The sequence below is a fragment of the Streptomyces sp. NPDC048291 genome (genome assembly GCF_043201715.1).
GTDB lineage: Bacteria > Actinomycetota > Actinomycetes > Streptomycetales > Streptomycetaceae > Streptomyces.
Window position 1 is genome coordinate 234,149 of the sequence record NZ_JBICZC010000005.1, and the last position, 54,647, is coordinate 288,795.

Consider the following 54,647-nt stretch of genomic DNA (forward strand, 5'->3'; position numbering starts at 1 on the left):
CCTCGCGTTGCTGGCTGCGGCGGTCGCGGTGTGGGCCGCGCTCGCCGTTCCCGTCGTACCGCCGCTGCCCAAGGCCCGGCAGACGGTCCTGGACCTGTCCCGCCGGCTCGCCGACCCGGTGTTCCTCGCCCCCACCTCCGCGCTCGCGGCGGCCACGGCTGCGCTGTCCGTCGGGGTCGGCTTCCTGCCCGTCTCCGGCCGTGCCGCCGGGCTGGGCACGGTCGCCACCGGCGCCGCCGTGTCGCTGCTCGCCGCGACCGCGGCACTGGTCCAGCCGCGCGCCGGACGGGCCCTGGACGACGGGCGCCTGTCCACACGCACCGGCCTGGCCGCAGGGCTCGCGGTCACCACCGCGGGCCTGGCCTGCGCGATGCTGCCGGGACTGACCGGCATCCTCGTCGGGGCCACCCTGATCGGCGCCGGTACCGGGCTGATCACCCCGCTCGGCTTCGCCGCGCTGGCCACGAGCACTCCGACCGAACGCCTTGGCCAGACCATGGGTGCCGCCGAACTGGGCCGCGAACTCGGCGACGCCGGCGGCCCGCTGCTCGTCGCCGCCGTCGCCTCGCTCGCCACGCTCACCTACGGCTACGGGGCACTCGCGGCCCTGACCGGAGTGGGCGCGGTGGTCGCGCTCGCTCGTCTGCGGGCGGCAGCGGCGGCACTCGGGACCGAGCTGGAAAGGTGAATCGTCGTCGGCGCTGGGGCAGCCCTGGTATCGGCGGCGCAGCAGATACCGCAGGACGAGTGCGGCGGCTAGGCCGCCGAGGGCAATAAGTGCATAGGGCCGGTCGCGGCCGGTCTCGTCCTCGGCGCCCTCGCCCCGCACCGCGCCGCGGACTACCAGTGGACGCAGGCCGAAGTCCTCTGCTCCCGCCTCTACATGGCCGGCCACGTCACCAGCGACCTCACCGCCGGCACCCTGCTCGGCGACTACGAACTCGCCGTCGGCGGCCATTGACCTTCCGGACGCGACCATGTGGCCCATGCCGAGCAGCACCTGGGTCACGTTCGCGTCCGGGCTCCGGGACCCCACGGTCTACGATGCCAACTCAGCGGTACCGGACGTGTCGTACTCCGGGAGCGAAGGGAGCGGCCGTGCGTCGGCTGGGTGAGCTGGAGGCGGAGATCATGGACCGCCTGTGGTCCTGGGGGCGGCCGGCCACCGCGCGTGAGGTGCGGACGGACATCAACAAGCAACGGCCCATCGCCTACACCACGGTCAAGACGGTTGCCGACATCCTGCACGGCAAGGGCATGCTGACCCGGCACAAGGAGGGCCGGGCGTGGGTGTACACGCCGACTCGCACGCGTCAGCAGTACACCGCGGCGCTGATGCACGAGGCGCTGGGCAGCAATCCGGACACCACCGGAACCCTGGTCAGCTTCCTGGAACAGATCACGCCGGAGGAAGCGCAGGCGCTACGGTCGGCGCTTCGAAGGGCGGACAGGCGGAGTGAGGCATGATCACAGCCGCGGCGCTGGTCGGGTACGCGGTCCTGGTGGGTACCGTGATCCCTCCTCGGCTGGCACGGGCACGCTGGGCACACCGTGCTCCGGCCGCCGCGGTCCTGGCCTGGCAGGGGCTCATGGTGACGTTCGTCGTCGCCACCGCGCTCGCCGTGTACCACCTGGTTCTCACCGAGCAGCACGTGCACGACGGACTTGTCGGGCTGCTCACCGTATGCGGGCTGGGCGCCGACGCGCCCGCGAGCGACAGCCCGCAGGGCCTTGGTGACGTCCTCGTGCTGGCCGCACCGCTGACGGTCGTGCTGTTGCCGCTCGGTTGGCTCGCCCGGTGCACCTGGCTCGCCGTGCGGGCCCGCGGGCGTCAGCTCGACATGCTCGCCCTCGTCGGCGAACCGGCTCCCGAGTACGGCGCCACGATCGTCGACCACGGCATCCCGGCTGTCTACTGCCTGCCGGGGCGGCACTCCCGGGTCGTGGTCACCCGGGGTGCGCTGGAGGTCCTCTCCGAAGCTCAGTTGCGCGCCGTCCTGGAGCACGAACGCGCCCACATCAAGGGCAGGCATCATGTGCCGCGGCTCCTCGTCGACGCCTTCGCCCGTGCATTCCGGTGGCTGCCGCTGGCCCGGCATGCCAAGGAGCAGACGTTGTTGCTGCTGGAGATGATCGCGGACGACCGCGCTCTCCGGCATCACTCCAGGAACGCGTTGGCCACCGCGATGTGCGAGGTCGCGGCGGGGCGGGCGCCGCAGGGGGCCATCGGAGCCGGCGGCTCCGGTGCCCTCGTCCGACTGCGCCGCGTCCTCGCCCCGCAGCCGCGGCCTCATCGTGGCATTTCGCTTGGCGTCCTGGCGGCCACCGTCGCGGCTCCGCTGCTGCCTCTGCTGGTGGCGTGCGGGCCCTGAACCCGCCGGCTATGCCGAACGCGGCCAGTGGAAGGCTGCGACGTGTTGGCCGAAGGCCCGGAAGAGATTGCCCTTGACGGTGGCGAGGGTCCTGCGGGACAGACGGATGGCGTCCGTGGCCAGCCGTAGGTCGCCGCGTACGAGGGTGAGGTCACCGGCCTCGATCGCCGCGTCGGTTCCGGTGCCCATGGCGAGGGCGGCGGTGGCGAGGGCGGCCGCGTCGTTGACGTCGGCGATCACCTCGTTGACACCGACGGACCGGGCGACCGATTCCGCGACGAGCCTGGTGTCGCCGGTCAGCAGCACAGCCGTGAGCCCGAGCCGACGCAGCTCGGCGACGGCCTCCGCGCGGGTCCCCTTGACGGCGTCGGCCACCGTGAGCACCCCGCGTGCCTCACCGTCCCAGGCGACTGCGACCGCCGTGCGGCCCTCGGCCTCCGCCGCTGCTTTGGCCTCGGCCGGCTCGCGGAGCAACTCGATCACCCACTCCACGAGCAGCTGCTAGCGGCCGACGAACACCGCATGCCTGACGGGCAGGTGGGCTTGGTGCCGGCGCCGACGCGGGCGGGCTGGACGGTCAGCCGGCCACCGAGCCGGTACCGCATGAGCCGCAGCAGGAGCCGGAGTTCTCCTGATCGGTCATGGCTTCTTCCTTGCGCGGGAGCGTGGGTCGGGTATCCGGGCAACCCGCGTCTCGCGCGCGACGGGCGAGTGGAGCGCCCGTTGAACACTAAGTTACTTAGCTGTCATCGGGGTGCCTCCACGGCCTTCAAATCCTGGGCACCTGCGGATGAACGGCCGACTGTGCGCGAACGTACTAAGGGCATCAGTAGATGCAGGAACATCAAAGGAGAACTTCGTGTCCCGGCACCGTATTGCTCTGACCGTGGCTTCGGGCATCGCCTCCGCGCTGTTGCTCGCCGCATGCGGCTCGTCGTCCGACAATTCCGCCGCGTCCGACAATTCCGCCGCGTCCGACGGTTCCGCCGCGTCCGGGGGAACGCACATGGTCAGCACCAGCATGCTGATGGCCAAGCAGATGTCCGGGATGGGATCGGTTGTCACGGACGCCAAGGGCTGGACGCTCTACCGGTACGACAAGGACAAGGCGTCCATGTCCATGTGCACCGGGAGCTGCGCGCAGACATGGATGCCGGTCATGGCCGACGGCACTCCCAAGGCCATGGGGCTCAAGGCCAAGGTCGGCACGATCACCAGGGACGACGGGATGAAGCAGGTCACGCTCGCCGGCTGGCCGCTCTACCGCTACATGGGCGATACCAAGACCGGTGAGATGAACGGGCAGGGCAAGAGCGGCGCTTGGTACGCCGTCACGCCCTCGGGTGCGAAGTCGGCGATGTCGGACGGCGGGTCTCCCTCGTCGGGAAGCGGCTCCGGCTCGGGTGACGACTCGGGATCCGGTGCCACCATGTCGGGGATGCCGGGCATGTGAGGCCGTAAGCGTGCCCCGCCGGCTGGTCACCCGGCGCCCCCGCTGTCGGAGCCGCCTCGCCGACCCGCATCACGCCGTGCGCGTGGCGCAGGGGGAAGGCGAACGGCCGTGCCGCTCCGCCGAAGGGAACGCTGCGACCAGGAACGACACACACCCGGGTCCAGGAGCGATGGCGAAGTCCACCGAGTGGAGATATACCCCTACTGGGTATAGTGGTGATTCCGGCAGGCGAAGCGGATGTGGAAGGCGATGACGGCAGCGACGTACCGGCGGATCAGCCCCCGTGGCGGCGCACCGCGCTGTGCGTGGGTCGCCGTCGTGGCGCTGCTCGCGGCTCTTGCCGTCCTCGTCCACCATGACGTAGCCGTCTCCGCGACCCCCGCCACCGCGATGAGTGCGATGCCGGCGATGGACCACACGGCGACGACGGCACCGGCGACCGCCCCGACCGGGCCCGGTGAGGCAGCCCGCGTCGAGGCCGCAGCCCCGGCCATGGATCACGACGACGGCGGTGCCTGCTCCGGGTCCGCCATGCAGCACTGTTCGTCCGGGGACGTGAGCACGCCACAGCTGCTCGCACCGCCGTCCGCCCTGCCCCGCACCGTTCGGAGCTCTTCTGTGCGGAGCGTCCTCGCCGGGCACGGTCCTTCGGGAATCTCGCACCGCGCGCCGCCGGACCTTTCCCTCCTCTCCCGGCTGCTGATCTAGGCCCGCCGTCCTGCGGACCGCTGCCGCATTCCCTACGGAAGCGGAGCTGCCGCATGCGCCCAGGTCAACGGCACATCGAGCCCGCCGGGCTCGTCGAGAAGAGGACTTCCCCCATGAACAGCATCAACCGCCGCTCCGTTCTGCTGGCCGGGCTCGGCGCCGCGGGCGCGGGGGCGCTCGCCGCGTGCAGCAGCGGCACCGGCAGCTCCCATGGCACCCCCGCCCTGGTCGGCCCCGACAGCAAGGTGGTCGCCGCCGCCGACAGGAAGCGCAACAGTACGGGCAAGGTACGGAACGTGACCTTGACCGCCGCGTCGGCCATGCTCGATCTCGGCGGTGGGGTGATGGCGAAGAGCTGGGCCTTCAGCGGCCGCACCCCGGGCCAGGAGATCCGGGTGAACGCCGGCGACACGCTCGCCGCCGAGCTCTCCAACCAGCTGCCGGACAGGACCACGACGTCCATCCACTGGCACGGCATAGCCCTGCGCGCCGACATGGACGGTGTGCCCCCGGCCACCCAGGCCGCCGTCCGGGCCGGCCGCAGCTTCACCTACCGCTTCATCGCCGATGCCCCCGGCACCTACTTCTTTCACCCGCATGTGGGCGTCCAGCTCGACCGCGGTCTGTACGCCCCGCTGATCGTCGAGGATCCCAAGGAGCCGTTGTCGTACGACGACGAGTGGGTCGTCGTCCTCGACGACTGGGTCGACGGTGTCACCGGCACCCCCGACGAGGTCTTCGCCGACCTCAAGCACGGCATGGGGGGCATGGACATGGGGGGCATGGACATGGGCGGCTCCAGCCCCAGCCCGGGCAACTCCTCCAGTGACGGTATGAGCGCCATGGGAGGGATGGACACGGGCGACATGAGCACGAGCGGCGGAACCTCCGACAAGGCGAGCGCGTCGCCGTCCGGCTCTGGCGGCATGTCCATGAAGTTCATGCTCATGGGTGCCGAGAGCAAGCTGCTCGGCGGTGACGCCGGCGACGTCAAGTACCCCTACCACCTGGTCAACGGCCGCGTCCCGGCCGACCCCGACGTCTACACCGGCAAGCCCGGCAAGCGGGTACGGCTGCGCATCATCAACGCCGGCGGCGACACGGCCTACCGGGTCGCGCTCGGCGGCCACAAGTTGACCATCACCCACACCGACGGCTTTCCGGTCCGACACCAGCAGGTGGATGCCCTCCTGGTTGGCATGGGGGAGCGGTACGACGTCATGGTCACCCTCGCCGACGGTGTCTTCCCGCTGGTCGCCCTGGCCGAGGGCAAGGACGCGAGCGGCATGGCCCTGGTCCGCACCGGCTCCGGCCGCGCTCCGCAGCCGGACGTCCGACCCGAGGAGCTGGACGGCATGATCATGACCGCCTCTCGGCTGAGGGCGGCCGACGAGGTCCGGCTGGAGACGAAGGCGGCCGACCGTGTCCACCGCATCGAACTGACCGGTGGCATGGGCAAGTACGACTGGGGCATCAACGGCAGGCGGTTCGACATGGACCACCCCACCGCGAACCCGGTCCTGGTGGGGCAGGGTGAGCGGGTCCGGCTGGACTTCGTCAACAAGACGGACATGTGGCATCCGATGCACCTGCACGGGCACACGTATCAGCTCGGGACGGGCGGTCCACGCAAGGACACCACCATCGTGTTGCCGAAGAGTGCGGTGTCCGTGTACTTCGACGCGGACAACCCCGGCCAGTGGATGCTGCACTGCCACAATGCCTACCACGGCGAGGCGGGGATGATGGCGCTGGTTGCCTACCAGGCGTGACACCGGGGGGAGTGGGCCGGTGCGCACGCTCCCCCTTTCCCTCACCGGCGCAGGACCTGTACTTCATGGGCATCAAGGCCGTCGGCGCCTTCGGCCCGCTGATGCAGTTCACCTGCGGGACCGAATTCGCGGCGCCGAGGTTCACTTCCGCCCTGTTCGAGAACACGCGGGACTGGATGACCGTTGGATAGCAGACAGTCACTGATCGCATGCGCTTGGTATGTGGCTGGAGTGAGGATCGGAGTGGGAACCCACGAGCGGGCAGGCCGTCGCGTCGGCCCCCTCCTGGCGCTCGTCCTCCTCGTCGTCGTACACCTCGCGGGCTCCGTGCACGGCGCGACGTTCACGGGAACTCCGGTGGCCCACCCGGCCGCGGCCGGAGCACACGGGCCAGCTGAAACTGGCCGCATGGGCGAAACGGACCCTGCCCGGGCCACGGGCGATCGTCTCCGGACCGGCCGTCATGGGCGCGGCCTTCGTCCCGCTGCTGCCGCGTTCGTACGACGCGGTGACCGGGGCCCTCGCCCTGGCCGCCTGCGCGGCACTGCTGGCCTGGGGCGGGGCACTGCTCTACCCCTTCGAGACGGACACCGTCGTCCGCCTCTCCGGCAACCGGCTGGTCGCGACCTGCTACGGCGCCTACAACACCGCCTCCGGCATCGCGATCTCGCTGGGCAACCTCGCCGTCGGCGCACTGTTCGACACCGGAGTGCGCTGGCTGCCCTGGGCCGCGCCGGCCGTCACCGGGCTCGTGTGCGCGGTGCTGGTGGCCCGGCTGAGCAGGGCGGGGCACCTGGCCCCGGAACCGGTCGCCGTACCCGGCTGAGGCGAACGGGTCAGCTCACCCTGGCCGCCGCGTCCGCCGTGGTACAGGGCCCGTTCCAGGAGTTCAAACCCGACGTGGGCTGGTACGTCCCGCCGGGCAGCGCCCTGTTCGAGCACAGTGGGGTCCGTCGGCGGGGCGGCCGCGAGTGCGGAGCGGGTGCGGAAACGGCCGGAGAATGTCTGCGGTCAGCCGATCGGAAATCTGGAGTCGCCAAGCGGCGGCAGTTCCCCAATACGTTGCGAGCCCTTGATCGTGTAGACCTCTTCGACTTATCAAGGTGAGCTCAGATTTGCCTCTGGGGCAAATGCGCCTGGCCTCGGCGCGGTTCGGCGTGAGGCTTCTGTAACGTTGCTTTAGTCCCGATGACTTGGTTCGGTAATCGCCGCTGGCTGAAGTAGTGGTCACACGCAGCGGCGAGGGGTGCGGAACCCGGCGCCAGGCATGGAGGATGTCATGCCCGAGATGTATTTCGACGTGCGCTGGCCCGATGGTGACGTCCAGCGCTGCTATTCCCCCTCCACGGTAATCGAGGACTACTTCACGGTGGGTACCGAGTACACGGTGGACGACTTCCTGGAGCGCAGTCGGACGGCGCTCGGAATCGCTGGTGAGAGGGTACGGGAGAAATTCGGCTTCTTCTGCACCGGCGCCTCCGGTCAGCTGGAGCAGCTCGAGGAGACGGCGCGTGCCCGTGCGTTCCCCGCCGACGGCCGGATCCTGGTCGAGGCGCTCCTCAACGCCGACGGGAGCCCACGATGACTCCCGTACCCCGGCTCGACGGAGCCCACTACGAGGCTGCCGTGATCGGCGGCGGCCAGGCGGGACTGTCGGTCAGCCACTGCCTGGGCGAGCGCGGTGTCGACCATGTGGTGATCGAGGCCCACCGGATCGGGCACGAGTGGCGCGAGCGCCGCTGGGACTCCTTCTGCCTGGTGACCCCCAACTGGCAGTGCAGGCTGCCCGGTCACCCCTACACCGGCGGCGACCCCGACGGCTTCATGGTCCGCGACGACATCGTGCGCTACCTGGAGGAGTACGTCGCCGCCTTCCGACCGCCGCTGGTGGAAGGGGTGTCGGTGACCCGGCTGCGCCGGTCGGCGCGAGGGGTCTTCGAAGTCACCACCACGGCGGGGGAGTTCACCGCCGACCAGGTCGTCGTCGCCACCGGTCCCTATCACACGCCGAAGCTGCCCCGGATGGCCGAGCGACTGCCCGCCGCGATCGAGCAGTTCCACTCCTCCGGCTACCGCAACCCGGCCCAACTCCCCGACGGCGCCGTCCTCGTGGTCGGCACGGGACAGTCCGGCTGCCAGATCGCCGAGGACCTCCACCTCGCCGGCCGGCAGGTCCACCTCGCGGTCGGCAGCGCACCGCGCGTCGCCCGTTTCTACCGGGGCCGCGACTGCGTGGCGTGGCTGGACGACATGGGCCACTACACCAAGAGCATCGACGTGTTCGACGACGCCGACGCGGTGCGGCTGCGGGTCAACCACTACGTCACCGGCCGCGACGGAGGCCGCGACATCGACCTGCGGGCCTTCGCCCGCGACGGGATGCGGCTGTACGGCCGCCTCACGGAGGTCGAGGGGCCGGTGCTGGAGTTCGCCGACGACCTCAAGACCAACCTCGACCACGCCGACGGGGTGGCCGAGAGCATCAAGGACGTCATCGACGCGCACATCGAGGCGGCCGGCGTCCAGGCGCCCACCGAGGCCCGCTACCGGCCCGTGTGGCAGCCGGACGACCAGCAGGGCACCCTCGACCTCACCGAGGCCGGCGTCACCTCCGTCGTCTGGGCCACCGGCTTCGCCCGCGACCACCGCTGGATCGAGATCCCCGCCTTCGACGGCCGCGGCTACCCCATGCACCGGCGGGGCGTCGGCAGCGTTCCCGGCCTGTACTTCCTGGGTCTGCCCTGGCAGTACACCTGGGGCTCGGGCCGGTTCGAGGCGGTGGGACGGGACGCCGAGTTCCTCGCCGACCACATCGACGCCTCACGCCGTCTGGCCGACGTGTGCGGCACCCTCACGGGCGCCCCCAGCGTCCTCGCCTCCGCCCTCCCGATCGGCTGAAGGGTCCCAGCGGACCATGGTCTTCGACGCCCACCGTCACCTCGGTGTCCTGCCCGCCCACCCCTTCTACGGCGGCCCGCCCGTCCACCCCGACACCACCGCCCGCGCCACCATCAAGCAGCTCATCGCCGACCTGGACACCGAGGGCACCGAACGCGCCCTGGTCATCCCCAACTACGGCGTCCCCGACCCGGCCGTCGCCTTCTCCTTCAACGAGTTGGTGATCGAGGCCGCCCAGTCCGACGACCGGATCCGCGCCGGCCTGTGGGTCTCGCCGCGCCCCGAGGACGAGCAACGCACCGCACAGGCACTGGCATTGGCGGGCGAGCACGGGGTGAAGGCGCTCAAGCTGAGCTTCCTGCTCGGCGGCCGTCCCACCGATCCGGCCTGCCGCCCGCTGCTGGACCGCATCTTCGCCACCGCGGCCCAACACGGCCTGGTGGTCCACGTCCACACCTCTCCCGGTGCCGCCTCCGACATCGACGAGGTCGGCCACCTCGTCGACTGGTACGCCGACCGGGTCCCCGTCCATCTCGTGCACTTCGGCGGCGGGATGAGCGGCCACATCAAGCTCGCCGGCTCCCGGTTCTTCGACTGGATCACCGCCGGCAAGCGCGTCTACACCGACCTCTCCTGGGCCATCGGCTTCCTGCCGTACTGGCTGGCCCGGGAGATCGAGCAGCGCGGCATCGGCCACGACCGCGTGCTCTTCGCCAGCGACCAGCCGTGGGGCGACTTCACCGGCGAGTACGCCCGGCTCGCGGCGGCGACCGGCGGCGGTGAACTCGCCGACCTCGTCTTCCGCGACACCTTCGCCGCCCTCTACGACTGACCGACACCTTTCCCGCCCTCTACGGCTGGCCCACGCCTGGCCCACGACTGACCGCCCTTCGCCGACCACCGCCTCGCCAACCACCGCCTCGCGCAAGGAGATCCCCGTGTCCGAAACCGCCGCCCAGCTCAGCGACGTCGAGCAGAAGTCCCTCGACGAGATCCCGCACCCCTCTCTCCCCGAGGGCTCCAGCATCTACGGCTCCACCAAGGTCTTCCCCGACTACCAGGCAGAGGACGGCGAGACCTACTTCACCCTCGTCCACGGCATCGCCCACGAGTCCTCGGTGTCCTTCGTCGCCGTGCTCCAGGCGACCCGCGCCCTGCGCAAGGGCTTCGAGACCGCCATCTACTTCTACGGCCCCGGCTCCCTCAACTGCCTGGCCACCCGCGGCTTCCCGACCACCGGCAACTCCGCCTTCCCCGGCGAGCACAACATCAACAACCAGCTCAAGACGTTCATCGCCGAGGGCGGCAAGGTCTTCTGCTGCCGATTCGGCCTGTCCCTGCACGGCGCCCGCGAGGAGGACCTCATCGAGGGCGTCATCCCCACCCACCCCCTCGACGTCCAGGACGCGCTGATCCACTACGCGCGCAAGGGCGCCATCATCAACTCCACCTACCAGCTGTAGGGAGCCCCGCGATGAGCACCGGCACCGGATCGACGGTGGATGTGCGGATCATGACCCGCGCCGAACTCGCCCTGCACGGAGTTGCGTTGGACACGCCCGTGCGACGGCCCGACGGCGCGGGACCCAGCGACGACGGACACGTCCTCGTCGACGGTGCCGGTGCCGCGCTTCCCCGTAACCCCGACAGCCCCTACCGGGTACGCGACGGCAAGGTGTGGCTGGGCGAGGAGACCGGACCTCTCACGGACACCGGCCTCACCCTCACCCCGGTACAGCGCCCGAAGTTCTACGACCTCACCACCGCCGACGGCATCCCCTACGAGCACATCGCCCGCCTGCACGGCGCCGACGTCCTCGCCACCACCGTCGTCCAGACCTGCATCCGCTACGCCGAGTCCGACCGCTGCCGCTTCTGCACCATCGAGGAGTCCCTGCGCTCCGGCGCCACGGTGGCCGCCAAGACCCCGGCACAGCTCGCCGAGGTCGCCGAGGCCGCCGTACGGCTCGACGGCGTCCGGCAGATGGTCATGACCACCGGCACCACCACCGGCCCGGACCGCGGCGCCCGCAACCTCGTACGGTCGGTGCGCGCCGTCCTGCGGGCCGTCCCCTGCCTCCCCGTCCAGGTCCAGTGCGAACCGCCCGCCGACCTCGCCTGGATCCGCGCCCTGCACGACGCCGGAGCCACGGCCATCGGCATCCACGTCGAGTCCCTCGACGACGCGGTGCGCCGCCGCTGGATGCCCGGGAAGTCGACCGTCCCGCTGGCCGAGTACGAGGCCGCCTGGGACGAGGCGGTACGCGTCTTCGGACCCAACCGCGTCTCCACGTACCTCCTCGTCGGCCTCGGCGAGAGCCCGGACGAACTCATCGCAGGGGCAGGCGAGTTGATTCGACGCGGGGTCTACCCCTTTGTCGTCCCCTTCCGCCCGATGAGCGGCACCCTCGCCGCCCGCGAGGGGATCAGGGCCCCGAGCGCGGACCTGCTGCGGTACGTCACCGAAGGCGTCGCCGCCCGGCTGCGGGCCGCCGGGATGCGCGGCGCCGACCAGAAGGCGGGGTGCGCGGCCTGCGGGGCGTGCAGCGTGCTGTCGACGGCGGGCGGGTGAGGGGGGTGCTGCTCGACGGATCCCCGGAGCCGGCGGTGGAGCGGCCGTACGACATCCTCGCCCTGCTGGGCGACCGGAACACCCTCGCTCGCGCGACCTCCTTCCGCGTCGAAGAGGTAGTCAAGCACGGTGAGTTGGCGGACTATCGGCGGCTTCGGCGCGAAGTGTTCGTGCACGAACAGGGGCTGTTCGACGGCCATGACCTGGACGATCGCGACACCGACCCGCGCACGCTGGTGCTGGTCGCCAAGGACGCCGCGGGCACGGTCCTCGGCGGGGTGCGGCTGGGGCCCGTGGCCGACGGCCCGGACCTCGGCTGGTGGGCGGGCGGCCGGCTCGTCGTCGCGCCGGGCGCCCGCGGCCCCTGGGGCATCGGCGCCGCGCTGGTGCGGGCCGCGTGCGCGCGGGCCGAGGCGGAGGGCGTCCTGCGCTTCGACGCGACCGTCCAGGTGCGGAGCGAACCTCTGTTCCGGCGGCTCGGCTGGCGCTCCGTACGCCCGATCGAGGTCGCCAACGCGCCGCACACGCTGATGCGTTGGCCCATCGGCCGCATCGCGGCGCAGGCGGCGGCGACGAAGTCCGCCCTCGGTCCGCTGCTGGCGGGCCTGCGCGAGCCGGCGGCCCGTGCCCGACGGCAGGACCCGATCGGCGGGGCCCTGTCCGGGGCGCGGGCCGTCCTCGGCGGCGGGGGATTCGTCGGTGACGACGGCGCGCCCGTGCCCGGCACCGACGTGATCGCCGCGTGCGACGCGATCGTGCCGTCCATGGTCGAGCGCGACCCCGGCTGGGCGGGCTGGTGCGCCGTCCTCGTCAACGTCAACGACCTGGCGGCGATGGGTGCTTCGCCCCTCGGGCTGCTGGACGCGGTGGGCGCGAGGGACGCCGCCCATGCCGCGCGGGTGCTGGACGGACTGGCGCGGGCGGCGCGGGCGTACGGCATCCCGGTGCTCGGCGGCCACACCCAACTCGGCGTCCCCGCCGCCCTCTCCGTGACCGCGCTGGGCCGGACGGCGCGTCCGGTGCCGGGCGGCGGCGGACGCCCCGGGCACGAGGTGCGGCTGACCGCCGACCTCGGCGGCGGCTGGCGCGCGGGCTACCGGGGCCGCCAGTGGGACTCGACGAGCCACCGTCGTACGGCCGAACTGCGCGCCATGACCGGCGCGGTGGCCGCCGCCCGGCCCGCCGCGGCCAAGGACGTGTCGATGGCCGGGACCGCCGGCACCCTCGGCATGCTCGCCGAGGCGAGCGGCTGCCGGGCGGTGCTCGACGTGGCCGCCGTACCGCGACCGCCCGAGGCCACCGTCGGCGACTGGCTGACCTGCTTCCCCGGCTACGCGATGCTCACCGCCGACGGACCGGGCGCCCCACCGCTGCCCGCCGGACCGGCCACGGGCGCCGTGTGCGGCGAACTGACCACAGGAGAAGGCGTCGGGCTGCGCTGGCCCGACGGCGAGATCACCGAAGCGGTCACCTCGTCGGTGACCGGGATGGGAGCCGCATGAGCACGCTGCGGATGGCCGCCGTCGCCGCCGAGTTCGGCCGGGACCTGGAAGAGGACTTCACGATCGCCGAACGGCTGGTCAAGGAGGCGCGGAAGCAGGACGTACGGCTGCTCGCGCTCCCGGAAGCATGCCTGGGCGGCTACCTGCTCAGCCTCGACGACTCCGCGGAACTCGACGAGGGCCCGCCCGCCCTCGCCCTCGACGGCCCCGAGATCCGCCGACTGGCCGCGCTGGCCGGGGAGATGACGGTGGTGGCGGGCTACTGCGAGGCGGACCCGGACGGCAACCGCTACAACAGCGTCGTCTGCGTCACCGGCGACGGCGTCCTCGGCAACCACCGCAAGGTGCACCAGCCGCTGAGCGAGGACGCCTCCTACGCCTCCGGCGACCGCTTCCACGCCTTCGACACTCCGGTCGGCCGGATCGGCATGATGATCTGCTACGACAAGGCGTTCCCGGAGTCCGCACGGGCACTGGCGCTGGACGGTGCCGAGATCGGGGTGTGCGTGTCGGCCTGGCCGGGCGCCCGCACCAACGCCGTCGCCGACCTCGAACAGGACCGCTGGAAGCGCCGCTTCGACCTCTTCGACCGGGCCCGCGCCCTGGAGAACCAGATCGTGTGGCTGTCGGCCAACCAGGCGGGCACCTTCGGGTCGCTACGCTTCGTCGGCAGCGCCAAGGTCGTCGACCCCGGCGGCGAGATCCTCGCCGACACGGGCGTCACGGCCGGCATCGCCGTCGCCGAACTCGACGTCGCCCAGGCCCTTGGGACCGCCCGCCGGTCGATGGGGCACCTGCGCGACCGGCGGCCCGAGACCTATACGTACGCGGGAGCAGTCAGCACATGAGCACCGTCCGGATCGCGGCCGCGGCCGCCCACTTCGGCCGCGACCTGGAGTTCGACCTCGCCCGCGTCGCCAAGCTGATCGACGACGCGCGCGCCGCCGGCGCCGGACTGCTCGTCCTGCCTGACGCGTCCCTCGGCGGCTACCTCGCCGACCTGCGCCACCCCGACCCCGAGGCGCTGCCCCCGGCCCTCAAGCCCGACGACCCGCTGATCCGGCAGGTCGCCCTCCTGGCCGCCGAGATGGTGGTGTGCGTCGGCTACTGCGAGGACGCGGGCGACGAACGCTACAACGCGGCCGTCTGCGTCAGCGGCGACGGCGTCCTCGGCCGCCACCGCAAGGTCCACCTCCCGGCCGGCGAGACCGCCGCCTACACGCCCGGCGACCGCTTCGACGCCTTCGACACCCCCGTGGGCCGCCTCGGCATGCTCATCGACTACGACAAGACCTTCCCGGAGTCCGCCCGCTCCCTCGCCCTGGACGGCGCCGAGATCCTCGCCTGCCTCTCCGCCTGGCCCACCTCCATCACCAACCGCGCCCCGCGCATGGCCCAGGACCGCCAGGCCAGGCTCTTCGACCTCTACGACCAGGCCCGCGCCGCCGAGAACCAGCTCGTCCTCGCCTCCTCCAACCAGACCGGCGCCATGGGCGGCATGCGCTTCCTCGGCCAGGCCAAGGTCGTCGGGCCCGGCGGCGACATCCTCGCCCGCACCTGGTCCAAGGCGGGCCTGGCCGTCGCCGAGGTCGACGTGGCCGCCGAGATCGACCGCGCCCGCCGCGTCCTGCGCCACCTCGACGAGCGCCGCCCCTCCGCCTACCGCGAGAACCCGTCGTAACCTGCCCCGGGAGCATCCTCGTGAAGATCGCCCTGCTCAGCTACTCCACCAGGCCGCGCGGCGGCGTCGTGCACACCCTCCACCTCGCGGAGGCCCTCGCGGCGCTCGGCGAGGACGTCACGGTCTGGACCCTGGGCCGGGGCGGCGACACCGGCTTCTTCCGGCCGGTGAACCCGGCGGTACGACTCCGGATCGTGCCGTTCGCCGACGGTCCGGCAGACGAGACCGTCGGACAACGCGTCCTGCGCTCCATCGCCACCCTCCGCGAGGCCTTCGACCCCGCCCCGTACGACATCGTCCACGCCCAGGACTGCATCAGCGCCAACGCCGTGGGCCGCTGCGTCCGCACGGTCCACCACATCGACCACTTCACCACCCCCGAACTGGCCGCCTGCCACGAGCGGGCCATCGTCGAGCCGTACGCGCACGTCTGCGTGTCGACGGCCGTGGCGGGGGAGCTCCGCGAAGGCTGGGGTCTGTCGGCCGAGGTGATCCCCAACGGGGTGACCTACGACCGTTTCGCGACCACCGACCCGACGGTGAGGGCGAGTTGGCGCTCCCGCCTGGGCCGTTACGTCCTCACCGTAGGCGGCATCGAACCGCGCAAGGGCTCCCTGGACCTGCTGGAGGCGTACGCGTTGCTGCGCGCCGACCACCCCGGTGTCCGGCTGGTGATCGCCGGCGGCGAGACCCTCTTCGACTACCGCGACTACCGTGCCCGCTGGGAAGCGCGGGCCGCCGAACTCGGCGTAGAACCGGTCGTGTTGGGCCCGGTGCCGGACTCCGGCCTGCCCGCTCTGGTGGCGGCCGCCGACGCCTTCGCCTTCCCCTCCCGCAAAGAAGGCTTCGGCCTCGCCGCCATGGAGGCCCTCGCCGCCGGTGTCCCCCTGGTCGTACGCGACCTGCCCGTCCTGCGCGAGGTCTTCGGCCCCGCCGCCCACTTCGCCACCACGCCCGCCCAGCTCGCCGCCGGACTCGGCCACGCCCTCACGGTCGAGGACCCGGCCAGGCGGGCCGCCGGACGCAAGCTGGCCGCCGCCCACACCTGGACCGAGGCGGCCCAGCGCCACCTGACCCTGTACCGCTCGCTGCGCTGACCTGGCCGGCAACGTCGTGCGGGACCGCGCGGGTCTCGAAGGCGACCTTGGTGTCGAGTCCCGTCGAAGCGCAGAAAGACCTACCCGTCAGGTGTGGAGAGCCTTCCGGCGCCGAGAATGGTATGCCGATCTCGTATTCCAGCAAGGCGGCGGACATTAACTGGTACTACTTCGTCATCGAGTTCATCGACAAGACGTGGCCGAACTTCTCCGCCGACCAGCGGAAGACCGCAAGCCGGCCGCCTGATAGGTTATTGGGGCAAGGGTGCTGGCGCGGATGTCCACAACTTGGTGGCTTTGAAAGCCAGGGCGAATGCTCGGACGGCGAGCAAGGCGGAAGCCGTCGGATGGAAGGCCCTGAACGGGAACAACAGCCTGTTCATGCGCTGTGGTCAAATCCAAGACCGGCGTTCGCTCGACACGCCAGAAGGGCTCAAGTGATGGCAACGCTTGCGGAGATCCGAGCCTTGTTGGGTGAGCCCGGATTCAACTGGCAGGATCCGGCACCATGGAGCGAAACGGAGAGCGAGTTCGGAATCGAATTCCCGGCGGACTTCCGTGAGATCGTGGATGCCTATGGTTCGGTCCAGATCAACAATCAACTGTATCTGGAGCACCCCGCCGGTCATCTTCTGCATAATCTGCGGGAATCCATCAGGGGCGATCTCGAACTTTTCCGCGAGGCGGACATGGCGGAGTACCTGCCGAGTCCGGCAGGGGCGAATCCCGGTGAGCTGATGCCGGTGGCGTCGGCCACGACGGGGGAATGGGTTTTCCTCCGTGTTCCCGACAGTCCCTCCTCGCCTTGGCGCGTCCTGGTCCAGGAACTTGACAGCCCGGCTTGGACGCTCCATGAGATGACATTCGGTGAGTGGTTGCTGGCCTACCTCAAGGGCGACGACGTGACGGTGTGTTCTCGCAACTTCGCGCCCGACCGCCCGTTCTTCGGACCGCTGAGCTGAACCGTGGTTTTCGCACTCCACGTAGCCGGCCGCCAGGGCGAGAACACGCACACCAGGCGCAGGTCCTCCTCCGGATGCGCCACGAGCCAGTGCGCGTCGTGCCGGTCGCGCGAGTACCCCGTGCCGGGAGCGACCGGGTGGACGGTGCCCTCCGTGTCGATGACCGCGTCGCTGCCTGCCCGCTATGCAGCAGCAGCTCTCCAGGTGGTTGGGGTGCACGCGGGCACGTTCGACACGGGACACCTCGGCGCTGCCGAGCCTGGGGCGCACTCCCTGACGGCACCAAGAGCCTGGTCTTCGTCCTCGAAGACCTCGACGTGCCCACCTCCACGCCCGGCATCCACACCATCGCCGCCTTCCCGGCCGTCGAGGCCGGAATCCCGGAGGGTGCCGTGACGCCGGACGATCCGCGCTTCCAGTTCCTCCGCAACCGCCGCGGCCAGGCCAAGTACGCAGGCCCCAGGCCGCTGCCCGGCCACGGAACGCACCGCTACCGCTTCCACCTCTACGCCCTCGACGCCGACATCGACTTCACCAAGGCCGCCGACATGCACGCCGTACCGGCCGCCCTCGCCGGGCACGTCCTGGCTTCCGGAACGCTCACCGGCACCCGCACGACCTGAACACTTCCAACCGAGTCACAAGCAGTGGAATTGAGTGCCTGCTGACCGTCACGGACACGTACGGCCTCTTCTCGCCCGCACGTGATGACGCCGGCTCGTCCGGCGCCGGGCCCGGCTCGCCGGGTGAGGGCGGCGAGGGTGTGGACGACGGGCTTCTGCAGGTCGAGGTCGTACAGCTGCGGCGTGCGATGCGGACCAGGCCGGACATGGACCTGGCCCGTGGAATTCTCGCACCGGGGCCGGCCGGCGACTCAGGGGTGACCGGGCCGCCGGCCCGGGGGTACTCCGGTGCGTCAGGTGGTGAGCAGGCGGTTGAAGAACGAGCGGTAGTGGCGCAGGGCCGTACGCAGGGCTTCGGTGTCTGCCTCCCCGCCCTGGCTCCACTGGCCTTCGAGTTCCTTCTTGTGCTCGTCGAACGTCGCGGCAAGTGTCTGCATGACACCGGCGACCAGGCTGTCCGCGTCCTGCACGGCGTTGCGCGGGTCGTCGACGAACGCGGTCTGGATCTTCGACCAGCGTTGACGGAAGTCCTCCTCGTCCTGGGGCGTCAGCAGCAGCGGCAGCTCGTCCGCGTCCCTGGCCGGTGCCGCCGTCACGGGAGCGTCCGCGTCGTCGGCCCCGACGTCCTTCACGTCGGCCCGTCCGTCGCTCTCGCCGGGGCGGACCGGGGGCGGCGAGGTGCTGTCCGGTGCTGTGCCGGTCGCGCTAGGCCGTGCGAGGTCCTCGGTGGACAGCGCGGTGTCGGTGGTGTGCCGTGTGTCGTCGCGTTCCATGTCGCCTCCGTCGAATCATCGGAGCCCGGCCGCTCGCGTGTCAGGCCGTGGCATGGCGGCTTTGACCGCCGTCGAAGAGGAGTTCGTCGAACAGCGCGCGGTAGTGCACCATGGCGCTGCGCAGCTGCTCGGTGGTGGCCTTGTGGCTCGTGCCGAGCATGTCGATCTCGTGAGCGGCCCGGTAGTGGTCAAGGGTGCGGCCGTGTTCTACGGAGAGATCCTTGAGCTGCTGGTCGTAGCTTCCGGTGGGATAGCCGCGTGCCTCCATCAGCGAGGTCACCAGCCGGTCCGCGTCGTGCACGGCGTCCTCGGGCCGGTCGACGAACTCGTGCTGCACCTCGTCCCAGTCCCGGCTGTAGCGCTGCCGGACACCGTCGGGCAGCGGCTTGATGTCGAACGTGTCATGTCGCTTCTCACGCGTACTGAGCTCGCGCTCAGCGGCCAGTCGGCTGTCCGCGCCGTCGACCGTTCGTTCGTACTCCGGGCCGAACTTCTCGCGCAGAGCCCTGCGCCGCTGGAAGAGGACAGCCAGGGCGATCAGCGCGACGACCACCACGATGGGAATGACGATCGCCAGAAGTGTGCCGGTAGACATCGGACCGACCTCCTTTCCGATCATTGGATGTCGTTCCGGGTACCCCTTCTGCTTCGAATATTCCAAGCGCGCCGAAAACGTCTGATCGAGCAGACGGCACGGTTCAACCGGGAGCCGGCGCCCCATGACGGCGGGAGGTCCATGGCTGTGGTGCACGAGATGCCGTGGACGCCGAGTTTCACCATGACCCCGGAGCGGAGCATGCACACCGGGGTCGGCGCGACCGCATGCGCGTCGGGCAGCCAGACGTGCAGCGGCACCACCGCCGCCCTGTCCCCGTCCTACTCCCCGTCCTACTCCTCGTCCTCTTCGTCTTCCTCCTCCTCGTACTCGTACTCCGCCTCTTCCTCCTCCAGCGCCTCCTCGTGTGTGCGCACCACCTCGCCGTCACGGATCGTCGGAGAGAGTGACGTAGCGCTGGAAGTGCTTGGCGTCGAGCCGCGGTCGGCGGCCCTGGGCACGCCAGAGGTTGCCGGTCTTCTCGAAGAGACCCGGCCGTCCACCGGACGGCGCCGCTCGCCGCGTCCCTCCGCGACGCGGCGCGGGAACGGGGTGCCCGATGACTGAAGAAGTCGCCTACGCCTACGCCGTACTGCGCGCCGTGGAGGACCTACCCACCGTGCTGCCGCTGCGGCTCGCCACGGTCTACCTGGACTACGGGCGGGTGGGCGCGATGCTCCGCAGCGGACTTCCGTGCGCGGGTTCTCGGCGCCGTCGAGGGCCTGTCCGGCATACGGACCGATGTCACCGGGCCCTGGGCGCCGTACTCCTTCGCCACCCCGCCCGGTGCGCAGAGCCCGGCGACGGAACGGGCGCCATGAACACCGCGGAGCGGTTGCCCGCGGCCGAGCCGCTGGCCCAGCGCCAGGTGGCCCTCATCGACCTGCGGTGGTGTCGTCGTCACCGGGGATCTGGTCCTGTCGGTCGCCGACATCGACCTGGTCCGGATCTCGCTGCGCGCGCTGATCGTCTCTGTGAGCGACCGGAACCCGTCACCGTGGACGACGCCGGCCCGTCCCGGGGACGCGCCATGACGGGCACGGCCGCCGACCGGCATCCCGGTCCCGATCCACCGGACCGCCCGGCCGAAGTCACGGCTGCGGCGGCCCGGGCCTTCCGGCTGCTGCCCGCCGTACCCGACGACACCCGGGAGCCGGGGCTGTCGCACCCCGCCCGCCGTATCGGCACGGACCCCGACACCGTCGAACGTGACCTGGTCAGACTCGGGGATCTCACCGAGGAGCAGGAAGAACGGCTGGGCTCCGCCCTCATGGTCCTCCACGACCGCATGTCCGACCTGTCCGCCCGCTACGGCCTGACCATGGAGGACCTCAACCTGGACCTCGGCCCGCTCGGCACACTTCTCCCACCGACGCGTCCCGACTGACTTTCGCCATTCCGTTTCACCGTCCGGCAGGGGGTTACCCGGGACGGGTGCTCGATTCCCCATGGGGCGAGGAGGGAGAAAGACCATGGCCAAGCAGCAGAAGATCAAGGGCAAAGCCGAAGAAGCCGCGGGAAAGGCCAAGGAGACGGTTGGCCGCACCGTGGGCAACGAGCGGATGACGGTCGAAGGGCAGGCCAAGAAGTCGAAGGGCGCGGCCCGTCAGGCCAAGGAGAAGACGAAGGACGTTTTCAAGCACTGACAGGACGACCAGCGGGCGGGCTCTCCATGCGGGGCCCGCCCCTTCGTGCCGTCGGCCGCCCGTTTCCCGGTTCCGGGAGGCGAGGGGACCATGCCCCGTTCGGCATCCTGCTGAGAGGGGCGAAGGAAGATTCGAGAGGTTCGCCGAATCAGCCTCGAAGGCCGGCGTCAGTGGCGAGCGAACCGGTGCAGGGCGTCGAGTACGGGCGGTGCGAGGGTGTTCGGGTGGGCGGTGTCGTGCAGCAGGTGGTCCACTCCCGGCAGTGTCACTCGGCCCGGTCCACCGGCATGCCCGTGCCGGAGGGCGGTCGTCAGGGCGTTCGTTGTGGCACAAGGGACCTGGGCGTCGTTCGTGCCGCACGTCAGCAGCACCTTGGTTCCGGGCCGGAGTGCGGCGGCGGTGTCGGGTGGGTAGACGGCGTCATCGCTTGACACGAACCGGGCGCTGGAACCCTGGAACGCCTCGAAGAGCCGGGCGATTGCGAGGGGCAGGTCGGTGGTGTCGACCGGTCGGTGTTCGCGCAGGGAGGTGATGGCAGCGGCGATGGCCGCGTTGACGGTGCGTTGCTGCTCCGGTGTGAACTGGCCCTGCCGGGTCGCTTCGGCGACCTGGGCTTCGAGTTGGAGCGCGACCAGGTCCAGCAGCCGGATCGCCTGCGGTTGCAGAAGTGCCAGGCCGGCCGGGCGAGGGCGGGCGGTGCCGCCCAGCAGCAGTGCCGTCATCGCGCCCTCGCTGTGCCCGACGACCAGCAGCGCGCGCGGGTCGGTCTCCGGCTGATCGCGCAGCGACTCGTAGGCGGCCCGTGCCTGGCGGACGAATGCCGGGTAGTCGAGCTCTTCGGGGTGGTCCCGGTAGGCGCCGAGTCCGGTGCGGCCGGTGCCGTACTTGTCGAACCGCAGCGTGGCGATTCCGTCCCCGTCGAGCGCGTCGGCCAACTGCGCCAGGGTGTCCGGTGTGGACCCGGGCGGTTGGTTGCCGTCGCGGTCGGTGGGTCCGCTGCCGGGCAGCAGCAGTGCCGCCGGCAGCCGTTGCCCGGGACGGTGCTCGGGAACGTGCAGGGTGCCGTACACGGTCGTACCGTCGGCCGTGAAGACGACCTCGCGGTCGGCGGCAGGGACGAGAGCGGGCGTCGCCCCGGCCGGGGTGGCGGTGACGACTGCCAGGGCCATCAGAGCCGCTGTCAAGTGGCGAAGCACCGGTCTACCTCCGGGTAAGGGCGTTCTCGACCAGGGCGACGGTCGCGCGGGGGTCGTCGACCTGGAGGACGAGGCGTGCGTACGTCTCGTCGGCGAGTTCGACCACGACGGCCTTCGACGGATCCCTGACGTCCCAGAAGACCTTTTCACCGTCCTGATGGAAGGTGCCGGCGGTGATCACGCCGGGTACGTGGGAGCCCGGCGCGCGGATTCCCTTGGGGTCGGCGGCTATACCCGGGTCGGCGGTCGCGCCACGGACGTTGGCCAGCGGGATAGTCAGGCTGCCCTTGAAGGACCAGAGCTTGTCGAGACCCTCGATCACGACGACGAGGTCGTCGGCGTCGATACGTATCAGTGCCATGTCGGTTTCCGTTTCAGGGGAGTGGACCGAGGTACCGGGTCAGCGCGGTGGTGGCGTTGTCGGGGTTGCCGCGCAGGAGGATGCCCAGCGCGGCGGCGGTGAGGGCGGCGGCCAGGTCGGAGGGAATGCCGAGGGCGTCGGCGATCGCCTGGTCGACGGCGGCCAATGCGGCCGTCACCTCGGCGGCGACCTCCTCGTCGGCCGGTGCACGTTCGATCGCCGCGAGCAGCAGCAGGGCGAGGTCGGCCGACGTGACGAGCCGCAGCGCGGCGGCGGCATCCGACGCGCCGGCGAGGGCGTCGACCAAGGGGCTCACGTCGTCGGCGAGATGGCGGCGCAGAGCGATCAGGTAGAGGCCGCGCTTGCTGCCGAACACCTTGTACAGGCTGTTGCGGTGCACGCCGAGGTGGGTGACGAGGTCGTCGACGGACACACCGTCATACGCGCGTGCACCGAACAAGCTCACGGCGGCCCGCACCGCTTCGTCCTCGTCGAATGCCCTTGGCCTCCCCATGGCCACCACCGTAGACACTTAAGGAACGATCAGTCAAGAACGATCGTTCCTCAATCGTCGACCCGCTTCGGGGTCCGGGGACTCTTCGGTGAGAAGAGCCCTCAAGACCGGCCGGGCTTCGGCGTGGTGGTGGTCGGGCTTCTTCTCTCTCCCTGTTGATCTACAGTGCTGTAGAAGTCTCACCCGGCGGGTGATCACCGAACGAGCCCGTCCTCCGGCCGAGTTGGCCGGAAGACGGGTCAGCACTACGAAGGGCCGGGGCAGCACGATGCCGGAGCAGTACGACCAGACAAGCGCCGTCGAGTTCCGGTCCCCGCGCCCGGCCGCCCTGGCCCGCCGGTGCCGCGCCGTCACGGAGGCGCGCTGGTTCGCCCTGACCGTCTTCGCCGTGATCCTGCTGAACGCCGGGCTGTTGGGCGTGGAGACCTACTCCGGTGTCGTCGCGGAGTGGCATGGCTGGTTACGCCTTGCCGAGCACGCCTGCCTGGCCGCGTTCACGGCGGAGATCCTGCTGCGCCTGGGGGCCCACGCGGACCGCCCGCGTGACTTCTTCAAGGATCCGTGGAACCTGTTCGACCTCGCCGTGGTCCTCTGCGCGTTCGTGCCGGTCGTCCGCGAGAACACCACCGTGCTGCGGCTGCTGCGGCTGGCCCGGGTGCTGCGTACGGCCCGCTTCCTGCCCCAACTGCGGATCGTGCTGGTCGCGGTCGGCCGCAGCCTGCCCGGCACGCTGAGTTTTCTGCTGGTCGGCGCGCTGCTCCTGTACGTGTACGCGATGGTGGGCTGGGTCTTCTTCGGCCGCCACGACCCCGAGCACTTCGGCTCCATCGGCCGCGCCGTCCTCACCCTGTTCCTCCTGATGACCCTGGACGGCATCGGCGACGCGGTCCACGCGGGCCTGGAGATCTCCCGCTGGAGCCTCGCCTACTACGCCTCCTACGTCCTCATCGCCTCCTTCGTCCTGGTCAACGTCCTGATAGGCGTGGTCATCACCTCCCTCGACGAGGCACGGCAGATGGAGCAGGAGGCGGAGAACGTCCCCCACCCGATCGCCGCCCCGCCCGACGGCCCGCTGCTCCTCGCCCGCATCGCGGCGGCGCGCCAGGCCCTCGACGCCCTCGAACGCGACCTCGTCCATGCCGCGGCGCCGTCACAGCACGCCGGCCGGGCGGCGAGTGCGGCGGTCCCGACCGTCGGAGACGGCGCCTAGCGTGCGTCTCGACGTCCGGTTCGCGGAGGGCGCCCGACCGGGCAGGCTGTCAGCGCGCTGCGCAACGGCCCTGCCGGGATGCCCCATCGCACGGCCTGGTGGGACAGACGGTCCGACTCGTCGATAGCGTGCGTCACCATGAAGCGCGCTTGGATCCCGCCGATGCTGCTCGTGGTCTGCGGCTCAGCCTCCGCGGCTGGGCTCATCTTGAGGGGAAGCCCCGGCACAGCCGCAGCACTCCTGTCGGTGTTCGTGCTGCTCGCAGGCGTGAACTCGCCCCTGATCTTTCCGCGGTCGATCGATGCGCTGGAGGCGCAACGCCGTAGCGCGGTCGACGGACGGCCGGTCGTCTTCTGGCGGCCGGGCTGCACGTACTGCATGCGGCTGCGCATCCGGTTGGGCCGTAACGCCCGCCAGTTGTACTGGGTCAACATCTGGCGTGACACCGCCGGAGCGGCAGCGGTCAGGGCGGCGAACGGCGGCAACGAAACCGTGCCGACTCTCATCCTGGCCGGCCAGGCATACACCAATCCCGACCCCGCATGGGTGCGCGAGCAGCTCTCCTCTCCTGCGTGAGACAGGGGCGCTTCCGTCCCACTCGAAGGCGGACCCCGCGGGAGGGCAGGGGAGGCGGCGGGGCAGGGCAGGGGGCCTACGTACACCCCTCATCCGGTGGGAAGTCCCATCCCCCCGCGCCTCCGGCTCCGGTTGGCTGGTGGGCGTCACCGACCGGGACACCGGAAGCAACGGGGGATTCGAACATGCACATGCCGTCGTCGAAGAAGGCCCGGGCCGCCCTGCTGACCGCAGCGCTGCTCGCGCTCGCCTCGCCCATGACCGCGACCGCCGCGACCGCCGTCACCGCCGGACACCACCCGGTCGCACGGCACACCTACGGCGCGGACACCCTCCGCCAGGACCTGGCGGCCGTGCGGCAGGCCGGGGGAGGCGAGGTGAACGTGCTGGCCAGGGTCGACCGGGCGGACGGGGCGCCGCTCATGGCACGCATCGGCACCCGGACCGCCGGCTCCTCGGACCCGGTGCCGTGGAACGCGCACTTCCGGGTGGCGAGCACGACGAAGACGTTCACCGCCGTCGTCGTCCTCCAACTCGCCGCGGAGAGGAAACTGTCGCTTGACGACACCGTCGAGCACTGGCTGCCCGGGGTCGTCGCAGGCCACGGCAACGACGGCAGCCGCATCACCGTCCGCGACCTGCTCCGCCAGACCAGCGGCCTGTACGACTACGTCGACGACCCGGAGGTCCAGGACCGGCTGGTCGGCCACTTCGACGAGAACCGCTACGACACCACCCCGGCCGCCGACCTGGTGGCGGTGGCGATGAGGCACCGGCCGCTGTTCGTGCCGCGGCCCGGCGGGGCCACCCGATGGGCGTACTCGAACACCAACTACCTGGTCGCCGGGATGATCGCCGAGAAGGCCGGCGGCGCGAGCTGGCAGGACCTGGTCGCGCACCGGGTGATCGCCAGGCTGGGCCTGCGGAACACCTCCGTCCCCGGGCTCGACCCGTACCTGCCGGAGCCGTACGTGCGTGCCTACCTGACGACCGCGGACGGCACCCGTCTCGACGTCACCGAACACAGCTTCCAGCACACCGCCGACTCCGGCGTGGTGAGCACCACCGCCGACCTGAACACCTTCTTCCGCGCCCTGGCCGGCGGCCGGCTGCTCCCCGCCGAGCAGTGGCGCGAGATGCGGCGGACCGTCGAACGGACCGACGACCCGGAGGACGTCGCCGAGATGCCCGAGGGCACCTACGGCCTGGGGCTGCGCAGGATCCCGCTCTCCTGCGGCGGTTACTACTACACCCACGAGGGCGACGGGGCCGGCGTCAACACCCGCCCCGCGGTGAGCGCGGACGGCAGGCGGGCGGTGACCGTCTCCGTCACCACCACGACCGCGCCGCCGGACCTCGCCGCCCTCAACCGGGCCACGGGGATCCTCGTCGACCACGCCCTCTGCGACCGGCCGTAGGGCCGGGTCAGCCCCGGCCCCCCTCCGTGAGGGCGTCCCGGAGCTGGGCCCTGGCCGTGATGCCGAGCTTCGGGAAGATCTTGTGCAGGTGGTAGCCGACCGTACGGGGGGAGAGGTAGAGGCGGGCCGCGATGTCCCGGTTGGTCAGGCCCTGGGCGGCCAGTTCGGCGATCTGGCGTTCCTGCGGGGTGAGTTCGCCGGCGGCGGCCGGGGCGGTCGCCGCCCCCGCGGCCCGGAGCTCCGCCGTGGCGCGCTCGGTCCACGGGCGGGCGTCCAGGCGCTGGAAGCACTCCAGGGCCGCGGCCAGGTGCGGGCGGGCCTCGGCGCTGCGGCGGCGCCGGCGCAGCCACTCGCCGAAGTCGAGGTGGGCGAGGGCCTTCTCGAACGGCCAGCAGTCGGTGGCCGGATCGTCGAGGGCGGCGCGGAAGTGCCGTTCGGCGTCGTCGGTGTCGGTCAGCAGGGCGGTGGCCCGGTGCAGTACGGCGGCCAGCCGCGGGGAGGGGTCGGGCTTCAGGTCGTGCCGCACGGCGTCGGTCACCGTGCGCGCGTCGTCCGCCCGCCCGGCGCGCACCGCCGCGGCCGTCAGGTCGCCCAGGTAGTAGAGCGAGGCGTGATAGTGGACGGGGGCCGGCCGGAAGTCCCGGGTGAAGGTGGCACGCAGTTGCTCGTAGGCGTCCGCGTGGTCGCCGGCGGCGAACGCGGCCATGCCCAGCGCGTGCCGGTGGCGGACCTGGAGGCTCAGCGACCGGCGCAGGTCCACGCCCCGAACGGCCCGCAGTGCCTCGGCCCGGGCGGTCGCGGGGTCGCCGCGGAGCGCGTGCAGGGTGGCCCGCAGGAGGCCGGCGCCCACGGTCACGTTGTCCGCCCCCGCCTCCGTCGCCATCCAGAACGCCTCGTGCGCCGCCTCCTCGGCCGCCGTCCACGAACCGTTCTCGAACAGGGCGAGGGCGAGCGCCTGGGTCACGGTCGCGTTCGTGCCCGCGCTGCCCGCCCGCCGCAGCACGTCCATGGTCCGCCCGAGGATGCGCACGGCCTGCTCGGTCTCGTCCAGGATCCAGGCCGTGCCGCCCAGCGCGGTGAGGTTGCCGAGCGACTCCTCCCGCGCCAGGGCGGCCAGCCCCTCCGTCAAGTGCCGGGTCAGGAGCGGCCGTTCGTGAACGGGGTCGACAGCCGCCAGGGCCCAGGCGCGGCCCGCGGGGTCCGCGTCCCCCTCGATCAGGCCGCTGATCCGGTCGAGTTCGGCACGGTGGCGGGGTGCGCCGGAGTTGTAGACGGAGGTGGCGGCGGTGCTCAGGGCGCCGAGGGCGAGGCCCGGTGCCGACGCGGCGGTGGCCTCGGCGACGCCCAACAGGAGCACCAGCGCCTCCTCATGACGGAGCGTCACCCCGAGGGCCCAGCCGCCCAGCAGCGAGGCCTCGGCACGCAGCCGGGGATCCTCGGTCATCCCGCCGACACGGCCGCTCAGCTCGCCGACCCACTGCGGATGACCGGCGAACATCGCCGCCTGCGCGGCCGTCAGCAGGCGCCGGGCCCGCAGGTCCGGCGCCGGGGTCAGCTCGGCGGCGCGTTCCAGCGCGGTCGCCGCCGCCGCGTGGCCGCCCCGGCCCCGGGCCCGTTCGGCGCTCTCCGCCAGCGCGTCGGCGACCGCCGCGTCCTGGCCGGTCGCGGCGGCGGCCAGATGCCAGGCCCGGCGGTCCGGCTCCCCGGTCAGTGCGGCGGCCAGCGCGAGATGGGCCTGCCGGCGCTCGTGGAAGGAGGCCGCGTGGTAGACGGCCGAGCGCACCAGCGGGTGCCGCAGCAGCACCCCGCCGTCCGCCACCCGTACCAGACCGGCGCGCTCGGCGGGGTCCAGCGCCGCCACGACGTCCAGCTCGGGGGCGGCCCGGATGAGGTCCGTCAGCCGGGCCGGGCCGGCCGCGGCCACCAGGAGCAGGGCCGCCCGGGTGGGCGCGGGCAGAGCGGGCAGGTCGGCGGCGAACAGGTTCTCCAGGCGCGCGGTGAGCGGCAGCGTGGCGCCCCCGGCCCCGCCGGCCCCCATGTCCCCGGTCCGGCCCCGGGCCAGCGCGCGGGGCAGCTCGATCAGGGCCAGCGGGTTGCCGGCCGCCTGCTGGAGGATCTCGGCCCGTGTCTTGCCGCGCGGCGGATCCGGCTGCGCGTCCAGGAGCTGCCCGGCCGCGGTACGGCTCAGCGGGCCCAGGGTGATCTGCGGGAAGGCCCGGTCGAAGCGGGCCGGTACGCCGTCCTCGCGGGCGGCGACCAGCAGCACCACCGGCCTGCCCTCCAGCCGCCGGGCGAGGAAGGCCAGTACGTCCACCGAGCCGAGGTCCAGCCACTGGGCGTCGTCCACCAGCAGGAGCAGCGGCCGGCGGGCGGCGGCCTCGGTGAGGAGCCCGAGCACGCCGACGCAGAGCGACAGCTGGTCGAGTCCCGGCTCGTACTCCGCCGCCTGCGTCCCGAAGGCGCGGTCCAGCGCCTCCCGCTGCCCCGCGGGCAGGCCCGTTCCGGGCAGCAGCGGATGCAGCAACTGGTGCATGCCCGACAGACCGAGTCCCGCCTCGCCCTCGCTGCCGCGCACCCGCAGGATCCCGAGGCCCTGCTCCCGGCCCCGCTCGGCCGCCCGGTCCACGAGGGTGCTCTTGCCCGTTCCCGGCTCCCCGGTCAGCACCAGCACCTGCGGGCCGCTGCCGTCCACCGCCCCGAGCAGCCGGTCGAGACGCCCCAGCTCGGCTGCTCTCCCCAGGATGCCCGGATCGAAGGGGTGGTCGGTGGTGCCGGCGTGCATGAACCGTCCTTGTCGTCGAGCCGCTGATACGTCAATCCTGCCAGCGGCCCGCGGCGGGACCCGAACCGCGGGCTCGCGCGAACCGGCCGGGCCGCGGGCGCGGACGACTGGTCATGTGACGGAAGCGGGCCGCCCCGGCCGCGGCGAGGATGGCCGCGGGGTCTTCACGATGACGGCCCCGGCCAGCGAAAACGCGCACCGCCCGGGGAGTACGTGCATGACGGTCCACCCACCCCAGCAGTCCACGACCGGCGACGAGACCGCCGTACTGGGCCGGGACGGCGAGATCGAGCGGATCCTGCGGTGCGCGACGCGCGAGCCCGGCACCCCCCAGACCCTGCTGCTCCTCGGCGAGGAGGGGACCGGCCGTACGGCACTGCTCCGGCACGTCCGGGACCGGGCCACCGCCGAGGGCGTGCTGGTGCTGGCCGCACAGGGCTGGGCCGAGGACCCGCGCCATGCGCACGCCTGTCTGCACCAGCTGCTGACGCCTCCGGTGCGGGCCGAACTGGCCGCGCTGCCTGTCGACCTGCAACGGGCGTTGACCGCCGTACCTTCCGCGGACGACCCGGCGGACGAGACCGAGCTGCACGCGGCGGTGACCGCGCTCCTTGACCGGCTCGCCGGGGCCGGTCCGGTGCTGGTGTGCGTGGACGACGCCGACCTGTGCGGCCGTGCCTTCCCCGAGGCGCTGTTCGCCGCGGTCCGGCAGCTGGCCGGCCGGGCGCTGACGGTGCTGCTCGCCGCACGCCACGAGGCGGCCCTGCCCGGCCCGCCGCCCGGCACCGAGACCCGGTGGCTGGGCCCGCTCGACGGCACCTCGGCCGCGGCCCTCCTCGACCGGCAGCCGGCCGCGCCCACCGGCCGGCACCGGCTGGAGATCCTCGCCCAGGCCGCCGGCAACCCGCTGGCCCTCGTGGAACTGGGCCGCGCCGCGCCGGGCCCCGCCGAAGCGGTACGGCACGCGCACGTCTTCGGCGTACGGGTCGACGCGCTTCCCGCCGAGACCCGCAGGGCCCTGCTGTACGCGGCGGCGGCGGGGCCCGGCGGGACCGTCGCCGCGGTCATGGCCGCCCTCGGCACCGGTGACCTGGCGGTGTGGGCGCCGGCCGAGGCGGCCGGGCTGATCGCACTGGCCGAGGACCGGCTCGACTTCCGGCATCCGCTGGCCCGCTCGGCCGCCTACCTCGGGCGCCCGGCCGGCGAGCGCCAGCAGGCCCACCGGGAACTCGCCCGGGTCGCCGCGCGGCCCGAGGTCAGGGCCCGGCACCTGGCCGCCGCCACCGTGGGCGCCAACGCCTTCGTCGCCGCCGAGCTGGAGGCCTCCGCCTGGCGGCGCGGGGACGCGGTGGAGGCCGCCCGCGCCCTGGAACAGGCGGCCCGGCTCAGCCCACGGCCGCCGGAACGAGCCCGCCGCCTTGCCGAGGCCCTGACCGCGGCCCACGCGGCGGGCGACCCCGGCTGGGTCCGCGAGCTGTACGAACGGATCGTGCGGGAAGACGCCGAGCCGCAGTTCGGCTGCGCCGCGGCCGGTGCGCTGGCCTCCGCCCTCTCCCACGAGTCGGCCCAGCGCGAGGCCTTCGAGCTGCTCGCCGACGCCTCCGAGCACTTCCCCGTCGTCGACCGGTCCCTCGCGCTCGCCCTCGCCGGCCTGGCGGCGGGCATCGCCGCCCAGTCCGGGCTGCCCGAGCACACGGCGGCCCTGCCCGCGCTGCTCGACCGGGCCCGGCAGGCCGACGCGTCCGGACGGTGGCGGCCCGCCACCACCGGACCACTGGCCCGCCTGGACACCCCGCACACCCGGCGGGCCCTGGCCGCACTGGTCACCGCGGTCGCCCGGCCCCGCTCCGCCACCGCCGCCCCACCCGCCCTCGGCCGCCCGCAGCACACCCCGCCCGCCCCCGGCCACCCGTACGACGCCGCCCACCCCGGCTCGCCCGACGCCCCTTACCCCGGCTCGCGAGACACCCCGCCCGCCCCCGCCGCCCACGCGGTCCTCGCCGCCGTCGCCCACCAGGCGGACGAGGCGGACGTGGACCTGGGGCAGTCGCGGACGGCCGACGAGCGGCTGCGCAGCGCCCGCGCCTTCGGGCTGCGCGGCTGGTCGGTGCTCCCGTTCGTGGACGCCCTGCTGGCCACCGGGCGGTTCGCCGAGGCCGGCGGTGTCATCGAGGACGCCCTGACCGAGGCCGCGGTGCTGCGCCTGCCGCGCCTGCGGGCCGACCTGGAGACGCAGGCGCTGACCGTACGGGCGCTGCGCGGCACCCTGCCGCCCGAGCCCTGGTTCACCCCCGCCGTGTGGCGGGCCGTCTGCCTGGACGAGAACCGGGCCACCCACGCCCGGCTGCTGCGCGCCCGCGGACTCGCCTCCGTCACGCGCGGCGACATGGAGGACGCCTGGTGGCAGCTGAGCGGTCTGTTCACCGCCGACGGCTCGCCCCTGCACCCCTTCGTGTCCGCGCGGGCCGTCGCCGAACTCGCCGTCGCCGCCCAGCGCACCGGCCGGTCGGCCGAGGCGCTGTCCCTCCTGGAACGGGTCGCGGCGGACCAGGGGGACCGCCCCAGCACCCGGATGACGCTGCTGCTGCACCACGCCACCGCCCTGGTCGGCCCGGACGGCGAGGCCGAGCGGCACTTCCAGCTCGCGCTCGTCAACCACGGGGCGAACCGCTGGCCGTGGGAGTGCGCCCACGTCCGCCTCAACTACGCCATCTGGCTGCGCCGTTGCCGCCGTACCCTGGAGGCGCGCCAGCAGCTGACCACGGTCCTGGAGACCGCCGAACGCCTCGGCGCCGGAGCCCTCGCCGCCGCCGCCGGCAGCGAACTGCGCGCCAGCGGCGCGGCCCCCGCCCCGGCGGACGCGGGTCTGCTGGAGCAACTGACCGCGCAGCAGCGGCAGATCGTCCAGCTGGTCGCGCGCGGTCTGTCGAACCGGGAGATCGGCGAGCGGCTCTTCCTCTCACCGCGCACGGTCGGCTCGCACCTGTACAACGTGTACCCCAAGCTCGGCATCAGCAGCCGCCATCAGCTCCGTGACCTGGTACAGGGCCGGTGAGGGCGTCCGCGGGCCGGCCGGAGGAGCGCCCATGACACCCGGAACACCGGGGCCGGGTACGGCCGTCGTCCTCGACCCCGTGGTGCAGCGCCTGGTCAGCGCCGCCGCCGTGCCGCCCGTCCTCGACGACCTCGGCCCGGACGCCGCCCGGCAGGCGCTGCGGGAGACCCAGGCCGACCGGTTCGAGGACTTCGACGTGGACGCGGTCTTCCACGTGGCACCCGTCGGCCCCGCCCGGCTGCTCGGCTTCTGGACCGTACGCCCGGCCGGGGCGCGGGGCCCGCTGCCGGCCCTGCTGTACCTGCACGGCGGCCGGTGGGCGCTCGGCGACGCCCAGACCCACGCCCGGCTCATCAGCGAACTCGTCACCGGTGCCGGGGTGTGCGCCGTCGTCCCCGAGTACAGCCGCGCCCCCGAGGCCCGCTACCCGGTGGCGCTTGAGGAGTGCTACGCCCTGCTGACCTGGGCGGTCACCCAGGCCGAGGCGCTCGCGCTGGATCCCGGCCGGCTGGCGGTGGCCGGCGACTGCGCCGGCGCCACGCTGGCGGCCGCCGTGACCATGCTGGCGAAGGCACGGCACGGGCCGCGGATCAGCGCGCAGCTGCTCTACTACCCGCTGGCCGACGCCCGCTGCGACAGCCCCTCGCAGCGGCAGTTCGCCACCGGCTACCTGCTCACCCGCCGGGCGCTGCGCGGCTATTGGCATCGGTACGTCGACGACCCGGCCCGGCGCGGCGAGCCCACCGCGGCTCCGCTGCGGGCCCGCCCGGAGGAGCTGGCGGGGCTGCCGCCGGCCCTGGTGGTCACCGCCGAGGCCGACGTGGCCCGCGACGAGGGCGAGGAGTACGCGCGGCGGCTGTCCGCGGCCGGCGTCGACACGCTGTCCGCGCGGTTCCTCGGTACCATCCACGACTTCGTGGCCCTGCACGCCCTCGCCGACAGCGCGCCCACCCGGGCGGCCCTGCTGACCGGTTGCGTCTTCCTGCGGGCCCGGCTCGCGTGACGGGTCGGGTCACCGTGACGGGCCCGGCTCGCGTGACGGATCCGGTCGCCGTGACGGGCCTGGTTGTCGTGACGGGCCCGCCTGTCGGGACGGCTCCCGTCGCCGTGCCGGGCCCGGCGCCGACCGAGGACCGGTCGACCGAGGACCGGTACCGAGGACCGGTGGACCGAGGACCAGTCGGCCGACTGATGCGTCGGTGCCGGTCGTCCGGCGAGGCTGACGGCATGGCAACCGCGATCGGCTCCTACGAGGAGAGACGCCGGCCTCCGACCGGCACGGCGAGCGAACGGACCAGGGTGCTGACCACGCGCTCGGTTCCACCGGAGGAGAGCCTGGAGTACTGGCACGACGCCGTGTTCGACACCCTGGTGGGGATGGACATCGCCGCCCAGGGCGGTACCTACGACGCCACCCTGCGCACCGACCGCCTCGGCGACCTGCGGATCACCACGGTGGAGGCCGACCCCGGCCGGGTCCACCGGGCGCCGCGGTTCATCGCCCGCGGCGACGGCCGGGAGATCTTCGTGGCCGTCCAGAGCGCCGGCCGCGCCCGGGTCGAACAGGACGGCCGCGCCACCGAGTTGCGGACCGGCGACATCGGGTTCTTCGAGACCCTGCGCCCCTTCCGGACCACCTTTCCGGACCGCTTCCGGATGAAGATCTTCGCCGTACCGCGCCCGCTGCTGGAGCTCTCGGAGGCCGACGTACGACAGCTCACCGGCCGCGCGGTCCGCCCGGCCGGCGGGCTGCCCGCGCTGCTCGGGCCGCTGCTCGAACGGCTCGCGGACACCTCTGCGTCGTACACCACACCGACGGCCGAGCGGCTGGCGGAGAGCGTCGTCGACCTGGTGGCGGCCACCGCGGCCGACCAGCTCGGGGCCGACCCCGCCGAGCTGCCCGGCGCCGACGGCGTGCTGCTGCGGCGCATCAGGACGTACATCCGCTGGCACCTGTCGGACCCCGGGCTGACGCCGGGCACCATCGCCCGCGCGCACGGCATCTCGGTGCGCTGTCTGCACCGGCTGTTCCAGGACGAGGGCACCACGGTCTGCCAGTCGATCCGCGACCTGCGGCTGCGCGAGTGCCGCCGGGAACTCGCCGCGCGCCCGGCGGGCCCGGCCGGCCCCGCCGGTCTGGGCCAGGTCGCCCGGCGCTGGGGGTTCACCAGCGCGGCCGGGTTCGGCAAGGCCTTCCGCAGCTCCTTCGGGCTGTCCCCGACGGACTGGCTGGACCGGGTGCGGACGGACGCTCCGCCGTGCTGACCGCGGTGTCCTGCGCCACCCGGGACCTGGCCCCCAACGACCGTCTCGACGCCTGGCAGCGCGCCCTCTCCCGGACCTTCGTGGACGTCGAGGTCAGGGTGGACCGCGGCCGTCCGTGGACCGGTGAACTGGCCGCCGAACGGCTCGGCGCCCTCCAGATCGCCACCGAGGACTTCGGCCCCGGCACGATCCTGCGCGGCGCCCGCACGGCCGCCGCCGATCCGCGTACCCACATCCTGGTCCGCCGCCAGCTCACCGGCACCGCCCTGCTGCTCCAGGACGGCCGCACCGCCGAACTCCGCCCCGGCGGCCTCGCCTTCCACGACGCGCGGCGCCCGTTCCGGATCGTGCTCCCCGAACCGCAGCGGGCCCGGATCCTCATGGTGCCCCGCGCCCTGCTGCGCTTGGAGGAACGGCAGCTGCGCGCCCTCACGGCCACGCCGGTGGACGAGGCCGAAGGGGGCGCGGCGGCCCTGCTGCTGCCGCTGCTCGACGGACTCGTCGACGAGGTCGCCCGGGTCACCGCGGCCCGGCGCGAACAACTCGCCCGGACCGTCGTGGACGTCCTCGCGACCGTGGCCCTGGAACGGATCGGCGGGCCGCCCGAGCCGGCCCTGTGGGAGCGGATCACCGCGTCCGTCCGGGACCGGCTCGGCGAACCAGGACTCGCCCCGCGGGACATCGCCGACCAGCACGCCATCTCGCTGCGCTACCTGCACCGGCTCTTCCAGCGCCAGGGCACCACCGTGGGCGCCTGGATCCGGGAGCGGCGGCTGGAGGCGGCCCACGCGGAGCTGGCCCTGCCCGGCGCCGCCGCCCGGTCGATCGCCGCGGTGGCCGCCCGCTGGGGCTTCACCAGCCCCTCCCACTTCAGCCGGGCGTTCCGCGAGACGTACGGGATGTCACCGGCCCAGTGGCGGCGGGCGGCGGGCGCCGCCGGACGGCGTGACTGACGGCCCGCGCCGTCCGCCCGGCCCTTCCCGCCCCGCTTTCGCACCGCTTTCGTGATCGTGCCGCCCGACCGCGACCACGACCTCCTACGCTTTCCGGTTGACGGCCGGATCGAACTGACGGCCCGAGTGACGATGGAGCGCGCATGACCGACGAGGCGATGGGTGACGAGGTCTACCAGCCGGACGGTTCGGAGGTGCAGGACGACGCCGGTCTGCTGGACGCCTCGGACACCCTGGACTACCGGGCCGGCGAAGAGGCCCTGGACGAGGGCTACTCGCCGCCGGAGCGGCCCTGGGGCGTGGAGCACACGGGGGTGACGGCGGCGGAGGGGCAGCGCGGGGAGACCCTGGACGAGCGCCTCGCCGAGGAGGTGCCGGACGTCGGCGTCCCGGAGGGCGACGACCTCGGCGACGCCTGGGACACGGACGGCGAACTCCTCGACGACGAGGTCGGCGACGACCGCGCCGGACGGCTCCTCGCCCCCGACGAGGGCGCGCACGAGGTCACCGACTCCGACCTGTTCGCCTCCGACCGGGGCCTGGACGGCGCCGGGGCGTCGGCGGAGGAGGCCGCGATGCACGTGATCCCGGAGTCCGAGGAATTCTGACGGGACGGGCCGGAGTCCTGGTCCGGTCCGTGTCAGGTGATGTGGCGCAGCAGTGCCGCGACGGCCGCCGGGGGTTCTCCCGGCGGCCGTACCACCATCACCTTCCAGCTCGGCGCGTGCCGGGCGAACCGGTAGGGCGTCAGGTCCGGGAAGCGGTCGGCGATGGTCGGCGGCATGATGCAGACGCCGAGGTCGGCCCGGACCAGTTCGGACGCGGCCACGATGTCGTTGACCTCGAAGGTCGTGGCGCGTTCGACGCCGGCCGCCCGGAACGCGCGGTCGGCCGCGTCCCGGATCGCCCAGCCCGGGGTGAACTCCACCTGCGGCAGCTCGGCGACGTCGGCCAGGTCGACCGTGCCCGTGCCGCCTTTCGTGGCGCCGTTCGTGGTGAGGCTCCGGCGGGGCGACGCCACCAGGACCATCTCCTCGCGGGCCAGCAGCCTGGTCACCAGACCGCGCTGCTGCTGGCGGTCCAGCGCCACCACCGCCAGGTCCACCGTGCCCTCGCGCAGCGCCTGCCGGATGTCGGTGACCGCCGCCTGACGCAACCGGACCAGCACCCGCGGATGTTCCGCCCGCAGCGCGGCCAGCGCGTGGTGCAGGTTCGCCCAGACCCCCTGCATGGTGCCGACCGTCACCCGGCCGCGCAGCTCGCCCTTCGCCGCGTCGACCGCCTCGCGGGCCAGTTCGGCGGCGCGCAGGGCCTGCCGGGCCGCCGGGACGAACGCCTCGCCGGCCGGGGTGAGCCCGACCCGGTGCGTGGTCCGGGTGAACAGCGGCGTGCCCAGCTCGCGTTCCAGGGCGCGGACCGTGCCGGAGACGGCGGACTGGACCACGTGCAGCCGTCGCGCTGCCGCCGTGAACCCGCCCGCGTCCGCCACGGCGACCACGACTTCCATCTGCCGCAGGTCCATGGTCTGCTCCCGGTGGCACGGCGCCCGCCTCGGTACGGCGAGGATCTCCGCCGCATCCTAGGCAGGCGCCCGCCGCTCCCCGGCGCGGACCAGGGGGAGTGTCGACCGGGTGGGCCGGCCCTCCGCCCTGCGACGGGGGCGGCCCCGGCGCCCTACGCCGTGCGCTTCGCGCCGCTCCGGAGCTCGGTGAGCCAGTACAGCAGGCCCAGCACCGGCAGGGCGGCCCCGAAGAGACTGACCGCGCTCCAGCCGCCGGACCGGTAGGCGATCGAGCCGAGCTGGGAGCCGAGCGCGCCGCCGATGAAGAAGATCGCGATGAAGGCGCTGTTCAGCCGGGCCCGGGCGAGCGGATCGAGTTGGTAGACGGTGTGCTGGCCGAGGATCAGGCTGGTCTGCACGGCCATGTCGAGGAGGACGGCCGCGAGCCCGATCAGCAGGACGCTGTGCTGTCCGAACCCCGCCGCCGCGAAGGCCAGCGCGGCGAGGCCGAACGCGGCACCGGTCATCCGGCGGGTCAGCCCGCGGTCCGCCCAGTGCCCGGCGAACGGGGCGACGGCCGCACCGGCGGCGCCCACCAGGGCGAACACCCCGACCCCGACGGCCGAGTAGTGGAAGCGCGGGCCGGTCAGCACGTACGAGACGGTCGTCCAGAAGGCGCTGAAGGCACCGAACATCGCCGCCTGGTAGAGGCCCCTGCGCACCAGCGCCGGGTGTGTGCGCACCAGCGCCGCGGTGGAACGCAGCACCCGGTGGTACGGCACGTAGGTGGTGGGCGCGTGCTTGGGGAGGGCCAGCCGCAGGGCCACCCCCAGCAGGGCCATCAGAACGGCCGAGCCGAGGTAGACGACCCGCCAGCCGGCCACGCTGGAGACCAGGCTGCTGAGCGTGCGGGACAGCAGGATGCCGGTGAGCAGGCCGCTCATCACCCGGCCCACCACCCGGCCGCGGGCGTGGTCGGGCGCCAGGCTCGCGGCGAACGGGACGAGGATCTGCGCCACCACGGACGTGGCCCCGCTGATCAGCGAGGCGATCAGCAGCATCGGGAACCCGGTCGCGAGACCGGCCGCCACCAGGGCGAGCGTGGTGACCGTCAGCAGCGCGGTGATCAGGCTCCGCTTCTCCAGCCGGTCGCCGAGCGGCACCAGGAAGATCATGCCGATCACGTAGCCGACCTGGGTGAGCGTGATCAGCAGACCCGCGGTGGCCTCGCTGACGTGGAAGACGCCGCGCAGCTCGGACAGCAGGGGCTGGGCGTAGTACAGGTTGGCGACCGTCATGCCGGAGGCGACGGCGAACAGCGCGATCAGCCAGCCGGGCACCCCGTGGGCGGCCTCGGCGGCCTCCCGGCGCGGGGAGCGTATGTCGGACGACGGTGTCTGGGACACGGGACCTTCCTCACAGGAGGCGTTGCTCATGTCACTCACCAGCGCTCCGCCGCCCGCCATGCTTCCCTGCGCGGGGCGATGGTTCGGGATGTCAGTCATCTCGGCAGGAGACCGCCGTCGGGAACGCCGCCGAGATCGCCGCCACCCGTGTGCAGGTACCTGGCGAAGGTCCACCAGGGACACGTGCCCCGTCCCGCGCGTGCGCTGCCGGGACGGTGGGCGTGCGCTCGGGGGCAACTGCCGGGCGCACGGCGCTCCTACGGTGAATCGCGGCGGCGCCGGATCGCCCGGTGTACCGCACGCAATCCCAGGAGAGTCGCATGTCCGAAGCCCCCACGCCCGTCACGCCGGTGCTCGAGCCCGCCGCCCAGGCCTTCGTCGAGGCCACCGCCAACCCGCCCTTCCTCTTCGACCTCGCCCCGGAGGAGGGCCGCAAGGCCGTCGACGAGGTGCAGTCCGGCGCGATCGCCAAGCCCGAGGTCGACGAGGAGTGGATCACCGTCCCCGGCGGCCCCACCGGCAGCGTCCGCGCGCGGATCGTCAAGCCCGCCGGCCACGTCGGCACCCTGCCCGTCATCATCTACATCCACGGCGCCGGCTGGGTCTTCGGCAACGCCCACACCCACGACCGCCTGGTCCGCGAGCTCGCCGTCGGCGCCCGCGCGGCCGTCGTCTTCCCCGAGTACGACCGCTCGCCCGAGGTCCGCTACCCGGTCGCCATCGAGCAGAACTGGACCGTGGCGAAGTGGGTCGTGGAGCAGGGCGCGACCAAGGACCTGGACGCCACCCGGATCGCGGTGGCCGGTGACTCGGTCGGCGGCAACATGACGATCGCGCTGACCCTGATGGCCAAGGAGCGCGGGGGCGTCCCGCTGGTCCAGCAGGTGCTGTTCTACCCGGTCACCGACGCGAGCTTCGACACCGCGTCCTACCACCAGTTCGCCGAGGGCTACTTCCTGCGCCGCGACGGCATGTTCTGGTTCTGGGACCAGTACACGACCGACGAGGCCGAGCGCGCCCAGATCACCGCCAGCCCGCTGCGCGCCACCGTCGAGCAGCTCAAGGACCTGCCGCCGGCCCTGGTCGTCGTCGCCGAGGCGGACGTCCTGCGCGACGAGGGCGAGGCCTACGCCAACAAGCTCCGCGAGGCCGGGGTGCCCGTCACCGCCGTCCGCTTCCAGGGCATCATCCACGACTTCGTGATGCTCAACACCCTGCGCGAGACCCACGCCGCCGAGGCCGCGATCTCCCTGGCCGTGCACACCCTCCACACCGCCCTGCACACCGTCTGACCGGGGGGCGGGCGTGACCACGAACGAGCAGGCGGAACCGTCGTCGCAATCGCCCTCGGACCCGTCGTCCGAGGCATCGGCCCACGACGGCCACCCGCGCCTGAGCCATCTCAGGGACCAGCTCACCGAGCACCACCGCCGGGCCAGGGCGGAGCGCGAGGAAGCGGAGCTGGAGGAGGCCGTCGGGTCGGCGGCCTTCGACCTGGGCGCCGACATCGCGCACCCCGCCCCCGACCATGCGGCAGCCGCCTACGACGTCGACACCGACATCGGCGTCGACCCGCGCTGAGCGGGCCCACCGTCCACCGCCGACAAGGAACCCCCATGACCGACTCCACACCCACCGTCGTCCTGGTGCACGGTGCCTTCGCCGACGCGTCCAGCTTCGCCCGGGTCGTCCCCGAACTGCTGGCCGACGGCCTGAAGGTGCTCGTCCCGGCCGTGCCCAACCGCAGCCTGACCGGCGACTCCGCCTACATCGCCTCGGTGGTCCGGGCGATTCCCGGCCCCGTCGTCCTGGTGGGCCACTCCTACGGCGGTGCCGTCATCACCGTCGCGGGCGCCGAGGACAACGTGCGGGCCCTGGTCTACCTGGCCGGCTACGCCCTGGAGGAGGGCGAGAGCCTCGGCGAGCTGCAGGGCAGGTTCCCGGACTCCGAGCTCGCCTCGGCCCTGGTGTACACGCCGTTCCCGGTCGAGGGCTCGGACGAGCCCGGCACCGACGTCACCGTCGACGCCGACCGGTTCCCCGCGATCTTCGCGGCCGACGTGGACCCGGACCTCGCCCGGGTGCTCGCCGTCTCCCAGCGCCCGCTGGCCGGCGCGGCCTTCGCCGAGGCGGCCCCGGCCGCGGCCTGGAAGACCAAGCCGTCCTGGGGTCTGGTGTCGTCCTCGGACCGCACCATCAACCCCGACGTCGAGCGCTACGGCTACCGGCGCGCCGGCATGACCACGGTCGAGGTCGACTCCTCCCACCTGGTCATGCTCGCCCACCCCGAGAAGGTCGCGGACCTGATCCGCGAGGCCGTCCGGAGCCTCGGTACGGAGTAAACGGCGCACCCCGCAAGGGTGATGCCGAGCGGGCCGCGCACCGGTGCCCACCGGGCGCGGCCCGTCCGCGTGTAGGTACGTTGCCATGCGGATGAAACCGGCGCGGGTACGAGCACGGATGCGATCCCCCTGGACCTGGGCGGCTCTCGCCGCCGCCACGGGAACGTGCGCGACCCTGCCGTTCCTCCTCGCCGGCGGCGATGCTCCCCGCCCGCTCTCGGCGGACGAGGCCCGGCGCCTGGCCCTCACCCCGCTGCGCGCGTACCGGGACAGCCCTGCCGAGGTGACGGTACGGGCTCCGCTGCCCGGCGGTACGGCCGTGGTCCGCGCGGTGGTCGACGAGCACCGGCACCGGGCGGTCGGCTGGTTCGACACCGGGGACGCGGCGGAGCGGGGGCTGCTGGCGTGGGACGGCGCCGGGCTGGAGGTCGCCCGGCCCAGGGCCGACGGCAGCGCGGGCCCGCTGGCGAGACCGGCGTCGACGGCGGAGGCGGTCCGGGACGCCGCCCGGCTGAAGCCGACGGCGTGGATCCGCCGCCGCTACGGGCCCGCTTCGCTGGACACGGCGCTGCGGCTGACCCTGTCCCTGGCCGCCGCCCGCCCGGACGACGCCCGCCGGATCGCCCGGTCCGGCCGCCGCCACGTGGGAACGGACCGGATCGACGGCCGCCGGTACGACGTCTTCTCGGCCGGTGACGTAGCGCTGCGGTACTGGATCGACGGGGCCGGGCGGCTGCGCCGGGTCAGGGAGGACCTGGACGACGACCGCACGATCGTCGTCGACATGACGGGGGCGAGGGTACGGACGGGCGTGCCCGAGGGGCCCTGGCTGAAGGGCTGAGCCGGGTTGCTGCCGGGGGGGGGGACACTCACCGGCGCTCGCCGGGTGCCGCCGCGCCCACCCGTGCCGCCCTGCGGCACGCCTGCCCGCGGCTGGGTTTTTGTCTTTCAGGGGCGCGGGGAACTGCGCGACCAGCCCCCACCGGGTCGCACCCGACGGGCGGCCGCTGTGAACCACCCCACACCACCTGTGAGTTGAGCGAACCGCCTGTGGATCGCCGTACCACTCCCCGACGCGGCTGGTCCGGATGCGAGGATGATGCGCCATGACGGCAGGGTGGTGTGCACGCACGATACGGTCCGCGGTGTTCGCGGCCGTCTGCGTGCTGCTCGCCGCCCTCGGCCACGTCCTGATGTCCGGGAGCCGGGTGCCCGCCTGGGCCCTGGCCACCGCCCTGGCACTCACCGGCGCCCTCGGCTGGACCCTGTCCGGCCGCGAACGCGGGATGACGCTGGTCGTGTCCGCCGCGGTCGGCGCCCAGACGGCCCTGCACTCCGGCTTCTCCGCGGCCCAGGTGTGGTCCACCCATACCGCACCGCCCATGGACATGGCCGCCATGCACATGGGATCGGCACACATGGGGTCGATGCACATGGCCCCCGCCCACACCGACCCCGTCGAATACCTGGGCTTCGGCACCGGCGGTACCGCCTCGACCGGCATGTTCGCCGCCCACCTCCTCGCCGCGCTGCTGTGCGGCCTCTGGCTCGGCCACGGCGAACGCGCGGCGTTCCGCATCGTCCGGGCCGTCGCCGGCCGGCTCGTCGCGCCGCTCCGGCTGCTGCTCGCCCTGCCGGTCACCCCCGAGCGCCCGCGGCTCCGGCCGCGCCGCCGCCGTTCGGACCGGGCACCGCGGCTGCTCCTCCTCGTCCACGCGATCACTTCCCGGGGTCCGCCGGTGCGGACGGCTGTCGCCTGACGACAGCTGGTGTTCCGGGGCCGCCCCTGCGCGCCCCGGACGAACACGGCGGCCGTACGCCCGATCGAGCACCGCGAGCGCCACCGGGCCGTCTCCCCTTTCATCTTCGTCACCGAGGACACCGAGGACACCGAGTGATCACTTCTGTCCTGCCCGCACGCCCTGACGCGGCCGAGAAGCGTGACGCGTCGATCACGGCCTGGGCGCTCGCCGCCCGGTCCGGCGACACGGCCGCCGTGGACGCGTTCGTACGGGCTCTGCACCGCGACGTCCTCCGGTACGTCGCCCATCTCTGCGCCGACCCGCAGGCCGTCGACGACCTCGCGCAGGACACGTTCCTGCGCGCGCTGGGCAGCCTGCACCGGTTCGAAGGCCATGGCTCGGCCCGCTCCTGGCTGCTGTCGATCGCCCGCCGGGCCGTCGTGGACAGCCACCGGTACGCCGCCGCCAGGCCCCGCCCGGCGGACGTCCCCGACTGGCAGCAGGCCGTCGAGCGGGCCCAGCCGCACGGGCTGCCCGGGTTCGACGACGGCGTCGCGCTGCTCGACCTCCTGGAGGCGCTGCCCGAGGAGCGGCGGGAGGCGTTCGTCCTCACCCAGCTCGTCGGGCTGCCGTACGCGGAGGCCGCCGAGGTCAGCGACTGTCCCGTCGGCACGGTCCGCTCCCGGGTCGCCAGGGCCCGCGAGGCGCTCCGGGATCAGCTGGCCTGAGGAGGACCCTCGGCCGGCTCCCCGAACGCCTTCAGGATGCGCTCGGCGGCCAGTGTCGCCGTCAACGTGCCGTCCCTGACCTCCTGTTCGAGGCCGGGGGCGGTCGCGCGCACCGCGGGGTGGGCGGAGAGCCGGCCGAGCAGCTCGTCCCGGACCATCGACCAGGTCCACCCCACCTGCTGGTCACGCCGCTTCTCCGCGAGCCGCCCGGTGGAGTCGAGCAGCACCCGGTGCTGCTCCAGGCGCTCCCAGACGACATCCAGCCCCGTCGACTCGCGGGCGCTGCAACTCAGCACCGGGGGAGTCCAGAAGGCGTTGTTGCCGTGCATCAGGCGCAGCGCGCCCGCCAGTTCGCGTGCGGCGGAACGGGCGTCGCGCTCGTGCGGGCCGTCCGCCTTGTTGACGGCGATCACGTCGGCCAGCTCCAGGACGCCCTTCTTGATGCCCTGGAGCTGGTCGCCGGTACGGGCGAGGCTGAGCAGCAGGAAGGAGTCGACCATGTCGGCGACCGCGGTCTCCGACTGGCCGACGCCGACCGTCTCGACCAGGATCACGTCGTACCCGGCGGCCTCCATGACCACCATCGACTCCCGGGTCGCCTTCGCGACCCCGCCGAGGGTGCCGGCGCTGGGGGAGGGCCGGACGAAGGCGGCGGGGTCGACCGCCAGCCGCTCCATCCGCGTCTTGTCGCCCAGGATCGAGCCGCCCGTCCGCGTCGACGACGGGTCCACGGCCAGGACCGCGACCCGGTACCCCAGCCCCGTCAGCAGCGTGCCGAACGCGTCGATGAACGTCGACTTGCCCACGCCCGGCACCCCGCTGATGCCGATCCGCCGGGCCCGGCCGCTGTGCGGGAGCAGCTCGGTGAGCAACTCCTGCGCCAGCACCCGGTGCTGTGGCCGGGTGGACTCGACGAGGGTGATGGCGCGGGCGATCACCGCGCGCTTCCCGTCGAGCACACCCTTCACATAGGCGTCGACATCGATCACAGGTCGTGCCCGAGTTCCGCCGACAGCCGCTTCACCAGGTCGTAGGCGGCGTCGGGGATCACCGTCCCGGGCGGGAACACGGCCGTGGCGCCCATCTCCAGGAGGGTCGGCACGTCCTGCGGCGGGATGACACCGCCGACCACGATCATGATGTCCGCCCGGCCCTCCTCGGCGAGCTGCTCGCGCAGCGCCGGTACGAGGGTGAGGTGACCGGCCGCCAGCGAGGACACGCCGACCACGTGGACGTCCGCCTCCACCGCCTGGCGGGCGACCTCCTCCGGGGTCTGGAAGAGCGGGCCGACGTCGACGTCGAAGCCGAGGTCGGCGAAGGCGGTCGCGATCACCTTCTGGCCGCGGTCGTGACCGTCCTGGCCCATCTTGGCGACCAGGATGCGCGGGCGGCGCCCCTCGGCCTCGTCGAACGCGTCGACCAGGGCCCGGGTGCGGTCCACGTCCGGGGACTCGCCTGCTTCGTTGCGGTACACACCGGAGATCGTACGGATCTGGCTCGCGTGCCGGCCGTACACCTTCTCCAGGGCGTCCGAGATCTCGCCGACGGTGGCCTTGGCGCGGGCCGCGTGCACCGCCAGCTCCAGCAGGTTGCCGTCGCCGTCCGCCGCCCGGGTCAGCGCGTCCAGCGCGTCCCGGCACACCGTCTCGTCCCGCTCCGCGCGCAGCCGCCGCAGCTTCTCGATCTGCTGGGCACGCACCGAGGAGTTGTCGACCTTGAGGACGTCGATCTGCTCGTCGCTGTCCACCCGGTACTTGTTGACGCCGATCACCGGCTGCCGCCCCGAGTCGATCCGGGCCTGGGTGCGGGCCGCCGCCTCCTCGATGCGCAGCTTGGGAATGCCGGCGTCGATCGCCTTGGCCATGCCGCCCGCCGCCTCGACCTCCTGGATGTGCGCCCAGGCCTTGCGGGCGAGGTCGTACGTCAGCCGCTCCACGTAGGCGCTGCCGCCCCACGGGTCGATGACCCTCGTCGTCCCCGACTCCTGCTGGATGAGCAGCTGGGTGTTGCGGGCGATCCGCGCCGAGAAGTCCGTCGGCAGCGCGAGGGCCTCGTCCAGGGCGTTGGTGTGCAGCGACTGGGTGTGGCCCTGGGTCGCGGCCATCGCCTCCACGGCCGTACGCGTGACGTTGTTGAAGACGTCCTGCGCGGTCAGCGACCAGCCCGAGGTCTGCGAATGGGTGCGCAGGGAAAGGGACTTGGTGTTCTGCGGCTCGAACTGCGAGACCAGCTTGGCCCACAGCAGCCGGGCCGCGCGCAGCTTGGCGATCTCCATGAAGAAGTTCATGCCGATCGCCCAGAAGAAGGAGAGCCGGGGCGCGAACGCGTCCACGTCCAGGCCGGCCTCGCGTCCCGCCCGGATGTACTCGACGCCGTCCGCGAGCGTGTACGCCAGCTCCAGATCGGCCGTCGCGCCCGCCTCCTGGATGTGGTATCCGGAGATCGAGATCGAGTTGTAGCGGGGCATCCGCTGCGAGGTGTACGCGAAGATGTCGGAGATGATCCGCATCGACGGCTTCGGCGGATAGATGTAGGTGTTGCGGACCATGAACTCCTTGAGGATGTCGTTCTGGATGGTCCCGGCCAGCTTCTCGGGCGGTACGCCCTGTTCCTCCGCCGCCACGATGTAGAGGGCGAGCACGGGGAGCACCGCGCCGTTCATCGTCATCGAGACGGTCATCCGGTCCAGCGGGATGCCGTCGAAGAGCTGGCGCATGTCGTAGATCGAGTCGATGGCCACGCCCGCCATGCCGACGTCACCGGTCACCCGCGGGTGGTCGCTGTCGTAACCCCGGTGCGTGGGCAGGTCGAAGGCGACCGACAGGCCCTTCTGGCCGGCCGCCAGGTTGCGCCGGTAGAACGCGTTGGACTCCTCGGCGGTGGAGAAGCCCGCGTACTGGCGGATGGTCCAGGGCTGGTTGACGTACATCGTCGGGTACGGGCCGCGCAGGTACGGCGCGATGCCCGGGTAGGTCCCGAGGAAGTCCAGGCCCTCCAGGTCGCGGCCGGTGTAGAGCGGCTTGACCCCGATGCCCTCCGGGGTCTCCCACAGCGGCAGGTCACCGCCGGCCGCCCGCCACTCCTCGGGGCTGCCGTCGGTGACGGGGGTCCCCAGCTCGATGCCGGAGAAGTCGGGGATTCCCATCAGGACACTCCCATGCGGTCGAGGGTCTCGGACAGCACGGCCACGGCGTCGCAGCCCGCGAAGACGTACGAGTCGATGCCGGTGTACTCGCCCCGGCCGGCCAGCACCACATGCCGGGCACCGGCCGCCTTCAGCGACTCGGCCTGCTGTGCGGCCTGTTCGGCGTAGAGCGCGTCGCTGGAGCAGAGCACCGCCTCGGCGGCACCGCTCTCCTCGAAGGTGCCCTCGGTGACGGGTTCGATGCCGCCGGCCTGGAAGAGGTTGGCGGCGAAGCCGGCCCGGGCGGTGTACGCGGCGGCCGGGCCGAGCGTCGCCAGGTAGATCCGGGGGCGGCTGCCGGTCGCCGCGAGGTGGGCGTCCGAGCGGGCGCGCAGCTCCTCGTAGGCCTCGTCGCGGCGGACCCGGGGGAGGCCGCCCGACGGCGGCTCGGGGGCGGGCTCGCGCACGACCGGCTTCTCGGCGAGGAACGGGAACTCGCTGACGCCGGTGACGGGTTCGCGGCGCCTGGCGAGCTTCTTGGAGCGCTCGGCCCAGGTGGTCGCCAGGTCGGTGCGCAGCCGGCCGGAACGGAGTACGGCCGCCTGGCCGCCGTCCCGCTCGATGCTGCGGAAGAACTCCCAGCCAGCGTGGGCGAGTTCGTCGGTGAGCTTCTCCACGTACCAGGAGCCGCCCGCCGGGTCGACGACCCGGGCCAGGTGGGACTCCTCGATGAGGATCGTCGAGGTGTTGCGGGCGATCCGGCGGGCGAACGCGTCCGGCAGGCCGATCGCGTGGTCGAACGGCAGGACGGTGACGGAGTCGGCGCCGCCCACCCCGGCGGCCAGCGTCGCGACCGTCGTACGGAGCATGTTCACCCACGGGTCACGGCGGCTCATCATCACCGGCGAGGTGACGGCGTGCTGCACCTGTGCGCCCGCGTCCGTGGCCCCGCTGACCTCGGCGACCCGCGCCCACAGCCGGCGCGCGGCGCGCAGCCTGGCGATCGTCAGGAACTGGTCGGCGGTGGCCGCGTACCGGAACTCCAGCTGGGCCAGGGCCTGTTCGACGCCCAGCCCGGCCTCCGTCAGCTCGCGCAGGTACGCCACCCCGGTGGCCAGCGAGGCAGCCAGCTCCTGCGCGGCCGAGCCGCCCGCCTCGTGGTAGGGCAGCGCGTCCACGGTCAGCGCGCGCAGGCCGGGGAACTCCGCGGCGCAGCGCTTCGCCAGCTCGGCGACGGGGGCGAAGGGGAGGGCGGTGCCGGTGCGGGCCTCGTACCCCAGTGGGTCGGCGCCCAGGTTGCCGCGTACCGCCTCGGGGGCGACGCCCCTCTCGTCGTACAGCCGGAACAGCTCGGCCGCCGCCGCCTCGGTGTCCCGGCCGGCGTCCAGGACCACCGGGGCGAGGTCCAGGTAGACGCCGTCGAGGGCGCGGGCGAGGCCGGGCACCGGGATGCCGCCCCGGCCCACGAGCAGCCAGAGCGAGGTGACGCCGTTCTCCAGGTCGGCGAGGAGCGCGCCGTCGGGAGCCGCCGCGTGCCGCTGCCGTACGTCCCAGCCGCCCGCGGTACCGCCCTCCGGACGGCCGCCGCGCACGTACGGCGCGAAGCCGGGCAGACCGGGGTCGGGCGCGGTGTCGCGCGCGGTGTACAGGGGACGGGTGCGCAGCCCGTCCTCCAGCGTCGTGGACAGGGCGTCCTCGGCGGCCTCGCCCGAGACTTCCCTGCCGGACTTGCGCAGCACACCCTCGACCAGGCGTTGCCACTGCTCTTGCGTCGCGGCGGGGAACTCGGCGGCCAGTGAGAGCCCGTCGTCAGGCAGGACCGTCATGCTCGGATGCTAGGGCAGAGCGCCAAAAGTGCACGGGTGGCAGGGCTGTGACCTTGCCCTCCCCGTGGCTGTGACCTGTGCCTCCCGGGGGTGAAGTGGCCTGATTCGTGCGGTCAGGGCGTGTCGTCGGCGAGCTCCGGGATCAGCGCGCACAGCGCCTCGCGCTGCTCCGGACCGATGACGTGGCCGACCGCCTGTGCCACCGTCCCGGCGAGCGCGGCGGAGGCGTCCTGGATCTGCCGGCGGGCCTTGTCGGTGAGGGCGACCTCGATGCCCCGCTTGTCGCCGCAGGCGGCCTTGCGGGTGACGAGACCGGCGTGCTGGAGGCAGGCGATCTGGTAGGTGAGGCGGGTCTTGGGGCGGCCCAGGAGTTCGGCGATCCGGGTCATCCGCAGACCCTCGCGAGGCAGTTCGGCCAGCAGGCACAGGATCAGGAACTCGTCGTGCGAGACGTCCAGCGTCTCCTTCACGACCGACCGCAGCCGCTGCTCCACCGCACCCGTCGCGGCCAGCAGCAACATCCAGGCGCGCAGCTCGGCCGGGAGCAGCCCGCCGCCCGCGTGGGACGGACATTCGGGCAGCTCTGCGGGGTGTTCCTGGTCGGCGGCCATGGCATCGAGTCTACCTGTTGTCCAAATTTGGATAGTGGGCTAACGTGCAGGCACATCGCAGTCATCCAAATTTGAACCATCAATGGATCGGAGTACGGCCATGACCGTCACCGTGGAAACCGGCCTCTGGCAGCTCGACCCGACCGCCTCCACCGTCGCCGTCCGGCACAAGACCTTCTGGGGCCTGGTCGCCGTCAAGGGCACCTTCGCGGGCGTCGGCGGCCGGGGCGAGGTGGCCGCCGACGGCACCGCCAGCGGCACCCTGTCGATCGACGCGACCTCGCTGGACACCAAGAACAAGAAGCGCGACGACCACCTGCGCTCGGCCGACTTCTTCGACGCCGACAACCACCCGGAGATCACCTTCGCGGTGCGCAGCGCCCGGCACACCGGTGACGAGGTGCAGGTCGACGGTCAGCTGACCGTCCGGGGCATCAGCAGGCCACAGAAGGCCACCGCGAAGCTGGTCTCGGCGGACGACGACGCGCTCACGCTGGAGGCCGAGTTCCAGGTGGTGCGCGAGGAGTTCGGCATCACCTTCAACCAGATGGGCATGATGGGCGGCCCGACCACGGTCACCGCCACCCTCCGCTTCACCCGCACGGCGGCCTGAAGCCCCCCGTAAGGGGCGCTGGGGGTCCCCCCGGCCGAAGGTTGGGGGAGGAACTGCGCCATCAGCCACGACGGCGCCGCAGCCGACTGGCGACCGGAACGTTCAGCGGACCGTCCGGCTGAGCCTGACGTCCTGGCTGGACAGTGTCTGCGGATCCGCGGTGAACGCACGCAGCCGGATCCGGGTGCTCGGTTTGACGGGGATGCCGAACCTGCCGTTCGACGGCCTGAGTTCGACACTCGCCGTGCTGTGCCCGGGGATCGTCGCAGGACCCCGCACCAGCAGCCAGTACTTGCTCATGCCCTGGCCGGTGGTGAGCGTGTAGTGCGGGGTGAGCGGCACGCTCCCCGTGTTGACCACCTTCAGCGTCATCGCCCTGACCACCGAGGCCTGGTGCGCGGCCCGGCGCAGCGCGGTGATCTCCATCCGCAGCGGCGGCCGGCCGGACACCGCGAGCGCCGCGCTCACCAGCGCCGGGGTGAGCAGCAGGGCGACCGTCACGGCCAGGGCGGGGCGGCGGCGGGGGCCGGTCAGCAGGGCCGGACGCGGCTGCCAGGCGTGCTCGAACTCGGACAGCGGTGCGGTGACCGCCGCCGCCAGCCACAGCGGGGTCATCAGCAGGTAGTAGCCGTCCTGGGAACGGGTCGCCAGGAAGAAGGCGAGCCACGGCAGCACGGTCGCGGCCGGCCCGAGCCGGCGCACGAAGAGCACGAACAGGGCCAGCAGGGCCGCCGCGAGGAGCATGCTCGCGTGCGAGTACCAGTCGATGCGGTCGCTGCCGTTCGTGTAGTAGAGCGTGATGTCCACCAGGCCCTGGCCGTGCACCACGGCACCCTGGGTGAGCGGCAGCGCGATCCCGCCCAGCCAGCGGCCGGGCTCGGACACGATGAAGTACGTGTTGATCAGCAGCCACACCGTGACGGCCGCCCCGGCGAACCGCAGGACCACCAGCGCGGCGGCCCGGCCGCCGAGTTCCCCGCGCCGCACCGCGTAGATGCCGGCCAGCAGGAACGGCGTGACGAACCACGGCAGTTGCTGCGCCGCGCACGCGGCCCCGAGGCACGCGGCCCGCGCGATCCCGGCCCATCCCAGCCGCCCGCCCTGACCGATCCGCGGCCAGCGCACCACCACCGGCATCAGCAGCGCCAGGGCGATCACCGCCGGGTAGCCGACCCGGGAGTACGTGGCGAGGAAGCCGAAGCCCAGGCAGGACAGGGTCGCCGCCGAACGCCACGGCACCGGGAGCATCCGCCACAGCACGACCGTGCCGGTGATCAGGGCGCCCGCGCACACCGCCGTCGCGGGGGCGCCGTGGTGGCCGAGCCAGAGGAACGGGACGGTCAGCAGCGGGGCCAGCGGGGGATAGCCGTAGGTGTAGTCGTAGCTGCCGCCTATCGTCGGCGTGAGGGCGACGCCCTTGCCGCCGAACAGCCAGGGCCAGGGCTGTCCGTACACCGGGTGGCCGGCTAGGAGCTCCCTGGCCGCCTGGGTGGTGAGGACGCCCTCGTCGCCGCCGTTGTGGTTCAGCACCCAGGTGCACAGTGCCAGCACCACCGCCGTGACCAGGACCACCAGGTCGAGGCGGGCCAGCGACCGGGTGCTGCGGACGGTCAGCGTCAGCACGCCGGTCATGAGGATCGAGACGTAGCAGAGGGAGATCAGGGCCGCCAGGACCTGGTGGTGGGTCACCGCCTGCGTCCACACCGAGCGGGTGCCGATGAACAGACCGATGTCGGCGAGGAGGGTCAGGACCCGGTGCCAGGGGGCGGGGGCTCCGGCGTCGCCCGGAGCGGCGGACACCGCCGACTGTGTCCGCCGGTCGGGTGTCACCTGTTGTGTTTCTGCCAAGTGCACGCACCGGACGGTAATCGCGGGCGGTGAGCGGGGCGCCACAGGAGGAGAAGAGTCCGGTGTGAGGGCGGTAAGAAGCCCCCAATGCGCGGCAATCGCCTGAATAGTGACAAGAACCCTTCATTCGTACAAGGCCACCAGGAAACGCTCGCGCCTCGTGTCGCTGTTGGGCCGAACGGGTGACTTGGCGTAAGAATTGGCTGGTGCAGGCATCGAGTGCGAGTCAGGTCGGGGGGAGCCGGTGAGCCGTTACGACGTCACCGATGAACAGTGGGAGGGGCTCGCCCAGGTGGTGCCGCTGCGGGGCCGCGACGCCTGGCCGTCGGCGGTGGGCCATCGGGCGCTGCCGGACGCGGAGACGGAGACGCGCCGCCGTTTCGTCGTCCTGCGGGTCAACGTCTTCGCCGACGCCCGCGACGTCGCCGAGACGCTGATGGCCGGGATACCGGTCCTGCTCGACCTCACCGGCGCCGAGACGGAGGTCGCCAAGCGCGTCCTCGACTTCAGCACGGGCGTGGTCTTCGGCCTGGCCAGCGGAATGCACCGGGTCGACCGCAACGTCTTCCTCCTCACCCCGCCCGGCACGGAGGTCGGCGGGCTGATGCAGGGCGCGGGGGCCTCCGGGAGCTGACGGCCGGTACGGCGGGGAGTCCGGACCGATCCGTGATTCCGTGATCCCGTGATCCTGTGTTCCCGTGTTCCGTGGCACGGCCGGGCATCCCCCGATCGAAGGAAGGGTGCGCGGGCGGAACGGTTCGCCGGTCGGCCGGAGGCCTACGGTCCGCATATGGCCGTGCCCCCCGCCTCGTCCGCGTCCCGCCCTTCCTCTTCTCCGTCCGCCCGCTCCGCTTCGGGTGACACGTCGGCCCCGCCGCCGTCGCTGCCACTGACACCGCCGCCCGAAGACGGCGTGGCGTCGGAGGTGCCGGTGTCAGCGGTGGTGTCGGCGGCGGCGGTGGCGCCGAACGCGCCGAACGTGCCGAACGTGCCGACGGGGTCCGCCGGTTCGGCTCCCGAGCGGACCCGCCCGGCCCGCTCCGGCGCGCCCGCCGCGCCGTCGGAGACCGTCCCGCGCGCCCGCTCGGGCCGCCGGGAGACACCACCGGCCACCGCACCCGCTCCCCGCAGGGCGTCTGCTCCCGGCCCGGCGCCCGCCCCCACCCCCCGTCGTGACCCCCGCCCCCGCGTCACCGAGCTTCGGCTCGCCGCCTTCGCCCGGCACCGTGGCGCGACCTTTCCGGTCGGGCAGGTCACCCTGTTCACCGGGCCCAGCGGGAGCGGGAAGAGCACGGCGCTCGCGGCCTACGAGGCGCTCGCCCGCCTCGGGGGCGGGGCCGTGCTCGCGGAGGTGTTCCCCGACCCGGGCGCGCTGGTGCCGGAGCAGGCCCGGCCCGACGCGCAGCGGCGCCGGGGGTTCCGCATCGGCTGCACGGCCGACGGCGCCGAGGGACCGGTACGGCTCGACCTCGCCGTCCAGGCCGAGCCCGAACTGCGCGTCGTCGGCGAACGGCTGACCGCGGGCGGCCTCGTGCTCCTGGAGACCGCGCTGCGCGACCCGAGCCGCCCCGCCGTGCAGGCCGCCTGGCACACCGCGGGCTCCGCGCCGGTGACCCGGGCGCCGCTCCCCGACGACCGCCTCGGCACCGCCCTGCTGCCGCTGCGCGTCGCCGGGAAGACGGACGGGCAGCGGCAGGTCCTCGCCGCCGCCGAGCAGATGGTCGTCGCCCTGCGGTCGGTGTTCCCCTGCGACCCGCGGCCCGACGGCATGCGCGCCCCCGTCCGCACCGGCTCCGGCCGGCTGCTGCGCGGCTGCGACAACCTGGCCGACGTCCTGTGGCGCACCCGCGCCGAATGCGGCCGCCGGCACGGCCTGCTCGTCGACGCGGTGCGCACCGGCTGTGCGGGCCCCGTCGCCGACCTGCTCGCCGAACCGCTCGGCGACGGCACGGTACGGGCCCTCCTCGACCGCGGCGACGGCCGGCGCACGGAACTGGAGCGGCTCGGCGACGGCGAACTGCGCTACCTCGCCCTCGCCCTGGTCCTCTTCACCGGCCCCGGCGTCCTCGCGGTCGACGCCCCCGGCGAGGTGCCCGACGCCATGCGCGGCCTCACCGTCCTCGCCGACGGCTTCGACCGCGCCCTCGACCCGGGCCAGCGCGCCGAACTCCTGCGTACGGCCGTCCTGATGGGCGAGCGCGGCCACATCCGGCTGGTCGGCGCGGTGAGCGACGCGTCATGGGCCGAGGGGGCCGGGGCGATCACAGTGGTACACCTGGAGGCGTGACCGACGAACCCCTCGACGTGGCGGGACTCCAGCGCCGGCTGGCCGAGTTCGCCGCCGCCCGCGACTGGCGGCAGTACCACAACCCCAAGAACCTGGCCTCCGCCCTCAGCGTGGAGGCCTCCGAACTGGTCGAGATCTTCCAGTGGTTGACCCCGGAGGAGTCGTCCCGGGTGATGGCCGATCCCGGCACCGCCCACCGGGTCGCGGACGAGGTCGCCGACGTCCTCGCCTATCTCCTCCAGCTCTGCGACGTCCTGGACGTCGACCCGCTGGCCGCGCTGGCCGCGAAGATCGACCGCAACGAGGAGCGGTTCCCGCCCCTCTGACGGGCCGCAGGGAGGGCGCCGACGAGGAGCACGGCACTCCGGTTTAACGCTCAGTAGCAGCAACCCGCCCGAATCCGAATTGTTGTCCACAGATTTCCGTCTTCCCCTGGCTCCACGTCTCAGCAACCCTCACTCTGGGTAGTGAACTACTGAGTGCGGCAAGGCAGTTCGGACCGACGGGGACGGGGCGACGGATGGACGCGATGCGGCTCATCGTGGCGAGCAGACGGGCGCTGGCGCACGGCGCGGGCGTTCCGGAGTTGATGACCGAGGTGTGGCAGGCCCAGGCCCTGGCCCAGGCGATCGGCAGCCGGCTGGCCGTCTCCGGCCCGCCCGAACTGCGCGGCGAGGCCCTCGGCCTGACCGAGCTGGCGGGCCGGGGCTGCGGCGTGCTGGGCACCCCCGACCTGGACCCCGGCACCCTGCGCGCCGCCCAGCTCACCGAACTGGACGACGCCCGCCTGACTTTGCTGAGCCTCGGCGGCCTTCTCGCCGAGGCCGGCATCGCCCTGGTCGGCATGGCCAGCGCCGCGGCCGACGAGGCGACGTACTGGCAGTGCATGGAGGCCATCGACGCGGCCGACGAGTCCAGGGACCGGGTCCTGGAGATGCTCCGCAAGCTGGCGGCCCGGGAGGAGGTCCGCGACGGGTGAGCGTTCCGCTCGAAGAGCCGCCCTGTGTGGTCTGCCGTCTGCGGCGCCGTCGTGGCTGGTCGCGCAGTTCCCCGCGCCCCTAAAAGCACCGGGGTGACCGCCCCCTTCAGGGGCGCGGGGAACTGCGCGAACAGCCCCCACCGGCCCGCGGACGAACGCACGGCCCAGCTCACCTCGCCCGGCAGCCCTAGGGCCTCGGACGTGCCTCTCGGCCGAGGTCGGCCGCTTCCCTCGCGGGTCGCTGCAGGTCCGCGTCCAGTGCGGAAAGGTCCGCGTTCAACGCCGCCATGAGTTCCTCCATCTGCTGGAGCAGCCCCTTCGGCTGACCGGACGGGGGGCGACCCTGCTGTGGAACGGACTCTTCGGTCAAGACGGCCTCCTCGGCCCCCCGGCCCGCCGTCGGCGGCGGGCCACGAACGACGCGCGGCGACGGCGACCGTCCGGCGCGGGTGCCGGACGGCCCGGCACCCCCCACCCAACGATCACCGCACAGGCCGGTCACTGGCCCGCGCCGCCCGGCGGCCCCGCCGTTGACGACATTCACCCGAGGGTGGACGCCCGCGACAGGCGGTGCCGATGCGGCTGACGGGGCGGGGGCCGTGCAGGATAGGTGTATGGACCTTCGTATCTTCACCGAGCCCCAGCAGGGCGCGAGC

At 72.9% G+C, this 54,647-nt stretch carries 57 protein-coding genes and 4 pseudogenes (2 of these 61 running past the window's edge); 43 read left to right on the forward strand and 18 right to left on the reverse strand.

The window, feature by feature from the left end:
• From ACGF5O_RS14975 to ACGF5O_RS14985, 3 genes are all read left to right on the forward strand, one after another.
• On the forward strand, positions 1-688 hold the 3' portion of the coding sequence (locus tag ACGF5O_RS14975; RefSeq protein WP_393810618.1) for an MFS transporter. 464 nt of this gene lie to the left of the window's left edge; the window shows 688 of its 1,152 coding nt (coding positions 465-1,152); the start codon falls outside the window, past its left edge; the stop codon is at positions 686-688.
• A gap of 410 nt (positions 689-1,098) precedes the next feature.
• Complete coding sequence (locus ACGF5O_RS14980) at positions 1,099-1,467, forward strand: BlaI/MecI/CopY family transcriptional regulator (RefSeq protein WP_393810295.1); 369 nt, start codon at positions 1,099-1,101, stop codon at positions 1,465-1,467.
• Positions 1,464-2,372, forward strand: coding sequence for a M56 family metallopeptidase (locus tag ACGF5O_RS14985; protein ID WP_393810296.1), 909 nt, complete (start codon positions 1,464-1,466; stop codon positions 2,370-2,372). Before ACGF5O_RS14980 ends, ACGF5O_RS14985 begins: the two co-directional genes overlap by 4 nt.
• A gap of 10 nt (positions 2,373-2,382) precedes the next feature.
• Here the strand turns inward: ACGF5O_RS14985 and ACGF5O_RS14990 are convergent.
• A pseudogene (locus tag ACGF5O_RS14990) lies at positions 2,383-2,897 on the reverse strand (HAD family hydrolase); the annotation flags it as partial.
• A gap of 334 nt (positions 2,898-3,231) precedes the next feature.
• Here ACGF5O_RS14990 and ACGF5O_RS14995 point away from each other — a divergent pair.
• From ACGF5O_RS14995 to ACGF5O_RS15065, 15 genes are all read left to right on the forward strand, one after another.
• Positions 3,232-3,825, forward strand: a complete 594-nt coding sequence (locus ACGF5O_RS14995; protein ID WP_393810297.1) for a hypothetical protein — start codon at positions 3,232-3,234, stop codon at positions 3,823-3,825.
• Between the two features lie 249 nt (positions 3,826-4,074).
• Positions 4,075-4,533 carry a hypothetical protein gene (locus ACGF5O_RS15000; RefSeq protein ID WP_393810298.1) on the forward strand — a complete coding sequence of 153 codons (459 nt, stop codon included), beginning with the start codon at positions 4,075-4,077 and terminating at the stop codon, positions 4,531-4,533.
• Between the two features lie 113 nt (positions 4,534-4,646).
• On the forward strand, positions 4,647-6,305 hold the full coding sequence (locus ACGF5O_RS15005) for a multicopper oxidase family protein (RefSeq protein WP_393810299.1): 1,659 nt from the start codon (positions 4,647-4,649) through the stop codon (positions 6,303-6,305).
• 65 nt (positions 6,306-6,370) lie between these two features.
• Positions 6,371-6,496 carry a hypothetical protein gene (locus tag ACGF5O_RS15010; protein ID WP_393810300.1) on the forward strand — a complete coding sequence of 42 codons (126 nt, stop codon included), beginning with the start codon at positions 6,371-6,373 and terminating at the stop codon, positions 6,494-6,496.
• Between the two features lie 272 nt (positions 6,497-6,768).
• Positions 6,769-7,131, forward strand: a complete 363-nt coding sequence (locus ACGF5O_RS15015; RefSeq protein ID WP_393810301.1) for a hypothetical protein — start codon at positions 6,769-6,771, stop codon at positions 7,129-7,131.
• Positions 7,132-7,584: 453 nt separating this feature from the next.
• Positions 7,585-7,890 carry an MSMEG_0570 family nitrogen starvation response protein gene (locus ACGF5O_RS15020; protein WP_393810302.1) on the forward strand — a complete coding sequence of 102 codons (306 nt, stop codon included), beginning with the start codon at positions 7,585-7,587 and terminating at the stop codon, positions 7,888-7,890.
• Positions 7,887-9,203 (forward strand): MSMEG_0569 family flavin-dependent oxidoreductase, encoded by a 1,317-nt coding sequence (locus ACGF5O_RS15025; RefSeq protein WP_393810303.1) that lies wholly within the window; start codon positions 7,887-7,889, stop codon positions 9,201-9,203. Before ACGF5O_RS15020 ends, ACGF5O_RS15025 begins: the two co-directional genes overlap by 4 nt.
• Positions 9,204-9,219: 16 nt before the next feature.
• The gene (locus tag ACGF5O_RS15030; RefSeq protein WP_393810304.1) at positions 9,220-10,035 is read left to right on the forward strand and encodes an amidohydrolase family protein; all 816 of its coding nucleotides are present in this window, start codon (positions 9,220-9,222) and stop codon (positions 10,033-10,035) included.
• Between the two features lie 106 nt (positions 10,036-10,141).
• Positions 10,142-10,666 carry an MSMEG_0572/Sll0783 family nitrogen starvation response protein gene (locus ACGF5O_RS15035; RefSeq protein WP_393654069.1) on the forward strand — a complete coding sequence of 175 codons (525 nt, stop codon included), beginning with the start codon at positions 10,142-10,144 and terminating at the stop codon, positions 10,664-10,666.
• 11 nt (positions 10,667-10,677) lie between these two features.
• Positions 10,678-11,775 carry an MSMEG_0568 family radical SAM protein gene (locus ACGF5O_RS15040; protein WP_393810305.1) on the forward strand — a complete coding sequence of 366 codons (1,098 nt, stop codon included), beginning with the start codon at positions 10,678-10,680 and terminating at the stop codon, positions 11,773-11,775.
• Entirely contained in the window at positions 11,745-13,277 is a 1,533-nt protein-coding gene (locus ACGF5O_RS15045; protein ID WP_393810306.1) for an MSMEG_0567/sll0787 family protein, read from the forward strand. The genes ACGF5O_RS15040 and ACGF5O_RS15045 overlap by 31 nt, the downstream gene beginning before the upstream one ends.
• Positions 13,274-14,125 (forward strand): carbon-nitrogen hydrolase family protein, encoded by an 852-nt coding sequence (locus tag ACGF5O_RS15050; protein ID WP_393810307.1) that lies wholly within the window; start codon positions 13,274-13,276, stop codon positions 14,123-14,125. Before ACGF5O_RS15045 ends, ACGF5O_RS15050 begins: the two co-directional genes overlap by 4 nt.
• Complete coding sequence (locus ACGF5O_RS15055) at positions 14,122-14,958, forward strand: carbon-nitrogen hydrolase family protein (RefSeq protein ID WP_393810308.1); 837 nt, start codon at positions 14,122-14,124, stop codon at positions 14,956-14,958. Before ACGF5O_RS15050 ends, ACGF5O_RS15055 begins: the two co-directional genes overlap by 4 nt.
• 20 nt (positions 14,959-14,978) lie before the next feature.
• Positions 14,979-16,055, forward strand: coding sequence for an MSMEG_0565 family glycosyltransferase (locus ACGF5O_RS15060; protein WP_393810309.1), 1,077 nt, complete (start codon positions 14,979-14,981; stop codon positions 16,053-16,055).
• A gap of 122 nt (positions 16,056-16,177) precedes the next feature.
• Positions 16,178-17,017, forward strand: a complete 840-nt coding sequence (locus tag ACGF5O_RS15065) for a hypothetical protein (RefSeq protein ID WP_393810310.1) — start codon at positions 16,178-16,180, stop codon at positions 17,015-17,017.
• On the opposite strand, the gene ACGF5O_RS15070 is transcribed toward ACGF5O_RS15065, so the two are convergent.
• Positions 16,939-17,178, reverse strand: coding sequence for an ectoine synthase (locus tag ACGF5O_RS15070; RefSeq protein WP_393810619.1), 240 nt, complete (start codon positions 17,176-17,178; stop codon positions 16,939-16,941). The genes ACGF5O_RS15065 and ACGF5O_RS15070 overlap by 79 nt on opposite strands.
• Between ACGF5O_RS15070 and ACGF5O_RS15075 the strand changes: the two genes are divergently transcribed.
• Entirely contained in the window at positions 17,092-17,640 is a 549-nt protein-coding gene (locus tag ACGF5O_RS15075) for a YbhB/YbcL family Raf kinase inhibitor-like protein (protein ID WP_393810311.1), read from the forward strand. The genes ACGF5O_RS15070 and ACGF5O_RS15075 overlap by 87 nt on opposite strands.
• 293 nt (positions 17,641-17,933) lie before the next feature.
• Here the strand turns inward: ACGF5O_RS15075 and ACGF5O_RS15080 are convergent, their stop codons facing one another.
• From ACGF5O_RS15080 to ACGF5O_RS15095, 4 genes and pseudogenes are all read right to left on the reverse strand, one after another.
• Positions 17,934-18,413 (reverse strand): hypothetical protein, encoded by a 480-nt coding sequence (locus ACGF5O_RS15080; RefSeq protein WP_393810312.1) that lies wholly within the window; start codon positions 18,411-18,413, stop codon positions 17,934-17,936.
• 40 nt (positions 18,414-18,453) lie between these two features.
• Positions 18,454-19,008: a hypothetical protein gene (locus tag ACGF5O_RS15085; RefSeq protein WP_393810313.1), complete on the reverse strand. Its 555-nt coding sequence runs from the start codon at positions 19,006-19,008 to the stop codon at positions 18,454-18,456.
• A gap of 155 nt (positions 19,009-19,163) precedes the next feature.
• Positions 19,164-19,280: pseudogene (locus ACGF5O_RS15090) on the reverse strand (proton-conducting transporter membrane subunit); the annotation flags it as partial.
• 21 nt (positions 19,281-19,301) lie between these two features.
• Positions 19,302-19,500, reverse strand: a pseudogene (locus ACGF5O_RS15095) (hypothetical protein); the annotation flags it as partial.
• Positions 19,501-19,825: 325 nt separating this feature from the next.
• Here ACGF5O_RS15095 and gvpJ point away from each other — a divergent pair.
• From gvpJ to ACGF5O_RS15110, 3 genes and pseudogenes are all read left to right on the forward strand, one after another.
• Positions 19,826-20,042: pseudogene (gene gvpJ, locus ACGF5O_RS15100) on the forward strand (gas vesicle protein GvpJ).
• Positions 20,039-20,395, forward strand: a complete 357-nt coding sequence (locus tag ACGF5O_RS15105) for a gas vesicle protein K (protein WP_393810314.1) — start codon at positions 20,039-20,041, stop codon at positions 20,393-20,395. The pseudogene gvpJ and the gene ACGF5O_RS15105 overlap by 4 nt, the downstream one beginning before the upstream one ends.
• 85 nt (positions 20,396-20,480) lie before the next feature.
• On the forward strand, positions 20,481-20,654 hold the full coding sequence (locus tag ACGF5O_RS15110; protein WP_393810315.1) for a CsbD family protein: 174 nt from the start codon (positions 20,481-20,483) through the stop codon (positions 20,652-20,654).
• A 167-nt stretch (positions 20,655-20,821) separates the two neighbouring features.
• Here the strand turns inward: ACGF5O_RS15110 and ACGF5O_RS15115 are convergent, their stop codons facing one another.
• Genes ACGF5O_RS15115 through ACGF5O_RS15125 form a run of 3 tightly spaced genes read right to left on the reverse strand, consistent with a single transcriptional unit; the run spans position 20,822 to position 22,725 of the window.
• Positions 20,822-21,850, reverse strand: coding sequence for an alpha/beta hydrolase family protein (locus tag ACGF5O_RS15115; RefSeq protein ID WP_393810316.1), 1,029 nt, complete (start codon positions 21,848-21,850; stop codon positions 20,822-20,824).
• A 4-nt stretch (positions 21,851-21,854) separates the two neighbouring features.
• Positions 21,855-22,211, reverse strand: a complete 357-nt coding sequence (locus tag ACGF5O_RS15120; RefSeq protein ID WP_393810317.1) for a hypothetical protein — start codon at positions 22,209-22,211, stop codon at positions 21,855-21,857.
• Positions 22,212-22,224: 13 nt separating this feature from the next.
• On the reverse strand, positions 22,225-22,725 hold the full coding sequence (locus ACGF5O_RS15125; RefSeq protein WP_393810318.1) for a helix-turn-helix domain-containing protein: 501 nt from the start codon (positions 22,723-22,725) through the stop codon (positions 22,225-22,227).
• A gap of 268 nt (positions 22,726-22,993) precedes the next feature.
• Between ACGF5O_RS15125 and ACGF5O_RS15130 the strand changes: the two genes are divergently transcribed.
• The 3 genes from ACGF5O_RS15130 to ACGF5O_RS15140 all read left to right on the forward strand — a co-directional run bounded on the left by ACGF5O_RS15130 (position 22,994) and on the right by ACGF5O_RS15140 (position 25,929).
• On the forward strand, positions 22,994-23,935 hold the full coding sequence (locus ACGF5O_RS15130) for an ion transporter (protein WP_393810319.1): 942 nt from the start codon (positions 22,994-22,996) through the stop codon (positions 23,933-23,935).
• A 138-nt stretch (positions 23,936-24,073) separates the two neighbouring features.
• Positions 24,074-24,511, forward strand: coding sequence for a glutaredoxin domain-containing protein (locus tag ACGF5O_RS15135; protein WP_393810320.1), 438 nt, complete (start codon positions 24,074-24,076; stop codon positions 24,509-24,511).
• Between the two features lie 185 nt (positions 24,512-24,696).
• The gene (locus ACGF5O_RS15140; RefSeq protein ID WP_393810321.1) at positions 24,697-25,929 is read left to right on the forward strand and encodes a serine hydrolase domain-containing protein; all 1,233 of its coding nucleotides are present in this window, start codon (positions 24,697-24,699) and stop codon (positions 25,927-25,929) included.
• 7 nt (positions 25,930-25,936) lie between these two features.
• Here ACGF5O_RS15140 and ACGF5O_RS15145 read toward each other — a convergent pair whose 3' ends face one another.
• Entirely contained in the window at positions 25,937-28,711 is a 2,775-nt protein-coding gene (locus tag ACGF5O_RS15145; RefSeq protein ID WP_393810322.1) for an AAA family ATPase, read from the reverse strand.
• Positions 28,712-28,928: 217 nt separating this feature from the next.
• On the opposite strand from ACGF5O_RS15145, the gene ACGF5O_RS15150 reads away from it, so the two are divergent.
• From ACGF5O_RS15150 to ACGF5O_RS15170, 5 genes are all read left to right on the forward strand, one after another.
• Entirely contained in the window at positions 28,929-31,766 is a 2,838-nt protein-coding gene (locus ACGF5O_RS15150) for an AAA family ATPase (protein ID WP_393810323.1), read from the forward strand.
• Between the two features lie 31 nt (positions 31,767-31,797).
• Positions 31,798-32,769, forward strand: a complete 972-nt coding sequence (locus ACGF5O_RS15155) for an alpha/beta hydrolase (protein WP_393810324.1) — start codon at positions 31,798-31,800, stop codon at positions 32,767-32,769.
• Positions 32,770-32,993: 224 nt separating this feature from the next.
• Positions 32,994-34,031, forward strand: a complete 1,038-nt coding sequence (locus ACGF5O_RS15160; RefSeq protein WP_393810325.1) for a helix-turn-helix domain-containing protein — start codon at positions 32,994-32,996, stop codon at positions 34,029-34,031.
• Entirely contained in the window at positions 34,025-34,984 is a 960-nt protein-coding gene (locus ACGF5O_RS15165; protein ID WP_393810326.1) for a helix-turn-helix domain-containing protein, read from the forward strand. Before ACGF5O_RS15160 ends, ACGF5O_RS15165 begins: the two co-directional genes overlap by 7 nt.
• A gap of 143 nt (positions 34,985-35,127) precedes the next feature.
• The gene (locus tag ACGF5O_RS15170; protein WP_393810327.1) at positions 35,128-35,592 is read left to right on the forward strand and encodes a DUF5709 domain-containing protein; all 465 of its coding nucleotides are present in this window, start codon (positions 35,128-35,130) and stop codon (positions 35,590-35,592) included.
• 32 nt (positions 35,593-35,624) lie between these two features.
• Here the strand turns inward: ACGF5O_RS15170 and ACGF5O_RS15175 are convergent, their stop codons facing one another.
• Together ACGF5O_RS15175 and ACGF5O_RS15180 are read right to left on the reverse strand one after the other, a co-directional pair.
• On the reverse strand, positions 35,625-36,506 hold the full coding sequence (locus tag ACGF5O_RS15175; protein WP_393810328.1) for a LysR family transcriptional regulator: 882 nt from the start codon (positions 36,504-36,506) through the stop codon (positions 35,625-35,627).
• A gap of 152 nt (positions 36,507-36,658) precedes the next feature.
• Positions 36,659-37,825 (reverse strand): MFS transporter, encoded by a 1,167-nt coding sequence (locus ACGF5O_RS15180; RefSeq protein ID WP_393810620.1) that lies wholly within the window; start codon positions 37,823-37,825, stop codon positions 36,659-36,661.
• 386 nt (positions 37,826-38,211) lie between these two features.
• Here ACGF5O_RS15180 and ACGF5O_RS15185 point away from each other — a divergent pair, with 386 nt between their 5' ends.
• The 7 genes from ACGF5O_RS15185 to ACGF5O_RS15215 all read left to right on the forward strand — a co-directional run bounded on the left by ACGF5O_RS15185 (position 38,212) and on the right by ACGF5O_RS15215 (position 42,703).
• Positions 38,212-39,183 (forward strand): alpha/beta hydrolase, encoded by a 972-nt coding sequence (locus ACGF5O_RS15185; protein ID WP_393810329.1) that lies wholly within the window; start codon positions 38,212-38,214, stop codon positions 39,181-39,183.
• Positions 39,184-39,196: 13 nt separating this feature from the next.
• Positions 39,197-39,472 (forward strand): hypothetical protein, encoded by a 276-nt coding sequence (locus tag ACGF5O_RS15190; RefSeq protein ID WP_393810330.1) that lies wholly within the window; start codon positions 39,197-39,199, stop codon positions 39,470-39,472.
• A gap of 35 nt (positions 39,473-39,507) precedes the next feature.
• The gene (locus tag ACGF5O_RS15195) at positions 39,508-40,233 is read left to right on the forward strand and encodes an alpha/beta fold hydrolase (RefSeq protein ID WP_393810331.1); all 726 of its coding nucleotides are present in this window, start codon (positions 39,508-39,510) and stop codon (positions 40,231-40,233) included.
• A 118-nt stretch (positions 40,234-40,351) separates the two neighbouring features.
• Positions 40,352-41,074 (forward strand): hypothetical protein, encoded by a 723-nt coding sequence (locus tag ACGF5O_RS15200; RefSeq protein WP_393810332.1) that lies wholly within the window; start codon positions 40,352-40,354, stop codon positions 41,072-41,074.
• A gap of 265 nt (positions 41,075-41,339) precedes the next feature.
• Entirely contained in the window at positions 41,340-41,993 is a 654-nt protein-coding gene (locus ACGF5O_RS15205) for a hypothetical protein (protein ID WP_393810333.1), read from the forward strand.
• A 9-nt stretch (positions 41,994-42,002) separates the two neighbouring features.
• Positions 42,003-42,131, forward strand: coding sequence for a hypothetical protein (locus ACGF5O_RS15210; RefSeq protein WP_393810334.1), 129 nt, complete (start codon positions 42,003-42,005; stop codon positions 42,129-42,131).
• A complete protein-coding gene (locus ACGF5O_RS15215; protein WP_393810335.1) occupies positions 42,128-42,703 on the forward strand; it encodes a sigma-70 family RNA polymerase sigma factor in 576 nt (191 codons plus the stop codon). Before ACGF5O_RS15210 ends, ACGF5O_RS15215 begins: the two co-directional genes overlap by 4 nt.
• On the opposite strand, the gene meaB is transcribed toward ACGF5O_RS15215, so the two are convergent.
• From meaB to ACGF5O_RS15235, 4 genes are all read right to left on the reverse strand, one after another.
• Complete coding sequence (meaB, locus tag ACGF5O_RS15220; protein ID WP_393810336.1) at positions 42,691-43,692, reverse strand: methylmalonyl Co-A mutase-associated GTPase MeaB; 1,002 nt, start codon at positions 43,690-43,692, stop codon at positions 42,691-42,693. The two genes, ACGF5O_RS15215 and meaB, sit on opposite strands and share 13 nt — an antisense overlap.
• Complete coding sequence (gene scpA / locus ACGF5O_RS15225; protein ID WP_393810337.1) at positions 43,689-45,848, reverse strand: methylmalonyl-CoA mutase; 2,160 nt, start codon at positions 45,846-45,848, stop codon at positions 43,689-43,691. Before scpA ends, meaB begins: the two co-directional genes overlap by 4 nt.
• Positions 45,848-47,653, reverse strand: coding sequence for a methylmalonyl-CoA mutase family protein (locus tag ACGF5O_RS15230; protein ID WP_393810338.1), 1,806 nt, complete (start codon positions 47,651-47,653; stop codon positions 45,848-45,850). The genes scpA and ACGF5O_RS15230 overlap by 1 nt, the downstream gene beginning before the upstream one ends.
• Before the next feature lie 113 nt (positions 47,654-47,766).
• Positions 47,767-48,264, reverse strand: coding sequence for a MarR family winged helix-turn-helix transcriptional regulator (locus tag ACGF5O_RS15235; RefSeq protein WP_393810339.1), 498 nt, complete (start codon positions 48,262-48,264; stop codon positions 47,767-47,769).
• 100 nt (positions 48,265-48,364) lie between these two features.
• Here ACGF5O_RS15235 and ACGF5O_RS15240 point away from each other — a divergent pair, with 100 nt between their 5' ends.
• On the forward strand, positions 48,365-48,877 hold the full coding sequence (locus ACGF5O_RS15240) for a YceI family protein (protein ID WP_393810340.1): 513 nt from the start codon (positions 48,365-48,367) through the stop codon (positions 48,875-48,877).
• Between the two features lie 102 nt (positions 48,878-48,979).
• On the opposite strand, the gene ACGF5O_RS15245 is transcribed toward ACGF5O_RS15240, so the two are convergent.
• Positions 48,980-50,677, reverse strand: a complete 1,698-nt coding sequence (locus tag ACGF5O_RS15245; RefSeq protein ID WP_393810341.1) for a hypothetical protein — start codon at positions 50,675-50,677, stop codon at positions 48,980-48,982.
• A gap of 292 nt (positions 50,678-50,969) precedes the next feature.
• On the opposite strand from ACGF5O_RS15245, the gene ACGF5O_RS15250 reads away from it, so the two are divergent.
• From ACGF5O_RS15250 to ACGF5O_RS15265, 4 genes are all read left to right on the forward strand, one after another.
• Entirely contained in the window at positions 50,970-51,359 is a 390-nt protein-coding gene (locus ACGF5O_RS15250) for a cell division protein SepF (RefSeq protein WP_393810342.1), read from the forward strand.
• 324 nt (positions 51,360-51,683) lie between these two features.
• Positions 51,684-53,012, forward strand: a complete 1,329-nt coding sequence (locus ACGF5O_RS15255) for an ATP-binding protein (protein WP_393810621.1) — start codon at positions 51,684-51,686, stop codon at positions 53,010-53,012.
• Entirely contained in the window at positions 52,964-53,338 is a 375-nt protein-coding gene (locus ACGF5O_RS15260; RefSeq protein WP_393810343.1) for a nucleotide pyrophosphohydrolase, read from the forward strand. Before ACGF5O_RS15255 ends, ACGF5O_RS15260 begins: the two co-directional genes overlap by 49 nt.
• Positions 53,339-53,532: 194 nt before the next feature.
• Positions 53,533-53,991, forward strand: coding sequence for a DUF6099 family protein (locus tag ACGF5O_RS15265; RefSeq protein ID WP_393810344.1), 459 nt, complete (start codon positions 53,533-53,535; stop codon positions 53,989-53,991).
• Positions 53,992-54,178: 187 nt separating this feature from the next.
• Here the strand turns inward: ACGF5O_RS15265 and ACGF5O_RS15270 are convergent, their stop codons facing one another.
• Positions 54,179-54,361: a hypothetical protein gene (locus ACGF5O_RS15270; protein ID WP_393810345.1), complete on the reverse strand. Its 183-nt coding sequence runs from the start codon at positions 54,359-54,361 to the stop codon at positions 54,179-54,181.
• Positions 54,362-54,605: 244 nt separating this feature from the next.
• On the opposite strand from ACGF5O_RS15270, the gene ACGF5O_RS15275 reads away from it, so the two are divergent.
• A protein-coding gene (locus ACGF5O_RS15275; protein ID WP_393810346.1) for an LLM class F420-dependent oxidoreductase crosses the window boundary here: on the forward strand, positions 54,606-54,647 show its beginning. It continues 882 nt past the right edge of the window; 42 of the gene's 924 nt are visible here — the first part of the coding sequence; the start codon lies at positions 54,606-54,608; its stop codon lies beyond the right edge, outside the window.

Excerpts from the sequence above, each read along its gene's own strand:
- ACGF5O_RS14985 (WP_393810296.1), top strand. The coding sequence starts at position 1,464 with ATGATCACAGCCGCGGCGCTGGTCGGGTACGCGGTCCTGGTGGGTACC.
- ACGF5O_RS15000 (WP_393810298.1), top strand. The coding sequence starts at position 4,075 with ATGACGGCAGCGACGTACCGGCGGATCAGCCCCCGTGGCGGCGCACCG.
- ACGF5O_RS15005 (WP_393810299.1), top strand. The coding sequence starts at position 4,647 with ATGAACAGCATCAACCGCCGCTCCGTTCTGCTGGCCGGGCTCGGCGCC.
- ACGF5O_RS15010 (WP_393810300.1), top strand. The coding sequence starts at position 6,371 with ATGGGCATCAAGGCCGTCGGCGCCTTCGGCCCGCTGATGCAGTTCACC.
- ACGF5O_RS15015 (WP_393810301.1), top strand. The coding sequence starts at position 6,769 with ATGGGCGCGGCCTTCGTCCCGCTGCTGCCGCGTTCGTACGACGCGGTG.
- ACGF5O_RS15020 (WP_393810302.1), top strand. The coding sequence starts at position 7,585 with ATGCCCGAGATGTATTTCGACGTGCGCTGGCCCGATGGTGACGTCCAG.
- ACGF5O_RS15025 (WP_393810303.1), top strand. The coding sequence starts at position 7,887 with ATGACTCCCGTACCCCGGCTCGACGGAGCCCACTACGAGGCTGCCGTG.
- ACGF5O_RS15030 (WP_393810304.1), top strand. The coding sequence starts at position 9,220 with ATGGTCTTCGACGCCCACCGTCACCTCGGTGTCCTGCCCGCCCACCCC.
- ACGF5O_RS15040 (WP_393810305.1), top strand. The coding sequence starts at position 10,678 with ATGAGCACCGGCACCGGATCGACGGTGGATGTGCGGATCATGACCCGC.
- ACGF5O_RS15050 (WP_393810307.1), top strand. The coding sequence starts at position 13,274 with ATGAGCACGCTGCGGATGGCCGCCGTCGCCGCCGAGTTCGGCCGGGAC.
- ACGF5O_RS15055 (WP_393810308.1), top strand. The coding sequence starts at position 14,122 with ATGAGCACCGTCCGGATCGCGGCCGCGGCCGCCCACTTCGGCCGCGAC.
- ACGF5O_RS15065 (WP_393810310.1), top strand. The coding sequence starts at position 16,178 with ATGCCGATCTCGTATTCCAGCAAGGCGGCGGACATTAACTGGTACTAC.
- ACGF5O_RS15075 (WP_393810311.1), top strand. The coding sequence starts at position 17,092 with ATGCGCCACGAGCCAGTGCGCGTCGTGCCGGTCGCGCGAGTACCCCGT.
- ACGF5O_RS15080 (WP_393810312.1), bottom strand. The coding sequence starts at position 18,413 with ATGGAACGCGACGACACACGGCACACCACCGACACCGCGCTGTCCACC.
- ACGF5O_RS15085 (WP_393810313.1), bottom strand. The coding sequence starts at position 19,008 with ATGTCTACCGGCACACTTCTGGCGATCGTCATTCCCATCGTGGTGGTC.
- ACGF5O_RS15105 (WP_393810314.1), top strand. The coding sequence starts at position 20,039 with ATGACGGGCACGGCCGCCGACCGGCATCCCGGTCCCGATCCACCGGAC.
- ACGF5O_RS15110 (WP_393810315.1), top strand. The coding sequence starts at position 20,481 with ATGGCCAAGCAGCAGAAGATCAAGGGCAAAGCCGAAGAAGCCGCGGGA.
- ACGF5O_RS15120 (WP_393810317.1), bottom strand. The coding sequence starts at position 22,211 with ATGGCACTGATACGTATCGACGCCGACGACCTCGTCGTCGTGATCGAG.
- ACGF5O_RS15125 (WP_393810318.1), bottom strand. The coding sequence starts at position 22,725 with ATGGGGAGGCCAAGGGCATTCGACGAGGACGAAGCGGTGCGGGCCGCC.
- ACGF5O_RS15130 (WP_393810319.1), top strand. The coding sequence starts at position 22,994 with ATGCCGGAGCAGTACGACCAGACAAGCGCCGTCGAGTTCCGGTCCCCG.
- ACGF5O_RS15135 (WP_393810320.1), top strand. The coding sequence starts at position 24,074 with ATGAAGCGCGCTTGGATCCCGCCGATGCTGCTCGTGGTCTGCGGCTCA.
- ACGF5O_RS15140 (WP_393810321.1), top strand. The coding sequence starts at position 24,697 with ATGCACATGCCGTCGTCGAAGAAGGCCCGGGCCGCCCTGCTGACCGCA.
- ACGF5O_RS15145 (WP_393810322.1), bottom strand. The coding sequence starts at position 28,711 with ATGCACGCCGGCACCACCGACCACCCCTTCGATCCGGGCATCCTGGGG.
- ACGF5O_RS15150 (WP_393810323.1), top strand. The coding sequence starts at position 28,929 with ATGACGGTCCACCCACCCCAGCAGTCCACGACCGGCGACGAGACCGCC.
- ACGF5O_RS15155 (WP_393810324.1), top strand. The coding sequence starts at position 31,798 with ATGACACCCGGAACACCGGGGCCGGGTACGGCCGTCGTCCTCGACCCC.
- ACGF5O_RS15160 (WP_393810325.1), top strand. The coding sequence starts at position 32,994 with ATGGCAACCGCGATCGGCTCCTACGAGGAGAGACGCCGGCCTCCGACC.
- ACGF5O_RS15170 (WP_393810327.1), top strand. The coding sequence starts at position 35,128 with ATGACCGACGAGGCGATGGGTGACGAGGTCTACCAGCCGGACGGTTCG.
- ACGF5O_RS15175 (WP_393810328.1), bottom strand. The coding sequence starts at position 36,506 with ATGGACCTGCGGCAGATGGAAGTCGTGGTCGCCGTGGCGGACGCGGGC.
- ACGF5O_RS15185 (WP_393810329.1), top strand. The coding sequence starts at position 38,212 with ATGTCCGAAGCCCCCACGCCCGTCACGCCGGTGCTCGAGCCCGCCGCC.
- ACGF5O_RS15195 (WP_393810331.1), top strand. The coding sequence starts at position 39,508 with ATGACCGACTCCACACCCACCGTCGTCCTGGTGCACGGTGCCTTCGCC.
- ACGF5O_RS15200 (WP_393810332.1), top strand. The coding sequence starts at position 40,352 with ATGCGATCCCCCTGGACCTGGGCGGCTCTCGCCGCCGCCACGGGAACG.
- ACGF5O_RS15205 (WP_393810333.1), top strand. The coding sequence starts at position 41,340 with ATGACGGCAGGGTGGTGTGCACGCACGATACGGTCCGCGGTGTTCGCG.
- scpA (WP_393810337.1), bottom strand. The coding sequence starts at position 45,848 with ATGGGAATCCCCGACTTCTCCGGCATCGAGCTGGGGACCCCCGTCACC.
- ACGF5O_RS15230 (WP_393810338.1), bottom strand. The coding sequence starts at position 47,653 with ATGACGGTCCTGCCTGACGACGGGCTCTCACTGGCCGCCGAGTTCCCC.
- ACGF5O_RS15235 (WP_393810339.1), bottom strand. The coding sequence starts at position 48,264 with ATGGCCGCCGACCAGGAACACCCCGCAGAGCTGCCCGAATGTCCGTCC.
- ACGF5O_RS15240 (WP_393810340.1), top strand. The coding sequence starts at position 48,365 with ATGACCGTCACCGTGGAAACCGGCCTCTGGCAGCTCGACCCGACCGCC.
- ACGF5O_RS15260 (WP_393810343.1), top strand. The coding sequence starts at position 52,964 with ATGGGCCGAGGGGGCCGGGGCGATCACAGTGGTACACCTGGAGGCGTG.
- ACGF5O_RS15265 (WP_393810344.1), top strand. The coding sequence starts at position 53,533 with ATGGACGCGATGCGGCTCATCGTGGCGAGCAGACGGGCGCTGGCGCAC.